Genomic DNA, 57,671 nt, shown 5'->3' on the forward strand with positions numbered 1-57,671 from the left:
ACTGGAAAAACAGGGAATGACACAAAGCATGTCCCGCGTAGCCCACTGCATTGACAACGGGCCTATGGAAGGATTCTGGGGCATCCTTAAGCGGGAGATGTACTACGGCAGACGTTTTACCAGCAAGTGTGAACTTATGCGTTCGATTGAAGCATACATTCATTATTACAACCACAAGCGTGTGCAACGTAACCTTGGTATCTTAACACCAATAGAGAAACACACCTTGTATTTAGCCGCATAAAAAAGGCCGACAGACAAATCTGTCGACCAAAGAAATCTTATATTTTTTTATTGTCCTCTTGACGGGGAGCAGGTCACGAATGTGACAGTCCCTCTTATTATGCGTATAAAAAAGTGTAAACTGGAAAAAATAATGGCGTATTTCCTGTCGCTAAGAATAGACAATAATAAATTGACTGAAAAATGTAAATTCCCTCTTGCAATTATTTTGGAACGTGCTATTATGTTACCTATGAGAGAAAAGTGCTTTTTTTCACAAGTTAAAGTTAAATTTTTCACGAAATGTGTATGCATAGGCTGGGAGGGCTTTTCATGGCAGATAAGAAACCGCGTATAGTGATTGTTGGCGCAGGCTTTGGCGGCGTCAAACTGGCAAAACTCTTTGCCAAGGAAGATGTAGATGTTACGATAGTAGATCGTCATAATTTCCATTTGTTCCAACCGCTGCTGTATCAGGTTTCTACGGCGGTGCTGTCCACGGACGAAATCGCCTATCCTATCCGCACATTTTTCCGCAAGAATCCCAATGTGGAATTCTTTATGGCTAAAGCACAAGGCGTGGACCAGTCGCGTAATGTGCTGTTGACCAATCATGGGGAAATTGCCTATGATTATCTGGTTCTGGCTGCTGGTGCTACGACGAATTTCTTCGGCATGAAGGAAGTGGAGGAACACTCCTTCGGCATGAAGACTTTGCAGGAAGCTGTACATATCCGTAACCATGTGCTCCATATGTTTGAGCGTGCAAATAAATGCAAAGACCCGGAAGAACGCCGCAAGATGCTGAGCTTTGTTGTTGTCGGCGGTGGCCCGACGGGTATTGAGGAAGCGGGCGCTATTTCTGAGTTGGTGGGTATCCAGAAAAAAGAATTCCACAATCTGGATTTTAGTGAAGTATCCATAAAGCTCATCGAAGCAACAGCCAATGTTCTGCCCATGATGCCGCAGAACCTGCGTGACCATACCGTAGAGGTTCTGCGGGGAAAAGGCGTAGAGGTTATGCTCAATACGCAGGTTGTGGGTTATGATGGACATATCATCAAGCTGAAAAATGGTGAGGAGATTCCCACCAGCACCCTTATCTGGGCTGCAGGTGTTAAGGCTGTGCCGTTCATCGCTGAGTGTGGTGGCGAGGTTGACCGGGCTGGCCGGATTATCGTCGAGGAGAATCTGTTGGTTAACGGCAGCAAGAATGTCTTTGCTATCGGTGACTGCGCAAACTTCTGCCATGGTACGGAACGTCCTCTGCCGACGGTAGCGCCTGTAGCCACGCAGCAGGCAAAGGTCGCCCATGAAAACATTATGCGCCTGATTCGCGGTGAGAAGAATCTGCAGACCTTTGTCTATAAGGATTTGGGCGCTATGGCAACCATCGGCCGTGGACAGGCCGTGGTGGCCAAGACCAGCATGAATCCGGAAATGACGGGCTTTATCGCCTGGTGTGCATGGATGTTCGTACATCTTATCCGCCTGGCAGGTACGCATACCAATATTACGGTCGCAATCAAGTGGACATGGAATCTGCTGTCCGGTACGCGTTTGGGACGTATCATTACAAACATTAAGTTATAAATACGATATGGCAAGACGCCCGCCCGGCTGGTAATAACTTTCCTTCGCTTAGACAAGCTTGTCAAACGCTGCGGAAAGCCATCACCAGCCGGGCGGGCTTAGTGTATACATTACAAAACACTACCAGCCCCCACGGCTTAGTGCGTATATGATGATGGCATCAATAACATTGTATTATAAAGGCGCCCGCGGGGCTGGTAATATTTTTCCTTCGCCATAGACAGGCTTGTCAAAAGCTGCGGAAAAACATCACCAGCCCCGCGGGCTTACTGCGCTGTATATTGTAGATGTGTTATATCGTAGTATTAATGGTAGGCAGGGAGGGGCGGCGATGACTTTCGGTCGCGTTTGACAAGCTTGTCTAAGCAGACGAAAGTTATTGCCGCCCCTCCCTGCCGGCCTTGCACTACGAACACGAAAAAAGCGAATTTACTTCTTGCTGCGTTCAATAATCTGCCGTGCCACGTACACGCCGCTGGCACCTGCCTGGGAGAGACCGCGGGTTACGCCGGCACCATCGCCGATGGCGAAGACGTTTTTGAGCTCTGTTTCGAGCTGATTGGTTAGTTTTACGCGGGAACTGTAGAATTTTACTTCTACACCGTAGAGCAGGGTGTCGTCATTGGTCATGCCCGGGGCAATCTTGTCGAGTGCCTGAATCATTTCGATGAGGTTATCCACATGACGTTTGGGCAGAACCAGTGACAAGTCGCCCGGTGTTGCCTGCAGGGTCGGGCGGGTAAAGCTCTTGCTCAGACGGTGGGCATTGCTGCGGCGGCCTTTCATCAAATCGCCGAAACGCTGCACAATGATGCCGCCGCCCAAGAGGTTGGAGAAGGAGGCAATGCGCTTGCCGTACTGATGCGGGGAGTGGAAGGGTTCCGTGAAGCGGTTGCTGACGAGCAGGGCAAAGTTGGTGTTTTTGCTCTGCAGTTTCGGGTCGCTGTAGGAGTGACCGTTTACGGTGATGATGCCGTCCGTGTTTTCCATGACGACATGGCCGTGGGGGTTCATGCAGAAGGTGCGTACCTGGTCGCCATAACGTTTGGTGCGGTAGACGAGTTTTGCTTCATATACCTGGCTGGTGATGGGGTTCCAGATTTCATCGGGAACTTCCACGCGGACGCCGACATCGACGCGGTTGTTTTCCTGTTTCAGTCCCAAGTTTTCACATTCGTTGGAGAACCATTCTGCACCGGCGCGGCCCGGAGCGACAATCAGGTATTCAGCGGCAATTTTTTCGCCATCATTCAGTTCGATTTCATTGCTGCCCTGACCATCGGAATGAATGTGGGCCACAGGGCATTCAAAGCGGAATTCCACCTTGTCTTTCAGATATTCATAAGTAGCCTTGAGCATTTCCAAATTGTTTTCGGTGCCCAGATGACGGACGCTGGCAGAGAGCAGGTGCAGGTCATGCTGCAGGGCGCGGTAGCCAATGTCGCTTTTTTCGGTACTGAACACCTGTGCGGGAGCGCCGTGTTTCATATTGATTTTGTCTACATAATAGATGAGGTCCATGACTTCTTCGTCAGACAGATATTCATTGAGCCAGCCGCCAAACTGGGTAGTAAAGTTGTATTTACCATCAGAGAAAGCACCTGCGCCGCCGAAACCGCGCATGATGCTGCAGGGCTTGCAGCCGATACAGCTTTTGACTTTGCCAGAGGAAATGGGGCAGACGCGGGTGTAGATATCTTTGCCGCTTTCCAAAAGCAGGACTTTCAGTTCAGGGCTTTTTTCAGCTAATTCATAAGCAGCAAAGACACCGGCAGGGCCACCGCCCACGATAACAACATCATATTTTTTCATAGGTACTTCCTCCTGAAAATGAACACACGAAAAGAGCGCAGATTAAGCCTGTATCAGGATACAAATATGTATACTAAGGCTATCTGCGTTTGTCTTGTTTTGTAGCTTTTCGAAAAACCTTAGCTATTATACGGGAACTTTTTCGATAATGCAAGCTTTTTTTCCTGCAAAACGAGAAAATTTAAGAAAAAATAGTGATTTTGTCATTGCGTATAATGTCTACTATAACAATAATAATATAGCTAATATAAAAATACAGTTGCCAAAATAGTAGCAAACACAGTATAATTTATTCTATCGTTGTAAACTTATAATAATTCACGAACAGGGAGGAATTTGTATTGACAAATCAATTGGCAATCATTAACATGTTTATTCTCTATATCGGCCTGATGATGGCCATTGGCGTATATTATTACCGCCAGACCCGTAATATGAGTGATTATTTTTTGGGCAATCGCAAGCTGGGGGCATGGGTAACGTCCATGAGTGCCGAGGCTTCGGACATGAGCGGCTGGATGCTCATGGGCGTGCCGGGCTTTGCGTATCTTGCTGGTCTGAATGCAGGCTGGATTGCGGTGGGTATTGCTTTGGGTACCTGGGCCAACTGGCATTTTGTAGCGGCCCGTCTTCGCAAATATACGGAGCTGGCGAAAAACTCGCTGACGGTGCCACAGTTTTTGGAGAACCGCTTTGAGGATAGCAGTGGTCTTTTGCGCACGATTCCCGCGGTCTTTATTTTGATTTTCTTTACTATATATACATCCTCGGGGTTTGTGTCCTCCGGACGTCTGTTTGAAACGGTATTTGGCATGCCTTATGAATATGCCATTTTTATTGGTGCAGGCTCCGTAGTCTTTTACACATTAGTAGGCGGTTTTTTGGCTGTATCCCGCACGGACTTTATTCAGGGCGTGATGATGTTTTTTGCCATTCTGGTGGTGCCCATTACGGCGGCGATGGAAATGGGCGGTTATACGGCAACGGTCAATGCCATTAACGATGTGAGCCATTCCATGCTGGAACCCTTCACCAAACCGGACGGGTCAACCTTGGGGGCGATTGAACTGATTTCCCTGCTGGCCTGGGGCATTGGTTACTTTGGTCAGCCGCATATTCTGGTACGCTTCATGGCTATTTCCAGCTCCAAGGAAATCAAGCAGGCCACCCGCATTGCGATGACCTGGGTTGTTCTTTCTTTGGCAGCAGCAGTAGCTGTGGGCATGGTTGGCCGTGTATTTCTTTCGCATGAACTGATCGGCACGGAGTCGGAAACGGTATTTTTGGTTATGACCAACGAATTATTTCCGCCGATAGTGGCTGGGCTTATTCTGTCGGCAGTGCTCGCGGCGATTATGAGTACGGCTTCAGCACAGCTCTTAGTGGCTGCTTCGGCTTTTGCACAGGATTTTTATCGTACACTTTTGCGTAAGGAAGCAGAACAGACGGAACTTATCTGGATTAGCCGGGCTTCAGTGCTGATCATTGCTTCATTGGCTATCTTTATTGGACTTAATCCCTCGAGCTTTATTCTGGATATGGTGGCCTATGCCTGGGCAGGATTTGGTGCTGCCTTTGGTCCGGCACTGCTCTGTTCCTTGTTCTGGCGGCGTACTACCCGTAATGGTGTGCTGGCTGGAATAATTGTTGGCGGTATTACGGTATTGATTTGGAAGCAGATTGACTGGCTGGGGCTTTATGAAATTGTACCGGGGTTCCTGCTTTCTTTGCTGGCTGTTTTTTTGGTTAGTAAAATGGACAGGGAACCGGCAGATTCAATCGTTAAAACCTTTGATGCAGTAGGAAAAAGCGAAATCTAAAATTATTTTTTTTGCAGGCAGGGATTTTCTCCTGGTATAGCGAAAAATTAACCTATGGAAATTCTACAAGGCGTGTTTATATTATTTATGAGTAGTCGAGTATAAGAATTGTAGAGAAGCAGGTGAGCATTTGTGGAGAAAGTCAAAGTAATGATCGTCGATGATTCGAAGGTCAGCCGTGCGATGCTTGAGGGAAATCTTTCCAAGACAAACTTTGAGGTATGTGCACAAGCCAAAAATGCTGCTGAAGCAGTGGCGCTCTATGAGCAGTACCGGCCGGCTGTGGTGACCATGGATATGAATCTTCCTGATGCTGATGGCCTTGAATGTACCCGCCGGATTCGGGCCGTAGACCCTGAGGCCAAAATCGTAATGATCAGTGCGATGAAAGATGCCAGTCTGGTGGCCAAAGGACGGGAAGTGGGAATCAGTGCGTTTTTGCAGAAGCCGGTAGGTATTAATGAACTCATTGATACCTTGATGATTCTTTGCCAAAGTAAGGCCGGCAAAGTGGCTGTCTTACGTGAATCTTATGCCAAGCCCTTTGTAAAGGCGCTGCAGCAGGGGATTTTCAGTATGACTGGCGTGCACAGTGAGGTCGAACTGAATGAGGAAGAACGAAATTTCCTGGAAGTCAGCGGGATTGCTGTGATTGTGGGGCTTACAGGTTTGCCAAATGGCCGGGCAATCGTCTACATGGATAGTAAAACCATGAAGGATTTTGCCATGGTGATGCTGGATGCAGAGGAAAGCGATGAGATTACGGAAGATGAAGCCAGCGAGTCGGTGGAAGAGGCTGTGAACATCATCGTAGGACGTGGTGTTTCCAATATCAATGACGTATTCAAGGATAAGGAAATGCGTATCACTCCGCCGGGAACCATTGTGGGGAGCAAGATTCGCATTGCCAGCCCGAAACTTACGACCTTCCGTATATGTGCTAGAACAAGGTTAGGCGATATTAACATGAGTGTGGGATTTGCGGAAGGAGAATGATAAGATGGATGCAAAATTAGTTAATCCGTTCGTCGATGCATTCACAACCGTAATGCCGCAGATGGGGTTTCCGGAACCCAAGCGGCTGAAGATGGGAGTTAAGACGAAGAATGCGGTGAGCCTGGGGGTTTCGGTTATCGTGGGCTTTACCAAGCAGATTAGAGGCAATGTAGTCTACAATATGTCTGAGGATACGGCAAAATTCATTGCATCGACTATGATGATGGGCATGCCGGTAGCCGAATTTGACGGCATGGCGCAAAGTGCCATTTCGGAAATGAGCAATATGCTGACAGCTAATGCCGCAACAAATCTTACTGGGATGGGGTTGGAAGTCGATATTTCTACACCGTCGCTGTCCATCGGCGAGAATTTTCAGGTGAAGATAAGCGATGATAATTATCTCACGGTGGAAATGGATTTGGGCGGTCATGTAGTAGAATTGGATATTGCTGTTGAGCAACAGTGATGAAATGGGACTGTAGCAAAGGGGAGCTTTTGTTGCGGTCCCTTTTTGGAATGAAGATAATCGTTATACAGGATGTCATATAGGGGCAGTAAAAGGAGAGGAGAAAATGAATTTTAACAGTTTAAGGTTTAAATTTCTGGCAGGCTTCATTCCCTTGTTTGTAGGCAGTTTTGCGGTTTTTTTTGCCATCAGCTATTATATGTCCAGTTCGGCATTGACGCGCAATACGGATTTGCTTGCTCAGGAAATCGGAAATAGTACCGCAAAAGAGCTTGAGGCGCTTTACCAGCAGCGGGAACTCATCGTCGAATCGTTGACCACGAATCCGATTATTATGCATGGGACGCGGGAAGAACGTGTGAAGGTGCTGGCCGAAACCTTGGCCAAGCGCAATAACTTTACGATGCTGGCGTATTCCGACCCGGCTGGTCATGCCGTCAGTGACAAGAACAAGGATATGGATCGCACCAGCCGTGCCTATATCAAAGAAGTGCGCGAGACGAAGAAACCCGTGATGACGGGGCCATCCGTATCGGGTACGAGCGGCAAGCTCATTACGATCATGGCTTATCCGGTGCTGGAAAATGGTGAAGTGATTGGTATTGTCTATGGCACCATTGAACTGGATGAAATAACGAAACTGGTGGGCGATATCAAGTACATGGATACTGGTCGTGTTTATATCGCTGACCAGGAAGGCATCTGCATTGCTTACGCCCAGCTGCCGGAAGAAGTGGGCAAGATGGATTTGTCCAAGGAGGTTTCTACCAAGAAGCTGGATATGGCACTCGTAAATGGCTTTACGAGCGCAGTACAGCAGGATAAGCAGATTTCCACGGAGTATACGACGACCAGGGGAGAAGCCTCGCAGGCGGTGTTTACGCCGGTACATCTGGCTAACCGCACCTGGATTGCGGTATCGGTAGCCCCGCTTGCGGAAGTGCGGGCGGATGCCTATAGCCTGATGAAGATTATGGGGCTGGTTGCCGCTGTTATGGTGCTGATTATCACTGCAATCCTCTGGATATTGGCGAAGAAACTTTGTGACCCTGTGGTGGCTTTGCGCGAAGAGTGCATGATTATCAACAAGGGCGACCTGCGTGACCGGCCGCTGACGGTGAACAGTAATGACGAATTAGGCGATTTGGCCCGTGGCTTCAATGAGATGCGGCGTACGGTTCGTGAGCTCATCGGTCATATTCAGAAGAATGCAGAGAAAGTATCGGCTTCAGCGGAGGAACTTTCGGCAGCTTCCCATCAGTCGGCTGATGCCGCCAGTCAGGCAGCACAGCAGATTACGGATATTGCCGCTGGCATTGCCCAGCAGTCCGAATCGGCAGCTGATGCGGATAAAACGGCTGTGGAAATTGCCGAGCGTACTACGCTGGTGGCAAACAGTGCCGATGCGATAGCCATTGTTACGGAACAGACCGTAGGCAGTGTCAATACGGGGCGTGATGCCATTCAAACGGTGGTGGAATCCATGAATGCCATTGGCGACAGTACCACTACCGTGAAGTCGTCCATTAAGGAACTGGCCAAGAGTTCGGATGAAATCGGCAGAATCGTGGAGCTGATTTCCGGGATTGCGGAACAGACGAATCTGCTGGCCCTCAATGCTGCGATTGAGGCGGCCCGTGCTGGTGAATATGGCCGCGGTTTTGCTGTGGTGGCCGATGAAGTGCGCAAGCTTGCCGAGGAATCTGCCAGCTCCACGCAGCAGATTGCCAATCTCGTGACCAAGATTCAGACGGATATGAAACAGGCGGTGGCTGCCAGCGAGGAAAGCGCGGAAAGCGTAACGAGCAGCATCGACTCGGTAAATGAGGCAGATGAAATCTTTAAGTCCATTAAGGTGGCAATTGACGCTTTGGCTGAGGGTATCCGCGAGGTTTCCAGCAGCATCAAGTCGGTTTCGGATGGTACGGATTCCATGCAGCAGGCGGTAAAAGACATCGCTGGCATCAGTAATACCAATGCCAGCCGGGCTGAAGCGGTGTCGGCAACGACGCAGGAACAGTCGGCATCTGCACAGGAGATTGCCGCAGCGACCCGCGGCCTTGCCGAACAGGCAGAACAGCTGGCACATGAGATTGAACGGTTCAAAATTTAAGATTACAGCATAAAAAATGACTGTGACAAAGTAAGGTAAATTCTCACTTGTCACAGTCATTTTGCTTATTTAAAGAGAGCGATAAATTTTTCAAGCTGTTCGGCAGCTTTTGTTACACGAGCCAAATGGGCGGTTATTTCTTCGGTGGAGGCCGCCTGCTGCTCGCTGATGGCACCGGTGGTTTCGATGGTGTTGAATATGTTGTTTACGGCATTATTCATTTCGGCCAGCGTGGTTTGGATTTTCTCGGTAGCTTCCCGGGATTGTTCAGCCAGTTTGCGGACTTCCTCAGCAACTACGGCAAAGCCACGCCCCTGTTCGCCCGCGCGGGCGGCTTCAATCGCTGCATTCAGGCCGAGAAGATTGGTCTGCCCGGCGATGTTGGTAATGAAGTCAATAACCTTGAGTGTATCGCTGTTGCGGTCTTTGAGCAGCCTTGCCTGCTCAATGGACTGCTGGCCGGAACTGGCCAGTTCGCTGGCGCTTAATGCTACCTGCTCGACAGCATCATAAACCGTTTTGGTCGCACTGCCGATTTCTTCGATAGAACGCACCAGCGCAAGATTGCTTTCCATGTCAACACCGGTACTGATGGTGCCAATGACATTGCCATGAATGCCATGGATAGGGGTGAAAATGGTTTTGATGGGGACGCCATAGACGCTGGCATCCTGATCATCGTAGGTAATGCGGTCGAATTTGATGCATTCCTGAATGGTGGGGATATTTTTTATGGGCATACCGGGGGTAATTTTGATGTCGAGCTTCTGTCCTTTCACATAGTCGATGTACTCGGTAAGGTTTGTGAGTCCGATGACGACATCTTCGCGTACGATGCTGTTGATATAGGGAATCACGACTTTGAAAGCATTCAGGATATCCTCGTCTGTTCTAATGGTTTCTGGAAAAGCCATAGTAGTTACCTCCTGTAAATATAATCCAATTCATGCCGTATATATTCGTGAAAAAAAGCCGTACACCTCTAAATTTTGTAATTTTTTTTCGTGCTATGGAGGCCGCAGATAAAATCACCAAAAAAAATAAAAAACTGTTGGCAAGGTAGTGAGTTTAGTTTATAATGGTGTACAGTATGTTTTAAAGAGGTGGCTAAATGGCAGATGCTATGGTTGCGGTGACGGTAGAAGGCGTGCAGGTGGATACAGCGGGCGAAAAGAACGTGTTGAAATCGAAAGCGAGCGGCAGGTATGCAGCGCGGGCCGGCAAGCATTATGTACGTTATGAGGATACCTCACTTCACGATAAGGAAGCGGTGCCCACGGTGCTTAAAATAAGCCGTGAAGGCCTGACGCTGATCCGCCGTGGAGCTGTGGATATGCAGCTGGAGTTTCGGCTGGGGGAAAAGACCCGTAGTGTGTATAGAACGCCCTACGGTAATTTTGATTTGCTGGTAGAAACCCATAAGCTGGATATTTACTTTAAAGATGGCCAGGGCAAGGTTTGGGCAGAATACGATTTATTCCTCAATGAGAACCTGCAGAGCCACAATACATTGAATGTAGTAATCAATGCCGAACAGGCAAATAATTAGGAGGACTTTGGATTGGATATTAAAGACACACTGACAGAAGCCATTGAAGCAGCGGCCAAGAGTGCCATTGCTGACGGTGTATTCCCGGAAGGGGAACTGCCCAAGGTTATTTTGGAAGTACCGCCCCAGAAGGAGTTCGGTGATTTTGCCACCAACTTTGCCATGCAGTCGGCACGCGTGTTCCATAAGGCACCGCGTCAGATTGCGGAAGAACTGGTGAAGCGCATCGAGGGTGACTGGCTTGACCATGCGCAGATTGCCGGCCCAGGCTTTTTGAACTTTTATCTGAAGGGCAATGTGCTCTACGATTCCTTCCAGAAAATCCTTGAAGCGGGCGAAAGCTACGGCCAGCTGCCGAAAAAAGACGCACCGAAGATTCAGGTGGAATACGTCAGCGCCAACCCCACGGGGCTTCTGCATGTCGGGCATGGCCGTGGTGCTGCCGCAGGTTCTGCGCTCGTAAATCTTCTGCGGGCGGCAGGTTACCCCGTGGAAAGCGAATACTACATCAATGACGCCGGCAATCAGATGAACAATCTGGCGCGTTCTGTCAATGCCCGTTATCTGGAACTCTTAGGTCAGGATGTTGAATTCCCTGAAGATGGCTATCATGGTCAGGACATCATCGACACGGCACGGCGCATTATCGACAAGGAAGGGGATAAATACCTCTCTATGAGCGATGATGAGCGCATGGAAATCTTCAAGGATTTGGCCTATGTTGAAAAACTGGCTACCCTTAAAGAAGATTTGGCCTCTTTCAATGTCACCTTCGACAAGTGGTTCAGCGAACGCACCCTGCATCCGGAAGCCGTCAAGGCTGCCGTGAAAATTCTGCAGGATAACGGCAATATCTACGAAAAGGATGGCGCACTGTGGCTTAAATCCACGGCTTATGGTGATGACAAAGACCGTGTAGTTATCCGCGACAACGGTGTGCCGACGTACTTGGCTGCCGATATCGCTTACCATCACAATAAATACGAACGTGGCTTTGACCGGCTTATCAACATCTGGGGCGCTGACCACCATGGCTATGTGTGCCGCGTAAAGGCTGCTATGGACGCTCTGGGTCATGATTCGGAAAAACTCACGGTATTGCTCCTGCAGATGGTTGCCCTTTACCGTGGCGGCGAGCTCGTGAAGATGAGCAAGCGTACCGGTCAGAGCGTTACGCTGAACGAACTTATGGAAGAAGTCGGTACCGATGCTGCGCGTTATTTCTTCCTGATGCGTTCCTTGGACAGCCAGCTCGACTTCGATTTGGATTTGGCCAAGAAAAAATCCAACGATAACCCGGTGTACTACATTCAGTATGCGCATGCCCGCATTTGCAGCATTTTCCGTCAGTGCAAGGAAACGGGGCTTTCCCTGAGCGATAAGCCGGAACTTTCCCTGCTCACGGATGAATCGGAACTCGACCTCATCAAGAAGATTGAGGAATATCCCGAAGAAATCGAACGTGCTGCCCGTGATTATGCACCGCAGCGTATTGCGCGTTACAGCTATGATTTGGCCAGTGCCTTCCATAGCTTCTACAATAAATGCCGCATTGTCGGCGTAGAGCCGAAACTTGCGGAAGCTCGTTTGGCCCTGGTGACGGTTACGGCCCATGTCATTCGTCATTCCTTGGGAATTTTGGGTGTATCCGCACCGGAACAGATGTAATTTAGGATTTGGAAGGAGAACTTTTTTGATTATGGATTTTATCAATAGCTCGGAAGTCGATATCGCATACCATGTGCTGACGGAAAAAGGTCAGACCATGTACTATAAGGATTTGGTTCTTGAGGTTATCGAGAAGAAGCATAAGCCAGTGCAGTCTCTGTCGGCCGCTATCTCGGAAGTGTATACCCTCATCAACATGGACAGTCGTTTCCAGCATGAAGGCGACCAGCAGTGGGGCCTTACGGAATGGAATCCGCCTGAAGTGAAGCGTCATTCTGCCCGCAGTGCAGCATCCCGTTCCAAGGCTGCCAACAAGGCAATCAACAGCCGTCAGAAGAAGCTGGAAAGCATTCAGGAATAAGGAGGTAAATCATGGCAAAGTATATCTTCGTTACCGGTGGTGTGGTATCGTCCCTGGGCAAAGGCATCACGGCGGCATCTTTGGGCCGTCTCTTGAAGAGCCGCGGACTCAAGGTTACGATTCAGAAGTTCGACCCGTACATCAATATTGACCCGGGTACGATGAGCCCTTATCAGCATGGTGAAGTGTTCGTTACCGACGATGGTGCGGAAACAGACCTCGACCTGGGCCATTACGAGCGTTTCATCGACATCAACCTGTCCAAAAACAGCAACATCACCACGGGTAAGGTGTACTGGTCCGTGCTCCATAAGGAACGCCGCGGCGAATACTTAGGTTCCACGGTGCAGGTTATCCCACATATCACCAACGAAATCAAACAGCGTGTCTACGATGTAGCCAAGGCTGACGGTGCCGATGTGGTCATCACGGAAATCGGTGGCACGGTAGGTGATATTGAAAGCCAGCCGTTCCTCGAAGCCATCCGTCAGGTCAAGAAAGAAGTTGGCCCGAAGGATACCCTTTACATCCATGTAACGCTGCTGCCGTATATCTCCGCTGCCGGCGAACTCAAGACCAAGCCGACCCAGCACAGCGTAAAGGAACTGCGCGCTATCGGCATTCAGCCGGACATCCTCGTATGCCGCACGGAAAAGACCATTTCCAAGGACATGAAGGAAAAGATTGCCATGTTCTGCGACGTGCAGCCGGAAGCCGTTATCGAAAACCGCACGGCCTCCACGATTTACGAAGTGCCTCTCATGATGCAGCGTGAAGGCCTCGACAAGATTGCCCTGCAGAAGCTCAATATGGACTATGGCCCGGCTGATATGTCCGATTGGGAAAAGATGGTCTATAAGATCAACAACCCGTCCAAGAAGGTCAAGGTGGCAGTGGTCGGCAAGTACGTGGAACTGCCGGATGCCTATATTTCCGTAACGGAAGCACTCCATCATGGCGGTATCTACAACGATACTTCCGTGAAGATTCAGTGGGTCAATGCGGAAAAAATCGAAGACCCGGATACCGACCTTTCGGAAGTATTCGTTGGCTGCAAGGGCATTCTCGTGCCGGGCGGCTTCGGCGACCGCGGCGTGGAAGGCAAGATTAAGGCCATTCAGTATGCCCGCGAGAACAACATTCCGTTCCTCGGCTTGTGCCTGGGCATGCAGTGCGCCGTTATCGAATTTGCCCGCCATGTCTGCGGCATGACGGATGCACACAGCTCCGAGTTCGATGCTGAAACGAAGCACCCCGTTATCGATCTCATGGAATCCCAGCAGGGTATTGAGGACAAGGGCGGCACGATGCGTCTTGGTTCCTACCCCTGCACCCTGCGTGAAGGTACGCATTCCCTCGAAGCTTATGGTACGGCAAACATTGCGGAACGTCATCGCCACCGCTATGAGTTCAACAACAATTACCGTCAGCAGCTTACCGAACGCGGCCTCGTGATTGCCGGCACTCTGCCGGATGACAGCCTTGTGGAAATGGTCGAAGTAAAAGACCATCCGTGGTTCGTGGCAACCCAGGCTCACCCTGAGCTAAAGTCCCGCCCGAACAACCCGCATCCGTTGTTCCGCGATTTCGTCAAGGCAGCTTTGCAGGTTAAGTAATTTCTTTTTGATACGTTGATAGAGATAGCCTGGCGGCTTAGGGAGGTTTGACACGCTCCGCTAAGCCGTCAGGCTAAAACTATTTTTTGTCCTTTATATCCGCGTGAAAAGTCAAAACTCGCTGCGCTCAGACAGTAGACTTTTCCCGCGGATTTTTTGTGGTGGGCAAAAAATAGTTTTTTAACGCCTGTCGACATACGCTTCGCTCTGCCAAACCTCCCTAAGCCGCCAGAAGCCAAGACCTACTTAGCAATAATGGCAACGCTTGCTCAGACATCGTGTATTCCATGGCATGGGCTAGTGAATAGCTGCATTTCGAATGGATAAGTGTCAATATGTGGGGGGGATGTTGTATAGGGGAGTATGAGTGAAACGCAATACGACTGCCCTGTTGCGCGACAAGCTGCAATAAAAGTTCTGCTTTTGCAACTGATACGAAATAAAACTGACCAACTGCTACGCAGTGAGGACGGACAGGGTTGATATGCTAAGTGGAGCGTTCGGCTGTGGACGTTAAGAAATTATTTTTTTCGCCCAGGGCAGTGGTCAAAGGTTTTGTTTGAGCGGAGCGAGTTTAACCTTTGGCCATTGCCTTGATTAAGCGAAAAAAATAATTTTAGTCCGCAGGCGTAGCGGAACGTGCATATCAACCCTGTCCGTCCGTCTTTGCTGAGTGTGGATAATCCCGCCCGCTCCTGCCGTCCTTCGTAGTTCATATCGCCCCTGTCTGTCCGCCTTTGCTGAGCGTGGATATTTTGCAAAAAACTTTTCAACAAGCAGGATAAGCCGAGGAAGCTGTAGAAATAGTGTATTATCAAAGGTGATACAGTCAATTGTAAGGAAATGACTGCAAACTGGGACTTTAGGGAAGAAAGGAGGATTTCTCATGCTTATCGATACGGCCTGTTCTTTGGCGTTCTACTGCCAGCGCTGCGGCCGAATCCAACTGCAGGATGTACCACTCTTTAGCGGGCAGATGCATTTCGTTATGGAGTGTGGGAACTGTGGGCACGAGATGGGCAAAATTACCTTGCGGCCGCGCAAAGGACTGGAACTGACCACGGAATGCGGTGTGTGCAACGGCAAAAACCGTCAGAGCTTTACCTGGCGGCAGCTGAAAAAACTCAGGTTTGCCAGACTTTACTGTCAGCACGATAATTTTGAACTAGGCTACATGGGCAGATGGCAGGATATCGCAGAATTTTTGGACTTCAACACAGCAGAATACGATGCCCTGCACCCTGCTGATGGAGATTGCTACATCGAGCATCAGCAGACCCTGCTGGAGGCACTGAATCGCATTCACGATTTAGCCGCCAGCGGAGAACTGGAATGTACCTGTGGCAGTGCCGACATTAAGGCAGCCCTGCAGCGTGATTCCGTACGGTTGGATTGTTGTTACTGTGGCAATTACTGCGAACTTCCGGCTAGAGATGCCAAGGATTTGCAGGCATTAAAACCCGGTCAGGGACGTAAATTTAACTGGCGAATGCGGCCATGGCTTGACGCAAAGGAAAAATAGGATTATTATATAGAAATATTGACATATGAGTGAGGGACTATCGGCATTAGCCGACAGTCCCATTTTCGCGTAATATATGCAGATAAGAAATATTGAGGTGTAAGATGAATTCTTTATTTGCTGCCCTGTGCAGCAATACAGGGGTGAAAAAACTGCAAAACTGCTTGCAGGCTGCCCCGCAGGAAACCTTGGTTTATGGGCTGACAGGCTCCCCAAAGCATGCGATAGTGGCTGCGGCCTGGCAGCAGGCTCCTCAGCCACTGGTAATCCTCGTACATAGCAGTGAAGCTGTTGCCGACTGGCGGGAAGATTTGCTCTCCCTGCTGCCGGGGACAGAGGTCTTGGAACTTCCTGAACTGGATATGATGACTGTGCAGGCGCAGGCCCGCAGCATGGAACGTGCTGCCCGCCGCATGGACGTGTTGGTGCGGCTGATGCACAAGGAAAATGTCATTGTCATTGCCAGAGCGGCTGCTGCTGTGCAAAAGGGAATCAGCCGGCAGGATTTCAATCGTCTGAGCATCAGTATTGCTATAGGCGAGGAAATAGCGATGGAAAAACTTCTGCAGCGATTAGTACAGCTGGGCTATGAACATGCAGACGAAGTGGAACGGATTGGCCAGTTCAGCGCACGGGGCGGCATTGTAGACGTCTATCCGGTCAATGGAGAGAATCCCGTGCGTATGGAATTCTTCGGCGATGAAGTGGACTCTTTGCGGGAATTTGACATCAATACCAAACGGTCCTTGAAAAATATCAGTAATACTGCTATCATGCCGTTGGCTCGGACGGACAGTGCTGGTCAGGCGGAAGTATTTCTTGCTTATTTAGAGGGCAAGGGCACAGTCATCTTTGATGAGCCTATGCGTTTGCGGGAACAGATGCGCACCATGGTGCGGGAAAATCCCGATATCAAGAATAAAGTATTTTCCTGGGAAAACCTGCAAGCGGCGGCCCGGGAAAATCGCGTGATTTATTCGGCAATGCTTTTGCAGCAGGTTCATGGTGCAGAGGCTGCCCAGACCATCAGTTTTACCGCCACCGGTGTAGCCAGTTTCCATCAGCAGATGGACCTTTTGATGAATGAAATCAGCCGCTGGCTTGCGCAGAAACAACAGATACTTATTCTTCTGTCAGAAAAGGCCAAGGCAGATTCTTTGCGGGAACTTTTTGCCCGAAATCGTTATCCCTCATTGGTGGTGGATGCAGAAGCTAAGCTGCGCACAGACTGTATCAATATTCAGGTAGGCAGTTTGATTAATGGCTTTGAACTGGCCGCGGCCGGCCTGGTGGTGGTGACGGAGAGAGATATTTTCGGCCACGCTAAGCGGCGTGCAATCCGCAGGGAAAGCAAGAGCGAAAAACTATCGCATTTCCGGGACATCAAGCCTGGTGATTATGTTGTACATGCGGCGCATGGGATTGGCAAATACATCGGTGTGGAAACGCTGGATATAGGCGGGATTCATAAGGATTACCTGCATATCAAATACGGCGGGGACGATAAACTCTATGTTCCTACAGAACAGGTAAACCTCCTGCAAAAATACATCGGCACCGAAGGCGAGGTGCCCCGCCTGCATCGCATGGGCGGTACCGAATGGGCCAAGGCCAAGGCACGGGCCAAAAAATCTGTGGAGGATATCGCCAAGCAGCTCATTGAGATTTACGCCAAGCGTAAACAGGTTAAGGGCTTTGCCTTCTCACCGGATGACAGTACCCAGCATGATTTTGAAGATGCCTTTCCCTATCAGGAAACCGATGACCAGTTAAAGGCCGCCGCCGAAATCAAGGCGGATATGGAAAAGGAAAAGCCCATGGACCGTCTGCTCTGTGGCGATGTGGGCTTTGGCAAGACCGAGGTGGCCATCCGTGCGGCTTACAAGGCGGCTATGGACGGCAAGCAGGTGGCAGTGCTCGTGCCGACAACCGTTTTGGCACAGCAGCATTTTCAGACTTTTAACGCCCGCTTTATGGACTTTGCACCGAAGGTCGATGTTATCTGCCGTTTCCGCACCGCCAAGGAGCAAAAGCAGACCATTGAAAAGGTCAAGATGGGGCAGGTGGATATCCTTATCGGCACTCATGCCATTCTCAACGAGAACAAGGTACAGTTTAAGAATCTGGGTCTGCTGATTGTGGACGAGGAACAGCGTTTTGGCGTCAAGCAGAAGGATAAAATCCGCAAACTAGCGGCGGGCATTGATGTGCTGACCTTATCGGCTACGCCAATTCCCCGCACACTGCACATGTCTTTGGTCGGAGCAAGGGATATGAGCATCATTGAAACTCCGCCTGCTGACCGCTTACCTGTTCAGACCTATGTGGTAGAGGATAATGATAGTGTGATTGCCGGGGCCATCAAGCGTGAAATCAAGCGTGGTGGACAGGTATACTTCGTCTATAACCGTGTAGACAACATCGACCGCATGCGGGAAAAACTCGAAAAATTGGTGCCTGATGCCCGCATTCAGACTGCGCATGGTCAGATGCCGGAAGAACTTTTAGAGCGAGTGATGATGGATTTCTACGAGGGCGAATACGATATCCTTCTGGCGACCAGTATCGTAGAAAATGGCCTGGATGTAGCCAACGCCAATACCATCATCGTCTACAATGCCGACCACTTTGGCCTTTCGCAGCTCTATCAGATGCGGGGGCGTGTGGGCCGTTCCCATCACATGGCGTTTGCTTACTTTGTCTATCAGGCCGATAAAATCCTCACGGAAACAGCGGAAAAGCGGCTGCAGGCCATGAAGGAATTTGCCGAGCTTGGCGCAGGTTTCAAGATTGCCATGCGGGATTTGGAAATCCGCGGTGCAGGCAATCTTCTGGGCTCACAGCAGCATGGGCATATTGCCAGTGTCGGTTTTGAAATGTACTGTAAGCTCCTCGAAGAAGCTGTGGATAAACTGCAGCATGGGGAAAAGGAAGTGGCGGAAGTACAGCCTGACCCGATTATTGACCTGCAGGTAGAAGCCTACATTGACGGCGATTACGTCAGCGATGCCATGCATAAGATTGAGATTTACCAGCGTATTGCCGGCATCCGCACAAACGAGGAAATTGCAAATCTCCTTGAGGAACTGATTGACCGTTTTGGCGAACCTGCGCCGGCGGTGATGAATCTTTTGGAAGTCGCCAAAATCAAAAATTATGCGCGAGAGCTCAAAATCCGTACCATCAGCGAACTGCCTAAGGCATTGGATGTGTATATTCTGCCAGGATATCGTCTGCCTGCGAAAGGGCTTTTGGCCGTGGATAAGGTATTGGGCCGCAGTATGCGCTCTCTGCCGGGGAAAAACGGCTATCGTTTTGTCCTTCATGAGAGCCAGAAAAAGCGGATAACGAATTTTGTCCTGCGCCTGCTGCTGCTGGCCAGCGGCAAGGAAGAAGCAGCTCTGCAGGAATCCGGCAGGATACAAAAAGAAAAAATAACAGCAAGGAAATGAGAGATATGGCAAAGATAACGGTATTAGGCTTAGGCCCCGGTCATGCGGGGCTGATTACCCGGGAAAGCTGGGCGATTATGGAGCGTGCGGAGCATCTTATCCTGCGTACGAAAATCCATCCTACGGTTGCGGCCCTTGACGAAGCCGGCATAACGTATACAACCTATGACGGCTATTACGAGGAGGCGGCAGATTTTGAAACGCTTTATCATAGCATTGCCGAAGACCTGCTGAAAAAAGCCGAAGAATTGGGCGGATTGGTCTATGTTGTACCGGGTAGTCCCTTGGTGGCAGAACGGACGGTGGTCCTGCTGCGTGATATGGCGGAAGGAACCCCTGTGGAAGTGGATATTCGTCCCGGCATGAGTTTTGTCGAGGTTATGTACACCCGTTTGGGCATTGACCCTGTAGAGGGGCTGACCATACTCGATGCGCTCGATATTGAAACGTTAAACGAGGCGCCTGCGCAATCGCTGATTATCACACAGGTCTACAGCCAGCCCATCGCCTCCGATGCCAAATTGATGCTCATGGACTTATATCCGGATGAATACGAGATAACCTATATTCACAACTTGGCGATGGAGGACGAAAGCATCCGGCAGATTCCTCTATATGAACTTGACCGTCAGCCGGATTTAGACCATCTGACCAGCCTCTATATCCGTCCCTTGGCGGCAAAAAAGGGCTGAAACAGGCTAAATTTGTGGGTTTGTCAGGCTTTTTTGCGGAAAACCCTTGATTTTTCCGGGCGTTTCTGTTAAATTCTCTTATAGCGGAGCAAACCGCAGGGCTGGCGGCCTGCCGTCAGCAGTAATAATCTTCTTTAAGGAGGCTACGCTCATGAATAAAACTGAATTAGTAGCTAATATTGCAGAAAAATCCGGTCTGACGAAAAAGGATGCTGAAAAAGCTCTGGGTGCTTTCTTTGAAAGCGTACAGCAGGCTCTGATTGAGGGCGACCGTGTGCAGCTCATCGGCTTCGGTACTTTCGAAGTGAAAGAACGTGCTGCTCGCAAAGGCCGCAACCCCCAGACGGGCAAAGAAATTGAAATTCCGGCAGCTAAAAACCCGGTGTTCAAAGCTGGCAAGGCATTGAAGGATGCAGTCAACGGCTGATTAAACAAATAAGAAAAACCGTGCCCTTCGGGGCACGGTTTTTGTGCTAACAGGAGAAGATTATGCAGGAGAAACGAATTTTGATTTCCGGGGGAACCTCGGGAATCGGTTTAGCCGCGGCAAAATTGTTTTTGTCGGCGGGGGCTAAGGTGGCCTTGCTGGGGCGGTCGGCCCAGCGGGGAGAAGCGGCAATGCAGGAACTTAGTGCCGCTGAGCAGGCGATATTTGTTCAAGGTGACGTCAGCTTGCGGGCAGATTGCCAGCGGGCAGTAAAGCAGATGGAAACGTTTTGGGGCGGTCTTGATGTGCTGGTCAATTCTGCAGGCATCTATGTGGAAGGTGCCATTGAAGATATGACGGAGAAGCAGATTGCTGCGGTTATGGATATCAATGTGAAGGGCACTTATTACCTGAGTCAGGCAGCTGTGCCACTTCTTAAGAAAACAAGGGGGAATATCGTGAACGTGGCCTCTGACGCCGGCGTTCATGGCAATTATTATTGCAGTCTGTATTGTGCGAGCAAAGGGGCTGTGGTGCTGTTTACGAAAGCCCTGGCTTTGGAACTGGCTGGTTTTGGGGTACGGGTCAATGCGATTGCTCCCGGCGATATCCTGACGCCGCTGACGGAAACGCAGCTGGCAGAAGCTCCGGACAGGGAGGAAGCCCTGCGGGAAATGGCTTCGGTTTATCCTTTGGGGCGTATTGGTACGCCGGAGGAGGCTGCTGCTGCCATTAGTTTTTTGGCCTCTAAAGAAGCTTCCTTTATAACAGGGACGATTTTAAGCGTAGATGGTGGTCTCACTGCCTGATTTGTGTTACAATAGGCAGGTGTGAACTATTGCGGAGGAGAGGGAGCGATAAAGATGGCCGCTAAGAAAATCTTAATATTGACAGCGTCCATCGGTTCCGGACATATCAAGGCCGCAGAAGCGGTGGCGGAGGAGCTTGTACGCCAGCAGCCGCAGGCAGAAATCGTCACGGTAGATTTTATGGCGCGTTCCACCTCTTTTTGGCATTGGCTGACCAAGAAAATCTATTTGGAAATGCTGAATTTCGTGCCGAATCTCTATGATGTATTTTACCGGTTTTCCAGTAGTGAAACTGGCGGTAATTGTGGCAAGAATATGTTTGCCCTGTTTATGCTGCCGGTTTTTAACCGTTTGCAGGCGGAGCACCGGCCGGATTGTGTGATTTGTACGCACCCATTCCCGGCAGGGACCGTGTCCCTTTGGAAAGGGAAGCATCATAGCAGTTTGCCTCTTTCTGTGGTAATGACGGATTATTCGCTGCATCCCATGTGGCTGTCCAGTGGTGTAGACAGCTATTTTATGGCTACCGAAGATATGCGGCAGGGAATGATTGAGCATGGATTTGCCGTAAAGACCCTTCATGCGGAGGGAATTCCCATCAGCGCAGAAGTTCAGGGGCTGCCTGCCAAAGAGGACTTACGCAAAGTACTGGGCATTGGCCGGGAAGAACGCGTGATTCTTTTAATGGGCGGCGGCCTGGGACTGGGTGGTATTGAGCAAACTTTGCAGGAACTGGAAAAAATAAAACAGTCTTTCGTGTTGTTGGTGGTTGCCGGGCGTAATGAACAGCTGCAGAAGCAGGCGGAGAATTTTGCCGCAGGTTCGCATCATACCATTCGCACATGGGGGTATACGGATGAAGTGAAACGGCTGATGCGGGCGGCAGACCTTTTGATTACCAAGCCTGGTGCGCTGACCATAAGTGAAGCCTTTGCCTTGGGCACGCCAATGCTTTTGCATGACCCCATTCCCGGTCCGGAAACGGAAAATGCCGTCTATGCTACCCGACACGGCGCGGCTGTCTGGCTCCATCCTGGCGAAAAACTGGCCGCTGCCGTGGAGGAGATTTTCCAAGGAGACAGCCTTTTGCAGATGCACGAACAGGCATTGACTCTGGCAAGACCGTTGGCCAGCCAAAAAATCGTGAAAATAATTTTATCGGCAGCAGGTTTTTAGGTACAGGATGGGGAATTATATAATTGCAGGTTTCGCAGGTATCAATTTTTGAGAAGATTGGTGATAGCATGGCGGTATTTCAACTGCAAAAAAATGGAACCAATTATATATGCCCCAAATGTGGCCGTCTCTTGCGTTTTGTAGATGGCACGGCAGTACAGATAGTAAAGGGCCGTGCAGATATGGCCTCAATTTTACCTAAATATGAGTGCCAGTCGTGTGGCATTTATTTTCAGGAATTGTTGGGTTCCGGGTTCTATGATGAACATGACCTGCCTAAGCAGGAGACTGGCGGAAAGAACAGGGAAAATTGGGTAGCTACGGGAAACCTTAAACCCATGGAACTCAAGCGTGATCAGAACAATCAATGTCTCTGCCCACGGTGTGGAGAGATGATGGATTATGTGGAAGGCCGGGCGGTGACGCTCGTCAATGGACGGCCGGACATGGAAAATGTAAAAGACCATTTCCATTGTGCAAACTGTGAATCCTATTTTCGCCGGATTGCAACCACAAATTATTTTCAATGGTCAGAAAAGTAGATTTAGCTTGCCATGAAAAAAGTTTGCGGTTATTATAGAGTAGATTGATTTTTTTTAGAGGAGGGATAATGATGAAACCAAGGAAACAGCGTGGCATAAACTGGTTTGCGCTGATTATGCTGGCCATTATTGTCTACTTTTCTTCGATTCTGATTTCTCAGCAGGTATATCTAAGCCAGGCGGCAGATGATTATGCATCGGCAAAGTCCAGATTAGAGGCCGCAGAGAAGGAGAATGCTGCTCTGAAAGAAGAAGCCCGGCAGTTAAATGAGCTGAGCTATATTGAAAAAGTAGCCCGGGAAGAACTGGGCATGACCAGGGCAGGGGAACTTCCCTATAGTGTTGGTCATAAGTAAAGCGTTGTATGCCTTGACACTCCTGAGTTGTCAAGGGTATAATAAATCCTGTATTTTCAAATACTCTAAGGAGGAAGAATTAATTTGTCCATTGAAGTTGGCAGCGTGCTGGATGGTGTCGTATCGGGCATCACAAATTTTGGAGCATTTATTGAATTGCCAGAGGGGAAAACCGGACTTGTACATATTTCAGAAGTTGCAGATGAGTATGTAAAGGATGTCCATGACTTCCTGGCAGAAAAAGACAAGGTTAAGGTAAAGGTAGTAGCCATTGATGAAAAGGGAAAGATTGGCCTTTCCATCAAGCAGCTGCAGGAGAAAAAGGCAGAGGCAGAAGCTGAAGCCCCAGCTCGTGAGCGTTCTTCCTTCCGTGCCCCGAAGAATAATTTTGGCGGCCGTGACTTTAGAAAACCGAATCGTTACAGTGCTACTTCGGCGTCTTTTGAGGATAAGCTTTCCAAATTCCTCAAGGACAGCGATGAGCGTCTGACGGACTTGCGTCGCAAGACTGATTCCAAGCGTGGCGGGCGTGGTTCCCGTCGTGACTGATGGTCTGGCATAAACTGGAAGCACTCTGCAAAGGGTGCTTTTATACTTTATGATGAGGCGTTCGTTATGCGGGAAAAAGTAGAGCAGTTTTGTCGGCAACATAAGCTATTGCCGGATGGCAGCAGAATCCTGGTGGCCTGTTCCGGTGGTGCAGATTCTTTGGCCCTGCTGGATATTCTTAAGCAATTGGCTCCCAGTCATCAGTGGCAGATTTTTGCCGCTCACTATGAACATGGTATTCGGGGCGAAGAATCTTTGGCCGATGCGGCTTTTGTGGCAGATTTTTGCCAGCAGCATCAGATTCCCTGCTTTGTTGAACATGGGCAGGTGCCGCAAGCAGCAAAGGAAAATGGTCAAACTTTGGAACAGGCTGCCCGAAGCCTGCGCTATGCTTTTTTGCAGCGGATTTGCCGGGAGCAGAAACTGGATTTTATTGCTGTTGCCCATCATGCCGATGATCAGGCTGAAACGGTGCTGATGCGCATTTTGCGGGGGACAGGAATCAAAGGAATCTCGGCAATGCGTCCTGCAAGTGGGAAAAACGCTTGTTTGGTGCGTCCGCTTCTGGGACAGAATAAGGCTGATATTTTGGAGTATTGTCATCAACAGGGGCTGGCCTTTCGTGAAGATGCCACCAATTTTGCAGCAGATTGTACGCGCAATCGTTTGCGGTTGGAGTTGCTGCCGCAGCTTAGAAAGGCATATAATCCGGAAATCAGTCGTGTGCTTTGTCAGCTGGCAGAAGTGGCTGCTGAGGAAGAGGATTTTTTGCAGGCGGAAGTTGACCGCTGCTGGTCAGCTGGTGATTATGTACAGCAGGACGGTCGTGCTTTGGTGCAGCAAACTGCAGCAACCTTACATCCGGCTTTGCAGCGTGGTCTGATTCGCAGGCTATGGGAAAATACCACAGGTTCTGCACTCGACCTTACTTATCAGCAGACGGAGTCAATTCGTCGTTTGCTTTTGCAGGGGACAACGAGCAGCCAGCAGGAACTTTCACATGGCTATACGGCTCATTTGGCCTATGGGTATCTGACCATTGACCAAGCGTTATCCGGCGAGCCAATGGAAAAACAAGAGTCTTTGCCGGAAACGGTGCTGGACATTTCCCGGACAACAGATTGGGGCAGATATCAGTTGGTGGCAGAATGGCGGGACAGCATTAGCCTGCATACACTGCCCCATGAATTATATTTGTATCCGCAGAATTTTTCGGGAGAATTGGTTTTGCGTACGCGCAGGCCGGGAGATTTTATCCAGCTGCCGGCAGGCCGTAAGACCTTGAAAAAATTAATGATTGACGATAAGATCCCGCAGGCAGAGAGAGAGAGAGTCCCCCTTCTGGCGATGGGCAGTGAAATCATTTGGATGATTGGCCGCAGGCGCAGTGCAAGATGTTTGCCGGACGTTTGCGATTATCATAAAATTTTGTATCTCAGGTTTGAGGAGAGAGGAATTTAAGTATGTTACATGAAGATATCGAAAAAGTAGTTTTTTCGGAAGAACAGATTCAGCAGCGCATCAAAGAGATGGCAAAAGAGATTACGGATGACTATAAGGACGTAAAGGAAGATATCTATTGCGTGGCCATTTTAAAGGGCGCGGTGATGTTCTATACGGATTTGCTGCGTCATTTGGAACTGCCTGTCCGCTTTGACTTTATGATTGCTTCCAGCTATGGCAATGGGACATCCACGACGGGGTCCGTAAAGATTCTTAAAGATTTGGATTACGATATTGAAGGAAAACACCTCATCGTTATCGAAGATATAATCGATTCGGGTACTACGATGAATTATCTGAATAAGTACTTCAAGGAACGCAAGCCGAAATCCGTAAAACTCTGTTCGCTGCTGTCCAAGCCGTCCCGTCGGTTGGTGGAAGTTCCCATCGATTACTGCGGCTTTGAAGTCCCGGATGAATTCCTGGTGGGCTATGGCCTTGATTATGCAGAAGTTTACCGTAACCTGCCGTATATCGGTGTGTTAAAGCCCGAGATTTACACAGAACAATAAAAATCCTGAGAGGCATTGACTTCTCGGAAGGAGGGCAATGGATTGAATAAGTTTCTACGCAATGTAGGGTTCTATTTGTTGATTATTCTGGTAGCCATTTCCATTATTGACTACTTTTCGACAAGGAACACAACAAAGCAGGAAGTGGGTTATACCAATTTCCTGCAGCAGGTGGATGAAGGAAAGGTAACCAAGGTTGTCCTCATCCAGAATACCATTCGTGGTACGCTGTCTGATGGTACGGAGTTTACGACGATTACTCCGGATGCGCCGAACAGCGACCCCAAGCTCTTTGAAAAGCTTTCTGCCAAAGGGGTAGAAATCAATGCGGAAAATCCGCCGGAACCACCTTGGTGGTCCACGATGTTCTCGTCCCTGTTGCCGATACTCCTGCTTGTCGGTGTATGGTTCTTCATCATGCAGCAGACGCAGGGCGGTGGCGGCCGGGTGATGTCCTTTGGCAAGAGCCGTGCCCGCATGAGCGGTTCGGATAAGATTAAGGTCAACTTCAAAGACGTGGCCGGGGCTGATGAAGCCAAGCAGGAACTTGAAGAAGTGGTTGAGTTCCTCAAGCATCCCAAGAAGTACAACGACTTGGGGGCCCGCATTCCGAAGGGCGTATTGCTCTTTGGCCCTCCGGGTACTGGTAAGACCCTCTTGGCCCGTGCCGTTGCCGGTGAAGCTGGTGTGCCGTTCTTCTCCATTTCCGGTTCGGATTTCGTGGAGATGTTCGTCGGTGTCGGTGCTTCCCGTGTGCGTGACCTCTTTGATCAGGCCAAGAAGAATGCGCCTTGTATTGTCTTCATCGACGAAATTGATGCCGTAGGCCGTCAGCGTGGCGCTGGTGTCGGCGGTGGTCACGATGAACGCGAGCAGACGCTGAACCAGTTGCTTGTTGAGATGGATGGTTTTGCCGCTAATGAAGGCATCATCATCGCAGCAACCAACCGTCCGGATATCCTCGACCCCGCACTTCTGCGTCCGGGCCGCTTCGACCGTCAGATTGTGGTGGACAAACCCGATGTGCGCGGGAGACTAGCAATCCTTAAAGTACATACTTCCGGCAAGCCGGTGGATGAAGGCGCAGACCTCGACATCCTGGCACGCCGTACCCCGGGCTTTACCGGTGCTGACCTCAGCAACCTCGTGAACGAAGCAGCCCTCTTGGCTGCCCGCCGGGATAAGAAGAAGATTTACATGCAGGAACTGGAAGAAGCCATTGAGCGCGTTATGGCCGGCCCTGAGCGCAAGTCTCACATCATGAACGATGAGGAAAAACGCCTGACGGCTTACCATGAGGGGGGGCATACCCTCGTGGGCATGATGCTCAAACATGCTGACCCTGTGCATAAGGTTACGATTATTCCGCGCGGCCGTGCCGGCGGTTACACGCTGATGTTGCCGAAGGAAGACCGCAACTACGCCACCAAGTCGGAACTGCTCGATAAACTCAAGGTTGCTATGGGCGGCCGGGTAGCGGAAGAAATCGTGCTCAAGGAAATCAGCACGGGCGCTTCGCAGGATATCCAGCAGGCAACGCGTATGGTGCGCGGCATGGTCATGCAGTACGGCATGAGCGATGTGCTCGGTCCTGTGGCGTATGGTGAAAGCCAGAACCATCAGGTATTCTTAGGCCGCGACTTCCATCAGGAACGCAACTACTCCGAAGAAGTAGCCAGCGAAATCGATAAGGAAGTCCGCAAGTACCTCGAAGATGCCTATGAGGCCTGCCGTAAGATCATTACGGAGAACCGCGATAAGCTGGAACTTATTGCTCAGGCACTTATGGAACGTGAAACCCTCACAGCCAAGCAGCTTGAAGAACTGCTCGAAACGGGTAAGATTTCCGAGGAAGAAACCAAGGAACCGCCGAAGGATGATAACGATGGTCCCAAAGACGGTGACCCCGCTTTGATTCCGCCGACGACATTGGTACAGCAGGCACAGAACGAAGCCCTTGATGCGGAAGCAGAAAAGGAAAAAGAACCCGTGTCCGTTGGTGAAATCAAAGAACCCAAATTTAATGTAACGCATTACGATAAGTAAATACATGAAAGAACCCCTGCAGGACGGAAAAGCCTGCAGGGGTTCTTTATAATGATTAATCTCTTTTTTTGGCCAGCCAGCGGGAGGCCTGTTCCTGCTTTCGGATAAGGACTCTGTCTTTGTAGATATCCTCAATTACCAGCTTGCAGATGGCGATGAAGGGAACGGCCAAAAACATGCCGGCACCACCAAGCAGCTCTCCCCCCAGCACAATGCCGAGGATTATGGCTATAGGATGCAGATTTAGTGACTTGCCAATCAAGGTCGGATAAATAAAATTGTGATTAATCTGGGTCAGAAGCAGATAAAAACCTGCTGTCTGCAGAGCGGTGACGGGGTTGACGGTAGCCGTCAGCAGCGTACCGAAAGCAGAGGCCACCGTAGGCCCCAGTACCGGGATAAATTCACAGATGCCGGATACTACGGCGAAGACCGATGCATAGGGCAAATTGCGAATGGTAAAGTACAAAAAGACGATTACAGCCGTGATGCAGCAGATAACCAGCTGGCTGCAGATATAGACGCGCAGAGCGCTCAGAATCCGGTCGAAAAGCTGCATGACCCGCCGATAATCCCGAGTGGGAAAGAGACCTGCCAAATAACTTTGTATCTGTTCACCGTCTTTCAGGAGATAGAAGGTGACAAAGAAGATGATTACGAGGTCAATGACCTTGCTGAAGAGTGATAAAAGTAAAGTAAGCGAGGATTTCAAGGCGGTCATGCTGGCGTTTTTCATTTCCGCCCAGATATCATCAAGCTCACTTTGCAGGAAATCCGATTCCCGCAGCCAGGGCAGATTTTGAACCTCTTCGGTTATTTGTGGAAAATCTGTGACAAACCGGCTGAAGGTAGGGATAAAGCTTTTGGATACCAGCATTAAGAGCAGCAGGGCAAGGCTGATAAAACAAAGTAGTACCAGCCCTGCCGCTAAAGACCGGGGCATTTTTGCCGACAGCTTTTCCGTCACAGGAAGAAGCAGCAGCTGCAACAAAAGAGAAATAAAGATGATAAACGCCAGCTGGGGCATATACCAGAAGGTGGATAACAGGATAATAAAGGTGAGTGCCAAAAGGATTGAGGTACGATATTTTTTGATGGACATAGAAACTCCTGCTTATTTGATTTTGTTCAGGCGGTCAGCCAATGTGCCAGCGCTTTCGTCGCCTGTTGTGCAGGTGATAATGGGCTGCTGGCCAAGCATGACGGTATTGCCGTTGGTATAGGCGTTTTGGTTATTGTGTCCATTGTGGTAAGCTGCAGCCAGATTGCCCATGACGAAGTAGGCCCGCTCCTTGGCACTCATGCCACCGGCAGCAGCAGGGGTGCAGAATACCTTGGTATTGACTTTGATAACCCCATCGTTGTTGGTAACATGCCCGTTGCTGTATTGGTTGAGTTTTTTAGCGTAGGCATCCCGGCGGTCATCATTGGCCGGATGGTCAGAGAGAAACTGCTCGAAAGAAGACGGCTGGCTCTTGGACATATCCATGACCCGTTGCCAGACTGCAGCACAGGCGCCAGGATTGTAGCCGGCACGGCTGATGTAGTCAAAGGCTAAAGCATCGGCTTCCCGCTCCATCGGTTTGGTAATATGGCGGTTGTTTATCACCGTGGCCATGATTACCCCAACCTGAGAACCGGTGGCCGCGCCTAAAATCTGCATGTTCAGGGAGCGACGGGCACCTTTAGCTGGATGATCTTTTTGTCCATGCCCCATCTCATGTGCCAGTACCACGGCGATTTCGTCTTCATTTTTCAGTACTTTGTATAAGCCTGTGTTAACACTTAGATTATGACCTAAAGTACAGAAAGCATTGAAACTTTTCTCGTTGTTGATAAAATAGTTGTACGGTTTTTGGTAAACCGAGGAATCAACGGCTCCGATTCCACGAGTAAGATTGGTCATGATGCGGGTTAATTGCTGATTAAGGTAGGCATCGCCATTAACTCCGTATTTTTTTTTCATTTGAGCAAATAATTCCTGACGGCCCGGCTCCGTATTATTGTATTTGTTGATGGTACTGTTCAGCTGGCTATGGGCAGCTGCACCGGAGATGACAGCGCCAAGAATGCTGGCTGTACTAGCTTCGGCTGACGGGAGAGCAGTTGGCGCATAACTGATAGGTAAGGAAAGGCAGAGTGCGGTAAGGCCGGTAAGTATTTTTTTCTGTAAGTTTTTCTTATTCATCATCCACAACCTCCTAATACACATATCTTATCTGTATTTATTATAGCGAAAAAAGACAAGATTGTGTTAATTTTCCTTAATTTTTAATGCGATTCTAACGATAATATAAATGGAGCGCTGGTATAGTCAAGGAAAGACGGCTGCCGAAGCGCTACCTTTAGCGATGGAAAGGCAGGAAAGCATGATGCAGGAAAAAATTTGGCGCACTTGCCGGTTGATGAAAAATGGTCTGGCGCATAAAGTGCAATATAATCAGGCAACAATCGATAATTTGTTCTTTCCCTTTCTGCGGCATATGAGTAAGATGCAGCAGAAGATGGGACGGCGTATGGTGGTGTTCTTAGCTGCGCCTCCGGGCGCAGGTAAGTCTATGCTGGCCTATTTTTTGGAAAGGCTGTCCAACACCGATGAAAATCTTGTACCAGTACAGGCTTTGGGGATAGAAGGCTTTTATTATCCGCAGGCTTACCTCAATACGCATGATATTGAACAGGAGGGCAGCAGGATATCGCTCAAGAACATCAAAGGGAGCCCGGAAACCTTTGCGGTGGATAAGCTTATTGGCAAGCTTACAGACCTGCGTACGAACGATGTGCGCTGGCCGATTTATGATCATACCACACATGATGTAGTGGAGGAGATTGTGACTGTACGCAGATCCATCGTCATTGTAGAGGGTACCTGGCTGCTTTTAGGGGAAAAACGTTGGCAGAATGTCCGTTCTCTGGCAGATTACAGTATATTTGTCAATGTAGAACCGACTGTGTTAAAAGAATGGTTCATTCGCAGGAAAATAGCCGGAGGCAGTACAATCGAGACGGCTGTACAACTTTATCAGCAAAAAGAACGCCAAAAAGTGGAACGTTGCCTGAGAAAATCCTGGCCGGCCGATGAAACATGGCAGCTCCTGTCTGATGGCGACTATCAACTAAAAGGCAGGATTATGCCGACGAGAATGGTGGACCGAAATGCTCTTTGGAAAAAACCGGATATACAGCTTAATAATACTTTGCTGGGAGGCCTGAACAACCGCAATGCCGGTCAAGGCATACAAATGCCCCTTTATGATGAAGGTTATGCCCACGGCATGGAAGAAGCCCGCAAGGTTATCCTAAAGAAACTTTACGAAAGCGGCACGATGAGCAGCAAGGCGCTACTGGATACCTTCCAGGTCACCGCAGAGGAACTCAGGGACATCATCAAATGATGGTGTAATAGAAGTGTAATGTCAGCAAAACTTGCAACTGTGAGCAGAGGCGAGTTTTGATTATAAGAAAAATAAGACAATAGCGAAATAGTAAAGCCCGGTGGCCGGGGATGCCTTTCCGTAACGTTTGACAAGCCTGTCTAAGTGAAGGAAAGGTATCCCCGGCCACCGGGCGCCTTAATACCACGATGTAAACTATAAGCAGTAAGCCGCAGTTATTTAACTTTACTGGAGAACAGATACACAAGCACCGTCAGTACAATGCCCCCAATACCCCACTCCACACCTTTTTCCACAAAGGCGTAGCCTGTAGCGGCAAGGCAGAAAAGCACGGCCCAGAAGGTCTGCTTGGCGTTTTCCTTGCGGAAGGCGAAGGTGTTGTAGTCCACGCCGGTAAGCTTTTGGAAGCATTCGGGGCAGATAATTCGCTTCCCGCCGTCCTCCGTTTTATTGACAAGTGCCTCATTTTCCGGCAAATCGCGCTGGCACTCCGAGCATTTCAACATATTCATTACCCCCAAAAAATAGCCAAAATAAATACCTTATTCATTTTACTTCATTTAGGGTGTTTTGGCTAGGATTTCTTGACACTCATGGGGAAAAACATTAAAATAGTAGGGTATAGTTGTAGAACTATCCATAAAAACAAATAATGCATGAACGCAAATAAGAAACAAGGGGGTGAGTATTATCGTTATCGAAATAGTAGTAGCGGTAATAATCGCAGCAGTCATCGGTGCCGGGGCAGGTTATACGGCGCGTAAGCGAACCGCCGAAGCCCAGATTGGCTCCGCTGAAGAAGAAGCAAAACGCATTGTAGCGGACGCGGAAGAAAAAGGCGAGACGAAGAAGAAGGAAGCCCTGCTCGAAGCGAAGGAAGAAATCCATCGCCAGCGTCAGGAACTGGATCGTGAGACGAAAGAACGTCGCAGCGAACTTCAGCGTCAGGAACGCCGCGTAGTACAAAAAGAAGAAAATCTTGACCGCAAGCTGGATTCTCTGGAGAAGAAAGAGGACAGCCTTAACCGTAAGGAAGCCCGTATCGACAAGACCCAGCAGGCGATTGATGAGATGCACGAAAAGCAGAAGACGGAACTGGAACGCATTTCCAGCCTCACTGCGGAAGAAGCAAGGGTAATGCTCATGGCCGAAGCCGAAGAAGAACTGAAGCACGAAAAGGCCATGAAAATCAAGGAGTATGAGCAGCAGATTAAGGATGAATCGGACAAGAAGGCCCGCGATATCCTGAGTCAGGCCATTCAGCGCTGCGCTGCTGACCATGTGGCAGAAACCACGGTTTCCGTGGTGGCTCTGCCCAACGATGAGATGAAAGGCCGTATCATCGGCCGTGAGGGCCGCAATATCCGTACGCTCGAAACGCTGACGGGCATTGACCTCATCATCGACGATACGCCGGAAGCCGTTATCCTTTCGGGCTTTGACCCGGTACGCCGGGAAACGGCCCGCATTGCACTCGAAAAACTCATTCAGGATGGCCGCATCCATCCTGCCCGCATCGAAGAAATGGTGGAAAAAGCCAAGCGGGAAGTGGATATGCGCATCAAGGAAGCCGGTGAACAGGCAACCTTCGATACCGGTGTGCACGGCATTCATCCGGAGCTCATCAAGCTCTTGGGTCGTCTGCGCTACCGCACGAGTTATGGTCAGAATGTGCTGAATCATTCCATCGAGGTTTCGCATTTGGCTGGCGTCATGGCCTCTGAACTCGGCTGTGATGTAACGCTGGCTAAGCGCGGCGGTCTCCTCCACGACATCGGCAAGTCTATTGACCATGAAGTGGAAGGCAGCCATACGACCATCGGTGCTGACATTGCCCGTAAGTTCCGGGAATCCAAGGATGTCATCAACTGCATTGCCGCTCACCATGGCGATGTGGAAGCAGCCAGCGTTGAAGCGGTGCTCGTTGCTGCTGCTGATGCTGTATCGGCAGCTCGCCCAGGTGCTCGCCGGGAAAGCTTGGAATCCTATCTCAAGCGCCTCAAGAGCCTTGAGGAAATCGCTGAGTCCTACGAAGGTGTGGAACGTTGCTTTGCCATTCAGGCAGGCCGTGAAATCCGTGTCATGGTTAAGCCGGACAAGGTGGACGATGCTGAGGCTGTGGCTTTGGCACATAATATTGTCAAGAAAATCGAAGACGAGCTCGAATATCCTGGTCAGATCAAGGCCACGATTATCCGTGAGACCCGTGTTGTCGATTATGCTAAATAACGCATATAGCGCAATATGTCAGGAGGGTGCAGGGTGTAAGCCTTGCGCCCTCTTAGTACATGAGAGGAATAGATGATGTTTGGATTTAACCTTAGTGAAAAAAATCCCGGCAGCCGCAAAGAAATGAGTACCGGCGTGCAGCTCTTGGCATCTATGCTGGTCTGCTATCCGGAACTCTATTCTGTGACTTACGAGCCGCGGGATACGGAGATAACGCTGGATTTTGTGGTCAAGGGCAAGATGCCCAAGGCAGAGATGGAAGAATTTGCCACGCTGCTCGACAAGAGCTTGCAGACCTATCATGACCTGCATGGTGAAGACCCTGTATGGCTGGCGGTGGATGCCGATGTGAACGGCGAGCTTATGACGGTGCATGTGCGCCGGCAGCTTTCGACCATGCTGCGGGGAGAACTGGATTTGCTGGTGGAGTTGTTTGGTGACAAATTTGGCGATGCACTGCAGATGGATTCCCATACGTTGACGACATTAGAGCCGGAGTTTTCCAATATGCAGAGCAATCTTTTGGACCAGATGTTTGATCTGGCCCAAAGCAGCCGCATCAAGGAACGGATGATTGGTATGCGGGATAAGGATAAAGTCGTGGTATACAACCGCTGAGAGGAGTAATTTATGCGCATAATGCTGACGGGAGACGTAGTAGGCAAACCGGGCCGCAAGGCGTTTCAGAAATACACTGCCCAATTAAAGGCAGAAAAAAATATTGATATGGTTATCGTCAACGGCGAAAACTCTGCCGGGGGCAAGGGCTACACCCGGAAATCTTTGGATGGGCTCTATCATGGCGGTGCTGACGTCATCACCTCCGGTAACCATGTCTGGGATAAAAAAGATGTCTTTGAATTCATCGACCAGGAACCCTTTTTAATTCGTCCGGCCAACTATCCGGATGGAGCGCCGGGCAAGGGCTATTGCATTTATCCCTTCAAGGCCAAAAATATCGGCGTGGTGAATCTTTCGGGCAGGGCACTGATGCCTGCCCTGGATTGTCCGTTCCAAAAAATCGAGGAAATCCTGCGGGATCTCAAAAAAGAATGCGATATTATCCTGCTCGACTTCCATGCCGAAACCACTTCGGAGAAAATGGCGATGGGCTGGTATCTTGATGGCCGCGTAAATGCTGTGGTGGGTACGCATACCCATATTCAGACATCCGATGAACGCATTTTGCCGCAGGGCACCGCCTATATCACGGATTTGGGCATGGTCGGCCCCTGGAATTCGGTACTAGGGGTTAAGACGGAGATTATCCTGCAGAAATTTACGACTGCTATGCCCTGCCGTTTTGATTTGGAAGAAAGCGGACCAATGGTATATTCTGCCCTGATTGTGGATATTGATGATAGTACCAATCGCACAACAGGTGTAGAACGTATTTTAATAAAAGAATAATTACGGATAAAGATTTTTTCAGCAAGCAGGATTTTGAGGTTCTATGCAGAATACTACCTTAGTATCAGTTAGTTCATGTTATAGAAAAAACGTAGAACATTGTTGCAGTTTTGTTGTAAGAGAGGACGTGTGCTAATCATGGAAATCTTAAAAGTATCTGCGAAATCGAACCCGAATTCAGTAGCGGGGGCTCTGGCTGGTGTACTCAGGGAGCATTCCAGTGCGGAAATGCAGGCAATCGGTGCTGGTGCACTCAATCAGGCGGTAAAGGCGGTAGCCATTGCCCGCGGCTTTGTAGCACCGCATGGTATTGACCTTATCTGCATTCCAGCATTTACCGATATCAATATTGAAGGTGAGGAACGCACAGCCATTAAGCTTATTGTTGAGCCGCGCTGATTCGGTTACAGGAGTGACATAAATGGCAAGTGATTTGCATATGCACACAACCTTCTCTGATGGAAAATTAACACCGGAGGAGCTTGTGGCAGCGGCAAAAGCTGCCGGTCTCAAATATATAGCCATCACCGACCATGATACGATTGACGGTGTGAGCTATCTTTATGAGAACGGAATGTATCCCACCAAGGGGATTCATGTGATTCCCGGCATTGAGTTCAGTGCGCATCATCCGGTGCATGAGATACATATTTTGGGATTTAATGTGGATATCTATTATCCCGATTTGCTGGATAAACTGAATGATGTAACAGAGGCACGCTGGACACGTTTCAGCGATATGGTGGCAAAACTTCAGGAATCAGGTTATCCGATAACTGAAGGTGAAGTGCTGACTTTAGCCGGAGCCAGCAAATCCATCAGCCGTTCCCATATTGCCCGGATTTTGGTAAAGAAAGGGTGCTTTTCTTCGGTAAGGGAGGCGTTCTCTGCCGTTTTGGAAAAAGGTAAGCCCGCTTATGTTCCGCATTATCATTTGGAAGTGGAAGAAATCATCGAACTGATTAAAGCAGCAGGCGGCACGCCTGTACTGGCGCATCCCAAGCTGGTGGACGATGATGATTTGGTGCGCGATATCTGTCAGCGGGGCATTGAGGGGATAGAGGTATTCTATCCGCGCCATGATGCGGCTGATACAGAACGTTATTATAAGATGGCGCAGGAGTTTAATCTGCTGCCGGCCGGAGGGTCAGACTTCCATGGTTATCCTACCCGGCAGCCTTCGGAAGTAGGTATTTTTACCATTGAAGACAAATGGGCAGAGGCGTTTTATCGTCCTTTGGGAAAGTTTAATAGCTAGTCAGGAGAGCTGTGTATGGATGTGATCGCTTTGGTCGGGCCCAGCGGTACCGGCAAAAGTCACCACGCGCTGATTGTGGCGCATAAACATAAGGCTGACGCCATTATCGATGATGGTATCCTGATTAAGGATGGCAGGATAGTGGGTGGCCATTCAGCAAAAAAAGAACCGAGCAAAATCATGGCTGTACGGCGGGCGATTTTTGTCCTGCCGGGACATGCCGAGGAAGTGCAGGCGGCTATCAAAGAGGCCAAACCACACCGAATCCTGATTTTGGGGACTTCGGAGAATATGGTCTTTAAGATTGCGAAAGCCCTGCATTTGCCGCATATTGCCAAGATTATTCATATTGAGGACGTGGCAACCAAACAGGAAATGGAGAAAGCACAGTATCATCGGCTCAAAGAGGGCAAGCATATCATTCCTGTGCCCACCATTGAACTGAAACCTCATTTTTCCGGTTTTTTGGTAGACCCGTTGCAGACCCTTTTTAAGCGGTCATCGACCCAAAGGCGCCGCCTGGGGGAGAAGTCCATCGTTCGGCCGGTATTCAGTTATTATGGAAAACTGATTATTGATGATTCAGCCATTAAGTCTATTGTGCAGGCTGCTTTAAAAAAAATCGAAGCCATCACCAAGGTCGATGGCCTGCAGGTAAAGCATATGATGCAGGGCTCTGAAGATCAAGGCTTGAAGATTGTCTGCGGTGTAGTACTTACCTATGGAAATCATATTCCCACGCTGCTGGCGCAGGCACAGAAAGAAGTGCGGGACGCGGTGGAGTTTATGACGGGAATGATTGTGCATGAGGTCAATATTCAGGTAAAAACTTTATACGTTAGGGCATAAGTGGGTTTGGTTGACATCGTGGTGTAAAGACGCCCGGTGGCTGATGATTGCTTTCCTTCGCTTAGACAAGCTTGTCAAACGCTGCGGAAAGTAATCATCAGCCACCGGGCTTTTTCTTGTGTTATTGTGATTTTTCTGGTCTGGCATGACGATAGATGCCTTCCCTGCTGAGGGCTGCGATTCTTGGTTTTGCTCTATTAAGGAAGTTAGCGCAGGGAATTGATGGTTACCAATATCAAGGCCAGCCCTTGCCCTGCTAAGGATCCCCAGGCGGGGAGGAAGGGGAAGCCAAAGGTGTAGAAGGCACCTGCAGCAGGCGGGAGAATCAGGAGGAAGGTGATGAGGGAAATCAGTTTGTTCGTTTGGATGCGACTGAGTGTTTGCTTGCCGATTTCCTGCAGGGCAGCAAAGTCCCAAAGTAGGCCACTGTGCAGGTAAATGGCATGGGAGTTATGAGGCTCTGCAGGGGAGTCTGCAATATCCATCTCGTTGGTGACGGGCATAGTCTTGGGAGCGGGAGCTAGTTCGATAAGTGCATCGACCGCTTTGGCGATTTCCGGATTGGTCTGTCCGCGTCCCACAAAGGCAACACCGGTACCACGCGCCTTTAAAAGCTGAATTTCCCGAAGTTTTCCCTCTACGGTCAGCTGGCCGTGGGCAGCATCGATATCTGCTTTTTTGCCGATGGTTTCGGCTGTACGCTTATTTTCCCGCGTAAGCATCACGGTATGGATATGTTGTCGCTTTAATTTGCGGATTGCTTTTAAGGTATCCTCGGAAAGGGCATCGTCGATGGTGATGATGCCCCGGCAGTATTTACCATTAGCGACAAAGACTGTACTGTGCCCTTTTTGGGCCAGTTGGTCATTTTTGGTGATGAGTTCGGCGCTGATGTCAATGCCTTCCCGTTTTAGCCAGGGAAGGGTTCCTACTCGTATGGAATTGCGTCCGACGATGGCTTCCACGCCGCAGCCGGGGATTTCGGTGAAGGTATTGGCTTCTAAAATTTGCAAGCCACGCTGACTGGCTGTTTCATAGATAGCCCGGCCCAATGGATGAGTCGCTTGCTTCTCTGCAGAGGCAGCGAGACTCAAAAGCGCATTTTGACTGATGCCTGCCGGATAGAGATTGGATACATAGGGATGACCTTCCGTAATAACACCATGGCGGGCCAGGATTAAGGTGTCAATGTTGCCAATTTCCGCCAGCTGGCTGTCACTGGCCAGTGTGATATCGTTTTTTTTCGCCTGTCGTGCCCCACGGGTGTAAGGAAGAAGTTTTCCCAGCATATAGGGCAAGGGTAAGCCGGCGATGAATACCGCTGCGGCAGCGTTTATCACGGTGATATCATCGAGGCCGGCACTGTGCCAGTAATAACCGATTCCACTTGCCAAAAGTACAGAGAGAATGGATAGATAAAGACTTGTACGATTTTTTTTCATAAGCATCTCCTCGTTTCTTTACAACATATTCGGCAAGAGAAAATGTTTTTCCTTCATTTCCTGTATACATTTCTATATAGAGGAAATTTATAGCGAATTTATTTACAACTTAACAATAGTCGATTATAATAACGTTGTTCTAATGTTTTTTGAGGGAAGTGAATGTATGAATTTTGCAACATTAATGGCGGACATTAATAATTTTGTCTGGGGCCCTGTGATGCTGGCCTTGTTGGTAGGTACTGGTGTGTTTTTGACCGTGCGCCTGCACTTTTTGCCCTGGCGCAATCTTATTTATGCGATTCGCATGATTTTCCGTCATCGCGATGAACATGAAGGTGATATTTCGCCTTTCCAATCACTGATGACTGCGCTTTCTGCTACGGTGGGGACAGGCAATATTGTCGGCGTGGCTACGGCCATGGTGCTGGGTGGACCTGGTGCTTTGGTCTGGATGTGGATCAGTGCGGCCTTTGGCCTTTCTACGAAATATGCTGAGTCCGTACTGGCGGTAAAATACCGTGAGACCAATGCCGTTGGCGAAATGTCCGGCGGCCCCATGTATGCCATGCGCTATGGCATTAAAAATAAGCTTGCCGGACGTACGCTGGCGTTTCTCTTTGCCTTGTTTGTCGTGCTGGCTTCCTTCGGTATCGGCAATATGACACAAGCCAATTCCATTGCCATGGCCCTGACGCATAGTTATGGCGTGCCCAGCTATGTAACGGGCGCTGTGATTACGGTGCTGGCCTTGTCGGTCCTGATTCGTGGCATCCGTAGTATCGGCAAGGTGTCGAGTGTAGTCGTGCCGGGCATGGCAGCGTTTTACTTTGTGACGGCTGCGATTGTAATCATTGCCAATATTGAAGCTGTACCTGCTGGTGTGGCCGAGATGTTCCGCATGGCGTTTTCCTTTGATTCTGTGGCTGGCGGTGTGGGCGGTTCCATCGTGGCATCCATGCTCACGGCCATGCGCTGGGGCGTAGCCCGCGGTGTGTTCTCCAATGAAGCCGGCTTGGGCTCTGCACCGATTGCGGCAGCAGCTGCTCAGACCGACCATGCGTCTCGTCAAGGCTATGTGAATATGACGGGGACCTTCTTTGACACCATGATTGTCTGCATGCTGACTGGTTTGGTTATATCTTCCTCCGGCATGCTGGGCGTGGTTAATCCTGAAACGGGCGAACTGTTTTCTGGTGCAGAACTCACCATTGCGGCCTTCAGTACCGTATTTGGCGATTACGGCAAGTTGATTATCTCCATTTCGCTAAGCCTGTTTGCTTTCTCGACCATCTTAGGCTGGGAATACTATGGTGAAAAGGCCTTGGAATACCTGATTAAGAAACGTCCGGTCATCATGGGCTATCGCATTCTCTTTAGTCTCGTAACCTTTGTTGGTGCTACCACAGCTCTGGAAGTCGTCTGGAACTTCTCCGATACCATGAACGGTCTGATGGCAATTCCTAACCTGATCTGTCTCTTGTGGCTCAATAAGGATATTGCCGATGAATGCTTTGCCTTCCAGCGTGAAGTGGTCGTTAAGGAAAAACGGGGCGAAGTTGTGGATATGACCGACGAATAAGCATTTTTTACAGCGTGGTGCTAAGATGCCCGCCCCGCTGATAATACTTTCCTTCGCTTAGACAAGCTTGTCAAACGCTGCGGAAAGTATCATCAGCGGGGCGGGCTGGGCTATAGCAGCAATATACTAGCGGTAACAGTAATCGCAATATTAATTCCTCGATACTAACTTAAAAGGGCCGGGACAACTATTTCTGAAGCGTTTGACAAGCCTGTCTAAGCGGAAGAAATAGTTGTCCCGGCCCTTTTATCTCGATGTAAACCTAATCCCATGGTGCATACTATCTTACGATATCGTTTTTATTGAGGTCGAACTCCAAATGGCTGGCGGTGTGATTTTTGCCCTTTTGTATCCAGAGCACATGCCCATCAAAGACGACGATGTGGGTCTTCCAATTGTAGCGCATATTGTCCGCGTGGATAACCAGGCCGGGACGTTCTACACCGCAGCGCGTGCCAAAGAACCAGGCTGTGTTTTCCGTTATTTCGGCATACAGGGCATCGCCGGTAAAATGAAGCTCACCTTCGGTGATGAGCGCGTGACCGTCAGCCCAAACTTGTAGCGTACTGGCATTTATCTTGGCCGTGTCTGCTGTGATGGTGAAATCCTGACATTGAATGCAGACATTGCCGGTCAGCGTATAGAGTCCGGTCTCTTCACTATAATCGCTGTGGTCGGCGCTGACCACAGGTTTATATTTGCTTTTTGCCATATCGGCATTAATGGTGTTCCCGCTGCCAAGGCTGCCAGCCATGCAGAGGGTGAACATGCTGGTTAGTATTCCCAGCATGAGCAAGGATATGCGTATATAATTCATATAATCCACTCCTTGTCTGATTGTTTGCTTTTATTTTACCGCAAAATCCTCTGTTTGGCAAAATATGTCTAAATAGGTTATACTTATAGAAAAGGTAAAGTGGAGGGGGCGCGAAGATGAATGTGCGAGAACGGATTGAGGAACAGGAATATCAGATTCTTTCGCCTTTGGCGGCTAAAAGCCGGGAGGCCAGCAGAAAACACCCCATGGAGGAGTGTGATTTTCGTACGAAATTCCAACGGGATAGAGACAGGATACTCCATTCCAAAGCCTTTCGCCGCCTAAAACATAAAACGCAGGTATACATTGTAGCAGGTGATCACTATCGTACCCGCATGACGCATAGTCTGGAGGTATCCCAGATTTCCCGTACCATTGCGCGGGGGCTGCGCCTGAATGAGGATTTGGCTGAGGCGATTGCCTTAGGTCATGACGTAGGACATACTCCTTTTGGCCATGCGGGAGAATCGGTCATGGATAAGCTGATTGGTCATTTTACACATAACGAGCAAAGCTTGCGTGTGGTCGAATTTTTGGAGCGGGGCGGGCAGGGGCTGAACCTGACCTTTGCGGTAAAAGACGGGATTGTCAACCACACGGGCAAGAATCTGCCGCACACTTTGGAAGGCCGTATTGTACGCATCGCAGACCGGATTGCCTATCTTTGCCATGATTATGATGACAGCCTGCGGGCGGGCCTTATTAAGGACGGCGATTTACCTGCTGAGGTCTATGCCCGCCTGGGCACGGATACCTCCCGCATGATTACCAGTATGGTGTCCGATATGATTATGACCTCGCAAGGGACTGGTGATATCCTGCAATCGGCCGCAATCAAAAACGCGATGGATATTTTCCGCGAATTCATGTTTACGCATATCTATCATTCCGATAAATTATCGAGAGAACGGGAACAGGCCGCCTTTGTTCTGCAAGCGCTTTATCACTATTTCTTGGACAATTTTGCCCAGCTGCCGCAGGAATTTATCCGCCGGGAAGAACGCTGGGGAAGGCAGAAAATCGTCACCGATTATGTGGCAGGACTTACCGACAGCTATGCGGTAGCACTTTTTGAAGAAATATTTATTCCTCCGGTACGGCAGGGATTGCAAAAAAATAAAAAAGGATATTGACAAAACGGGTAGAATACTATAATGTAAAAAGAACTGTATGCAAAAAATGTTATAGTATACGCAGATTTTTTTGGAAAAAAGAAGGATATTGTAAAAGATTAGCGAATTGTATACAAGTGTCTTTTTGATTCACAGTTGTTAAGCTACAGATAAGGGGATTTTTATGCACAGAGAGGATATGGACGAGTTTGTGGAACAAGTTACGGCTCAGTCGGACCTCCTGCAAATTGTGCAGAGCTATGTTCCTTTGAAACGCAAAGGAAATCGGTATTGGGGCTGTTGCCCCTTCCATGGCGAAAAGACCCCTTCTTTTTCTGTGGTTCCCGACAAGGGGTTTTTCTATTGCTTTGGCTGCCACGCCGGGGGAAATGTATTTAAGTTTTTATCCTTAATCGAAAACATTTCCTATTTCGAAGCGATTAAGCTGCAGGCAGAAAAGCTGGGGATTCCCATGCCACAACGGCAGAAGACCCCAAAGGAAATCGCCCGGGACAAGGAAATTGCGGATTTACGCAAGGTTAACGAGATGGCAAGGGACTTCTTTCATAACTGCCTGACCATGACAAGGTTAGGCGAGCCGGGGAAGGCGTATTTTGCGTCCCGTGCCATTTCGGCGGAAACAATTGAAGAATTCAAGCTTGGTTTTGCTCCCCATGCCTGGGATAAGCTCAGTACTGCTTTTTTGAAGCGGGGAGTGAAACAGGAATTCTTGCTCTCAGGAGGTTTGGCTGCTGAGCGGCAAAACGGTGACGGGATATATGACCGTTTCCGCAACCGTATCATGATTCCCATCGCGGATGAACGCGGCCGGGTGGTTGGCTTTGGCGGGCGGGTATTGGATGATAGTACGCCCAAGTATCTGAATACGCCGGAAACTGTGCTCTTTAACAAGCGCCGGATTCTCTTCGGGCTGGACAGGGCAGGCCGTGCCATCAAGCAGGCAGGTTATGCCATTGTGGTGGAAGGCTATATGGATGCCATATCCGTATTCAGCGCCGGAGTCAGGAATGTGGTCGCTTCTTTGGGCACAGCGTTTACCGCAGAGCATTGCAAGCTTTTATTGCGGTATGCTTCTGCGATATACTTTTGCTATGACAGCGATGATGCAGGGCAAAAGGCCACAATCAGGGCGCTTTCCATTGTGCAGGGCACAGGGGCGACTGTGCGGGTCATAGTGGTCCCGGATGGCAAAGATCCGGACGAGTATATCCGCAAGCATGGTGCTGAAGCTTTTGCGCAGCTGGTCAAAAAAGCATTGCCCTTGGTGGAGTATCGCCTGCAGTATGTGTTGAAGCATTTTGATCACGATAGCCTGGAAGGCAAGGTAAAGGCATTGCATGCCATGCTGCCGGTATTGACGGGAATTCGTGAACCGGCTGTTTTAGGCGAATACATCAAGCGGCTCGCACAGGCGCTCCTGTTGGACGAAGGCATAGTACGGGACGAACTTCGGCGGTTTGGGCATCAGCCCCTGCCTGAAGACAACGGCCCGGTGCAGCGTGAACCGATAAGGCAGGCTGTCCGGCGCACGGATACTGCCCTGCAGAGAGCGGGACGTATCGTTATCCGTCTGGCTGCCCAGGATGCGGGTATTTTGCAGCATTTTACAGCTATGGTACCGCTGGAGGGAGTGAACGATGCTGTTCAACGAGAAATTTTGACAGTCTTGCAGGAGTTCATGGCCCAAGGGAAGAATTCTAATGATACTGAGTTGGCGGGCAGACTTAGCGAAGCGGCTATGGCGGAGTTTTCCAGAGCCATGGTGGAAGATTTGGGCGTGCTAAGTGAAACCGAAGCTTATAGCAATGCAGTGCGTGTCTTGCGCAAGGCATATTTGAATATGCGTTATGTGGAGCATTCTCAGCGGGCGGCAGAGCTTGCCCGTCAGGGAGACACAGCGTATGTGGCTGAACTCAATCAGGCGCAGAAAATCAAAAGCGAAATGGAAGAGTTGCAGTTTGAGTGAATTTGTATGGAGTATTAAGGTCGTGGAAAGGGGTATGCTGAATGGCTGAAGCGAAGAAGAAGAATGTCGCGCAGGCTGAGGCTGGCAATAAGAACCACAGTTCGGCGATTGTGGAGAATCTGTTGTCCAAAGGAACAAAAAACGGTGGTACATTGACGTATGGAGAGCTGGTAGAGGCCCTTCAGCAGGAAGACCTGACCCCTGACGAAATTGACCGTATGTATGATACCTTCAGCCAGCAGGGGATTGAAATCGTAGATGATTCCTCGACTACGGACGTAGGGGACGATGATATTGAGCTTGATGATAAAGATGCCGAAGAAGTCGAAATTGACCTTTCGGTACCCGAAGGCATCAGCATTGATGACCCTGTCCGCATGTATCTGAAGGAAATCGGCCGTGTGCCCTTGCTTACGGCTGATGAGGAAGTGGCTTTGGCCAAGAGGATGCAGGAAGGCGATGAAATCGCCCAAAAGCGTCTGGCTGAAGCCAACCTTCGTCTGGTGGTCAGCATTGCCAAGCGTTATGTGGGCCGCGGGATGTTGTTCCTCGATTTGATTCAGGAAGGCAATTTGGGTCTTATCAAGGCGGTAGAAAAATTCGATTACACCAAGGGTTATAAGTTCAGTACCTATGCGACCTGGTGGATTCGTCAGGCCATCACCCGCGCCATTGCGGACCAGGCACGTACCATCCGCATTCCGGTACATATGGTGGAAACCATCAACAAGCTGATTCGCGTGTCCCGTCAGCTCCTGCAGCAGCTGGGCCGTGAACCGTCGCCGGAAGAAATCGCCAAGGAAATGGAAATCAGCGTAGAACGCGTCCGGGAAATTATGAAGATTGCCCAGGAGCCAGTATCGCTGGAAACGCCAATCGGCGAAGAAGAAGATTCCCATTTGGGCGACTTTATCGAAGACCAGGATGCACCGGCACCGGCGGACGCCGCCTCCTTCATGCTGCTCAAGGAACAGTTGGAAGAGGTTCTCGATACGCTGACGCCGCGTGAGGAAAAAGTCCTGCGCCTGCGCTTCGGCCTTGATGATGGCCGGGCACGCACGCTGGAAGAAGTTGGCCAGAACTTTGGCGTTACCCGTGAGCGTATCCGCCAGATTGAGGCCAAGGCACTGCGGAAACTTCGTCACCCCAGCCGCAGCCGCAAGCTCAAGGACTTCCTGGACTAAGACCATGAATACCCAGGGTGTAACATTTGCGTTGCACCCTTTTCTTATTGCATAAAATAAAGGAGGAATCCTTATGCATTTAGATGATCGATTACAGGCACTAGCCGACTTCGTGCCGCAAGGCGCGCGGGCGGCCGATATTGGCACCGACCACGGCTATCTGGCCGTAGCCCTTATTCAGCAGGAAAAGGCCGATTTTGTCGTGGCCGGGGATAAAAATCGCGGCCCTTATGAAGCCGCTAAACGCACCGTCCATGAATACGCCATCAGCGAAGAGCAGATTTCTGTGCGCTTAGGCGATGGACTCGAAGTCGTAAAGCCCGGCGAAGTAGACACGGTCTGCATTGCCGGCATGGGCGGCATCTTGATGAATACGATTTTGGAAGCCAGCCCGGAAGTGACGGAAGCATTGAAAACGCTAGTGCTTCAGCCGATGAATGGTGCGCCGGAACTGCGGGAATGGCTCTATGACCATGAATGGCATATCGTGGACGAAAATCTCGTCATTGATGATGGACGCATTTACGAAATCATCAAAGCCGAGAAGGGCAGCCGCAAGAAACCATCAGGCCTTGATTTGCTGGTTGGCCCCAAACTTTGGAAAAAGAAACCGCCACTTTTAAGACACCATATCGAAGCCCTGCTCTTCCAGCAGCGCCGCATCTTAAATGGCATGGAAAAAAGCGACCGGGCCAAGGGCGATAAGCGTTTTGCCCAGGTGAAGCGGCGGGTCAAGGCATTGGAGGAACGGCTGAAATGGTAAAATGTCAGGTGGTCATGGACGCCTTGGAGCGCATTGCACCCAAGCGTTTGGCTGAGGATTGGGACAATCCGGGATTGCTCGTTGGTGCCTTTAATCAGGATATCCGCAAGATACTCGTCTGTCTTGATGTCAGCGATGCTGTAGTGGAGCAGGCCGTAAAAACAGGCGCCAATATGATTGTGGCCCATCATCCGTTGATTTTTAAGGGCATCAAAAAAATCCGCACGGACTTGCCTTTAGGTGCAAGGCTGCAGAACCTTTTAAAGCACGATATTGCTGTTGCGGCAGCCCATACGAATCTCGATATCGCTGTGGGCGGCGTCAATGATGTGCTGGCCGAAGCCATTGGCCTTGGTAAGCTGTCCACCTTTGTCATCACTTCGCAGGAAGAAGATGGCACGGTGGAGAGCCTGGGGCGCATCGGCAGTCTGCCTGCGCCAATGGATGTGACGGATTTTGCCCGGCAGATTCGGGAGGCCCTGCCCACGGAACATGTGCGTCTGGTCAATGCCGGCCCGCGTCCTGTGCGCAAGGTGGCCCTCTGCAGCGGCAGTGGTGCTGAATTTATCCAAAAGGCCGCCTTTATGGGCGCCGATGCCTATGTCACAGGCGATGTGAAATACCATGAGGCGCAGACCGCTGTGGAAATGGGCATGCACGTTATCGATGCCGGCCATTTTGCCACGGAGTTTCCGGTGGTGGAAGTCCTGCGCGAGCGACTGGCGGCAGAACTTGCCGAATACGATATGGAGGTTATCGCCGACCAGGAGTCCGGTGATTTCTTCACCATTGTTTAATGGTCTGGCAAAAAATAAAGAAAGTTTTAGGAATGAATATGACAAGTAATGTGCTGAAAAAGCAAGCCGCCCGTTATACACAGATTACCTTGGGGGCGCTGATTGTTTGTTTAGGATTTAATCTCTTTATTATCCCCGCTCACCTGCTGACTGGTGGTCTTAGCGGTGTGGCGTTGATTATCTACTATCTGACCGGACTGCCTGTTGGTATGCAGAATATCGTCTACAACCTGCCGATTCTCTATCTGGCCTACCGCGTTTTTGGCCGTCTCTATGCCTGGGATACCATTGTGGGAACGGTTGTGCTGTCGCTGATTTTGGATGCGACCCACTTTATGGTAAGCTGGAACATCACGCAGGACGGCATGCTCAATGCCATCTTTGGCGGCGTGATGGCGGGCATCGGCTTTGGTATCATCTTTCGCGCCAACGCCAACACCGGCGGCCTTGATGTTGTGGGCGCCGTGGCCAAGAAATTCTATTCTTTGGACATAGGAACCTGCATCTTTGTGATGAATTTTGTCATCGTCATGGCATCGGCATGGATGTTCAACATCGATGAAGCCCTCTATACGCTCGTATCCATCTATGTGACGGCGGAACTTACAAACCGCGTTGCAGCCGGCCTTAACCGCGAAAAATCCATCTTTATCGTATCCCCGGCAGCGCAGCAAATCTGTCAGGATATCATGGAGAATGTTCATCGCGGCGTAACCTATATCGAAGGCAAAGGCGGCTTTGCCCGGGAACACAAGGATATTCTCTTTATCGTGGTGCGCCTGACGCAGGTGAGCCGCGTAAAAGCCATTGTGGACCATTACGACAGCCAGGCCTTTATGATTGTCTCCGATACGTCCGAGGTGTCCGGCAAGGGCTTTACCCTCGAATGTGAATCCTATCAGGATGCCCGCGCCAAATGGCTGGAAGAACAGGAAAGACAAAGGGAGATTGCAAGCGGACAGTTCTAACCAAAGGTTGCGGTTTTTGTAAACTTGCGTTAGAACGAGAACAGAAAGTGTTTTCTGTCTCGTTGTAGCGCAATTATGTATTTTTGCCTATAGCAAAAATTGAACAACTGCGCTATAATACACTTATTGTGAAAAAATAGGAGGAGATTGCTTTGGATAAATACTCACCCCAGGAGATAGAAAAAAAATGGCAGGATCAGTGGGAAAAAGATGCTGCCTTCAAGACGGAAATGGACGAAAATCGCCCGAAATATTACGCGTTGGAGATGTTCCCTTACCCATCGGGCAACCTGCATATGGGCCATGTCCGTAACTACTCCATCGGTGATGTTATGGCCCGCTACAAGACCATGGAGGGCTTCAATGTGCTCCATCCCATGGGCTTTGACTCCTTTGGTATGCCGGCCGAAAACGCCGCTATCAAGAATAACGTAAAGCCTGCGGACTGGACGTTCTCCAATATCGAAAACATGAAACGCCAGCAGCGTTCCATGGGCCTGTCCTACGACTGGGACCGGGAAGCCATCACCTGCACTCCGGAATACTACAAGTGGACGCAGTGGCTCTTTGAACTCTTCTACAAGAAGGGCCTGGCTTATAAGAAAAAGGCATCCGTTAACTGGTGCGATACCTGCGGTACGGTGCTCGCTAACGAGCAGGTTATCGACGGCAAATGCTGGCGCTGTGACTCCGAAGTACAGAAAAAAGACCTCTCCCAGTGGTTCCTCAAAATCACGGATTATGCCGATGTGCTCCTGAAAGACCTCGACAAGCTCAAAGGCTGGCCCGAACGCGTAAAGACCATGCAGGACAACTGGATTGGCCGCAGCGAAGGTCTGGAATTCGAGATGCCTGTAGAGGGATTGGATGAAAAACTCTCCGTCTACACGACCCGTCCCGATACGGCTTATGGTATCACCTTTGTCGCCCTGGCTGCCGAAAATCCGCTGGTGGAAAAAATCTGCGAGAACAACCCGAAAGCCGCCGAAATCAAGGCCTTCTGCGATAAGGTTCGCAACCAGTCCGAAATGGAGCGTACCTCCAGCGAATCGGAAAAAGAAGGTATCTTCACGGGCGTTTACGCCATTAATCCGTTCAACGGCAATAAAGCACAGCTTTGGGTGACGAACTATGTACTGGCTGACTATGGTACGGGTGCCGTTATGGGCGTGCCCTCCGGCGACCAGCGCGACTGGATGTTTGCCAAGAAGTATGACCTGCCAATTATCCTGACCCTGCAGCCGAAGGACAAAGAACTCAAGCTTGAGGAAATGGACGCTGCCTATACGGATAAGGACGGCGTATTGGTCAACTCCGGCAAGTTCACGGGCATGGAAATCCACAAGGCCATGAGCGGCATCATCGACGAAGCCGAGGCACAGGGCTTTGGCAAGCGCAAGGTCAACTACCGCCTGCGTGACTGGCTGATTTCCCGTCAGCGTTATTGGGGCGCACCGATTCCGGTTATCCACTGCCCGCATTGCGGCGAAGTGCTCGTGCCGGAAGAAGATTTGCCGGTAAGACTGCCGGAAGATGTCTCCTTCGACAGCGGCGCTCTGTCTCCGCTTGCTACAAGTGAAGCCTTCGTCAACTGTAAGTGCCCGAAGTGCGGTGCCGATGCCAAGCGTGAAACGGATACCATGGATACCTTTATCTGCTCCTCCTGGTATTACCTGCGCTACACCGACCCGAAAAACGATCAGGCACCCTTTGCTAAGGATAAAGTCAACTACTGGGCACCTGTTGACCAGTACATCGGCGGTATCGAGCATGCGATTCTGCATCTCCTGTATTCCCGTTTCTTTACCAAGGTGCTCCATGATGCTGGCCTCGTAGGTTTTGACGAACCGTTCTCCAACCTGCTCACGCAGGGCATGGTCTTGAAAGACGGCTCCAAGATGAGTAAGTCCAAGGGCAACGTGGTTTCCCCGGAAGAAATCATTGCCAAGTACGGCGCCGATACGGCAAGACTCTTCATCCTGTTCGCCGCTCCGGTTGACCGTGACCTTGAGTGGAGCGATCAGGGCGTAGAAGGTGCGTTCCGCTTCCTGGGCCGCGTATGGCGTATCCTCGACCACTTCGAAGATATGGTTAAGGCAGGTAAGGACAGCTATGATGTGTCCGCGCTGACCAAGGAAGAAAAAGACCTGCGCCGCGTGCTGCATGTAACCATCAAGAAGGTTACGGAAGATATCCGCGATCGCTTCATGTTCAACACGGCGATTTCCTCCATTATGGAACTTGTAAACGCCGCTTATGCCTTCCAGGACAAGGAACTCAATGCCGGTTTGGCAAGAGAGTTTGCCGCAGCGCTTATCAAGATGCTGGCTCCCTTTGCGCCCCACATTACGGAAGAATTGTGGAGCAACCTGTTCGGCGAAGGCAGTGTCCATCAGCAGCAGTGGCCGAAATACGAAGAAGAAGCCACGAAACTTGCGGAAATTGAAATCGTCCTGCAGATTAACGGCAAGGTAAGAGATAGAATCACCCTGCCGGCTGACATTGACAAAACGGCTATGGAAGCAGCCGTCAAGGAACTGCCCAGAGCAAAAGAGCTCACCGAGGGCAAGACCATTGTCAAGGTTATCTGCGTTCCGAAGAAACTGGTTAATATCGTTGTGAAATAAAGCGGAAAATCTGCACTAAAGTATTACAAAAGAAATCCCACGATAGAGGGCTGAACTCCTATCGTGGGATTTTTGCATATCAGATTGAGATTGCTAGGCAAGGTCCTAGCAGTCTTTTTTTGGTGGGAAAATTTTGCGTAGAAAAAGGGCGATCTCCTGTAAATCCGGTATTTATCGGTCAGCAGGGGATTGCCTTTTTAATTGTATACAACAAAAGAGTCTCAAAAAGTGTACTTTTTGAGACTCTTGAATTTACAAACTACATTATAGCAAAGGACTTTTACAAAGTCCAATTTTTTTCTAATTTTTTTATTATACAGGGGCTTTTTGAGACTCTTAGGCTCTAAAATGACATTTTTTGCAATGTTTTACTACAGTCTCAAAAAGTACACATTTTGAGACTTATGCTATTGCAAATGTGCATGTAAAAAATATTAGGGGGGATTACGAAATGTTCGAGGTCAAACAGACCGAGGAAATGCTCAATAAGACGTTCCGGCTGCCAGCCAGCTTGCTGGACGAGCTGGCAAGGATTGCCGAGCATGAAAAAGTGTCTGTGAACAATCTGGTACGGCAGTGCTGTGAGTACGCGCTAAATAATATGAAGACGGAGAAATAATACATGGAAAATAATGTACAGAAAGAAGAATCAATCGATTTAGGAAAATTAATGCAAATCCTATATAATCGCCGCAAGACAGTAGGTACTATCGTGGGCAGTTGTACAGCATTGGCACTTATCGTGTCGTTTGCCCTGCCCAAAACATATGAATCCACCACACTGGTGCAGACGCGCAACGGGGCAGGCGTTGCTGGTGTAGCCGTTATGGCCGCTATGCTGGGGGGAGGCTCTGGTGGATCCGAGCTTAACTATATCGAGTTAATGAAAACCCGCACTGTTTTGGATCCGATTATCGACCAGATGGAGTGGGATGATGAGAAAGATAAGCCACAGGCTAAGGATTTTGCCAAGAAATTCCTCAAAATTGAGAATACCAAGCAGACGAACCTGATTACCGTTACGGCCACAGGCAAGAGTCCGGAAGAAGCACAGATGATCAGTCAGAACGTTGTGGACAATTTTCTGGCAATGCAGACCGATAAAGCCAAGCAAACCCAGAGCACGTTAATCAAATTCCTAAATGAACGCATAGACGAAGCGAAACAAGAGGCCGAAGAGGCTCGTACGAAATTTGCAGAATACCAGCAGAAACATAAGGTCTACAGTCCGGATGACCAAGCAAAAGCCGCTGTAGCCAAAATGAATGCTTTTGACGATGCTCTAGGCAATATGGTAGTAAAGCAAAAATCCAATCAGGCAAAACTGGAAAGTGTATCGGCAAAACTCGGGGATATGCGCAGCAGCAGTCAGGCATTCCATATCAATGATAACGAAAATGTCATGGCATTGCGCAAACAGATTGTCGAGGCTCAGGTGGGTTTGGTCAGTTTGCGTGAGCGTTACACAGAAGAACACCCCAGCGTGATTTCTGCGCAGGAAAAAATTGCTGCTTTGCAGCAGAAGTTGTCTGAAGAAGTAAATGCTATCGTGGCTTCTAAATATACCAGCCTCAATCCGGCTCAGGCAGACTTAATTAAGGAGCAGGCCAATGCAGAAGCCAGTATAGCCATCGCGCAAGCCAGCGAAGCAGCCATTAAGGAACGCAGAGCAGAAAAGGAAAAAGAACTGGAAAATTTCCCGCAGGAAATGCTGGAATACCTCAGCCTTCAGCGAGAGGCTAGCATAAAAGAGGGCATCTATAGCAGCCTGGTTAAGCAATGCGAAGACAGCAAGATTAAGGAAGCCATGGAGTCCATGGATATTCAGGTTATTGACCCAGCAGATCTGCCGGATGAGGACAAACCGGCAAGCCCGAAAAAGCTGCTGATTACCGGCATTGGTTTTGTTATCGGCTGTTTAATCAGCTTTGGCTACGGACTAATCCAGTATAAAAAAGAAGAAGCATAAAGGAGCGTTGGATTTGCAAAATCGCAAATTTCCCCAATCACGGAAGTTAATACTCTTTCTGGGTGATATGGCATGGATTGCCATAGCCTACATTATTGCGACAAGCATAATTTTGGACAGAGATATTATTGTCAATAATATTTATTTGTATTCCGGCATGCTGCCGGTGACCATGGTTATCAGTAGTCTTTTACTGAATATTAACGGCTTGTATTCCATTGGAAGAAAACGTTTTGCAGAAATCATTCTTAGTACATTTGTAGCGAATCTGTGTACCCTTATTCTCGTGATGGCACTGAGTTTTTTCTTTTATGAATCTTCCTATTCAAGAGGGGTAATCGCGCTAAGTGCAGTGCTATCCACCAGCATGTTGATTTTATGGCGTTATTTTGGTTGGCAATTGGAGCAGAAATTGCATAGTAAGCGCACCGTCATGTTGATGGGAACTGCTGAAGAATGCGACCATGTATACAATCGGTTGCGCCTGCAGCCACAGCTGAAATTAAAGCTTAAATATATCTGTACAGAGATAGAGACAAGCGACTGGCGCAAAGCAGCAGAGGATATAGACGTCATTATTCTTTGTCCGGAAATGCGTCACCGTTATAAAGTGTCCGTTATCAATTACTGTCATCAAAATGGCAAAACTGCGCTATTGATTCCGAATACCTATGAAATTTTCTGTACTGGCGCAGAATTAGATAAGATTGATGATATTCCTGTATTACGTCCACAAAGCCTTTATCCCAGCCTAGAAGTGCGTTCATTGAAGCGTTTACTGGATATTGTATTGTCCGGAATTGGGTTTATCTGTGCCTTGCCCTTTATGGCCGTAACAGCTATAGCCATAAAGATATTTGACCCAGGACCAATTCTTTACAGTCAGATTCGTACAGGAAGAAATGGAAAAGAATTTCGTGTATATAAATTCCGCACGATGAGAGTGGATGCCGAAAAATATACTGGTCCCATGTTGGCGCAAGAAAATGATCCGCGAATTACCAGGTTAGGAAAATTCCTGCGTACAGTACGTTTGGACGAACTGCCGCAGATATGGAACGTAGTTATCGGCGATATGAGCCTTGTTGGTCCTAGACCGGAACGCCCGTTCTTCGTAGAGCAATTCACAAAAGAAATACCGGAATATGCCTACCGTCATAATGTTAAGCCCGGCATTACCGGCATGGCACAGGTCTATGGCAAATACAATACGACACCGTTTGACAAGTTGGTTTATGACTTGATGTATATCGAAAAGTGCGGGCTTTTGATGGATTTGACCATCATCATTCAAACGGTAAAGGTACTGTTCACCAAGAGTGCCACGGAAGGTGCGGGAATTGAACAGAAGCCGTTGAATATTGAAAAATACGATATTGGGAAAGATATTTATGGAGATTTTTAGGAGGAGCAAATGATAGATAGTTTAGTGTCAATTATTACGCCTTGCTATAATGGAAGCAAATATATTGCAGAAACGATAGATTCGGTGCTTAATCAAACTTATAAAGATTGGGAAATGATAATCGTCGATGATGGATCTAGTGATAATTCATCTACAATTATAAAAAGATTCGTTGCAAAAGATGAGAGAATCAAATATGTTTATCAAGAAAATGCTGGTTCAGCAGCAGCTAGAAATAACGGCATAAGAAAATCAAAAGGTCGATATATTGTATTGTTGGATGCTGACGACATATGGGATGCAGACTTTTTAACAGAACAGTTATCGTACATGAAAAAAAATAATGCAGTTTGTGTATGTAGTGCCTATAGAATGATTGACGAAAATTCTCAAGTTGTTTCAACAATTACAATGCCAAAACAAATTATAACAGAAGACGATATGCTGGTTAGAAATTATGTTGGATGTTTGACAGGGATGTACGATTCAAAAAAATACGGGAAAATCTATTTAAGAGAAGAGTTAAAAAGTATTCGCGATGATTATGCTTTTTGGCTTGATATTATAAAATTAGAAGGAAAAGCCTATGGTAATAGAAAAATTTTAGCTAGTTATAGAGTGCTTGCTAGTTCGACGACAGGAAACAAACGTAAGCTAATAAGTAAACAGTATAAATTTTATAGACAGTATTTGAAGCTGGGGCGTATAAAAGCCTTAACAAATATGTTAATTTGGGGAATAGATGGCATGCGTAGGTTTGGTGGTATATAATGTATGATTATTTGATTGTCGGTAGTGGTTTGTTTGGATCTGTTTTTGCTTATGAAGCAAGAAAAAATGGAAAAAAAGTATTAGTGTTGGAACGACGATTACACGTCGGTGGTAATGTTTATTGTGAAAAACTAGAAAATATAAATATTCATAAATATGGTGCGCATATATTTCATACTTCAGATAAAAAAATATGGGATTATGTAAATCAGTTTGTTGAGTTCAATAACTATGTTAATTCACCAGTGGCCAATTATAAGGGAGAACTATATAATCTTCCGTTCAATATGAACACTTTTACCAAGCTTTGGGGAATTGTAACGCCAAATGAGGCAATAAGCAAAATTGAAGAACAGCGTGCGGTGATTAAAGAAGAACCGAAGAATTTAGAAGAGCAGGCAATTTCGCTTGTGGGTATGGATATCTATAGGAAATTGATTAAGGGCTATACGGAAAAGCAATGGGGTCGCAGCTGTACGGAATTGCCCGCTTTTATCATCAAGCGTCTGCCGGTACGTTATACCTTTGATAACAACTATTTTAATGACCGTTATCAGGGAATCCCTGTTGGGGGCTATAACAAGCTGATTGATGCTCTCCTTGATGGAATTGAGGTACGTACAGGTGTAGACTATAACGAATCTCGCGCTGAATATGAAGGAATTGCACAGAAGGTCGTTTATACCGGTCCTGTGGATGCTTATTTTGATTACAAGCTTGGTCAGTTGGAATACCGTGGCCTGCGTTTTGAAACGGAAAGATTGGAAGAAGTCAATCATCAAGGTGTAGCAGTTATGAACTACACGGAGCGTGAAATTCCTTATACTCGCATAATTGAGCATAAGCATTTTGAATTCGGTACGCAGCCCGTTACTTATGTGACAAAGGAGTATCCTGCAAATTGGCAACCGGGGGAAGAAGCTTATTATCCAGTAAACAATGAATGTAATCAAAATTTGTATCGGCAATATAAAGCATTAGCCAATGATGAAAATGGTGTTATCTTCGGTGGTCGATTAGCTGAATATAAATATTATGACATGGATGATGTAATAGCAAGTGCATTAAAATGTGTCAATGATGAATTGGTATAATTGGTGTAATGATAAGTTATGTTGAAACGAAAATTTAGTATTATAGTATCGATTTATAATGTAGAAAATATTTAGAAAGAAGTATATTATAAAGAATTATTGGAGGGAAATGATATTGGCTGTCTAACGGTGGTGATGGATAGAAATTTTCTAGAGATAAAAATATCTAAAGAATGGAATGAAAACTATATAATTGGCTTGATTTATTACATAATGGTAAAAGATTATAGATCGAATTTTGATTTTGACCGCTATCGTGATTATAAGGATATAAGAGATAAATAGAATGATTTGTCCCAATATATGCAGAAGATACTAGGATGTAATTAAGGAGTGTAGTATTAGGATAGTGGTCTTTGAAAGGGAGTTGTTTATGAAGGCTGTTATAGCCGCATTGAGGTATTCACCGGCACACATACAGTTGATGATAGCGTATGAAAAAGTATTAATGCAGTTAGGGTATCAAGTTTCATTTTTGCTTGTCTCACAGTATATTGGTTGTGCAGAATTTAAAACATATTCTAGAGAACGAATTTTATTGGATATAGAAGAATTGGAAGAAAATAAATATGATGTATTAATTTCAGTTTGTGCAGCGTTAGATAATATTAGACTTTCTAAGAAAGCTAATCAAAAAAACATATCGTTATTTTATATCTTCCACGAACCTGATGTGACATGGCATCGTATGAAAAGTGAGTTGCCGATTGGCACATTAAAGCTGATTATTGCGGGGGTTAGTTCATATATAACCTGTAAAAATTCTGCCGGAATTATTGTAGCTTCTGACTATGCATATAATCAGTATTTTAATTCATTTAGAAATGCTAATCCTAATGTAAAAAAAATCCCTTTGCTTTTTTATGATGAAATAAGCAAAGAAGATATAAAACATGCAGTTAAGAAAACTTTTTCCTATATAGGTACTGCGTGTAAAGCACATGCTTTTTCTTGCTTCATAGATACAATAAAATCTATGTACCACAATAATCTTGCAGTTTCTTGTCTTATTGCAACTAAATCAGATATAACTGATGTGCTTGATGATGAATTGCGACAAATGCAGGAGAATGGTGTTTTGGAAATTCATCATGGAAAAGTCATGTCTAATGCGGAAATTAATAAATATTATTTAAATAGTTTCTGTGTTTGGAATGCTTATGCAGTGAGTACGCAAAGCGGTGTGTTAGGAAAAGCCTTTATGGCTGGTACGCCGGTTATTGCAAATGATACAGGTGCATTTCGTGAGTTTGTATCAAGTGGCGTAGATGGTGAGTTTGTGGATTTGAAGAACAAAGATGATATAATCGATAAAGTTATGAAAATAAAGAATAATCTTGCAGGTTATTCAAGAAATGCTCGGATAAAATATGAAAAAATATTTGCATATAGTAGTAATGTAGATAAGATAAATAATCTTTTAGAACGTAGGTGTAATAACTAATGATAATAACAAAAACTCCTTTTCGCATGTCTTTTTTTGGCGGTGGAACAGACTTGAAATCGTTTTATGAAAAACATGGTGGTTCTGTTTTGTCGACGACTTTTGACAAGTACTGTTATGTGGTGGTAAGGCATTTGCCAAGATTTTTTGATTATACAAGTGAATTGGTATATGCTCATACGGAGCGGATAGATAATATAGAAGATATCGAACATCCATTGATTCGCAATACGATGAAATATAAAAATATACATGAGATTCGACTTTCATATGAAGCAGATTTGCCAGCGAGAACTGGTTTAGGGACATCTTCTTCCTTTGCTGTTGGTATGTTGAATGCTTTCTATGCTTTGAAAGGGAAACAAGTCGATAAAAAAAGATTAGCTGATGAAGCTATACATATTGAACGTGTTTTGTGCAATGAAGCAGGCGGTATTCAAGATCAAATAGCGGCAGCATTTGGTGGGTTTAATCGAATTGATATGAATAAGGATGGATATACGGTAAAACCTATCATAATGTCCAATGAACGTAAAAGGTTACTTAATGATAAACTTATGTTATTTTTTACGGGCTTCTCTAGATTTTCCGCGGATATTCAAAAAGAAACAGGTGCAAATCTTGAAGAAAAAGAAAAGCAACTGTTAGAAATGAAATCTCTAGTAGATGAAGCTGAAGATATACTAATTTCCAAAAGGAATTTAGTAGAATTTGGTGAGCTACTCCACTACACATGGATGCTAAAACGCAATCTTTCACAAGC

General features: G+C 48.3%; 51 protein-coding genes (1 of these 51 running past the window's edge). 44 read left to right on the top strand and 7 right to left on the bottom strand.

The genetic code is table 11. From position 1 onward, the window contains the following. Both G598_RS0100820 and G598_RS0100830 read left to right on the top strand, forming a co-directional pair. Nucleotides 1–244, top strand: a 244-nt coding sequence (locus G598_RS0100820) for an IS3 family transposase (RefSeq protein ID WP_157833234.1), incomplete at its 5' end; no start/stop codon positions are given. A gap of 311 nt (nucleotides 245–555) precedes the next feature. Beyond that, the gene (locus tag G598_RS0100830; RefSeq protein ID WP_026765332.1) at nucleotides 556–1,815 is read left to right on the top strand and encodes an NAD(P)/FAD-dependent oxidoreductase; all 1,260 of its coding nucleotides are present in this window, start codon (nucleotides 556–558) and stop codon (nucleotides 1,813–1,815) included. Nucleotides 1,816–2,244: 429 nt separating this feature from the next. Here the strand turns inward: G598_RS0100830 and G598_RS0100835 are convergent, their stop codons facing one another. After that, complete coding sequence (locus G598_RS0100835; RefSeq protein WP_026765333.1) at nucleotides 2,245–3,627, bottom strand: NAD(P)/FAD-dependent oxidoreductase; 1,383 nt, start codon at nucleotides 3,625–3,627, stop codon at nucleotides 2,245–2,247. A gap of 341 nt (nucleotides 3,628–3,968) precedes the next feature. On the opposite strand from G598_RS0100835, the gene putP reads away from it, so the two are divergent. The 4 genes from putP (at nucleotide 3,969) to G598_RS0100855 (ending at nucleotide 9,025) form a co-directional block, all read left to right on the top strand. Further along, on the top strand, nucleotides 3,969–5,447 hold the full coding sequence (gene putP / locus G598_RS0100840; protein ID WP_026765334.1) for a sodium/proline symporter PutP: 1,479 nt from the start codon (nucleotides 3,969–3,971) through the stop codon (nucleotides 5,445–5,447). Between the two features lie 132 nt (nucleotides 5,448–5,579). Next, on the top strand, nucleotides 5,580–6,443 hold the full coding sequence (locus tag G598_RS0100845; protein WP_026765335.1) for a response regulator: 864 nt from the start codon (nucleotides 5,580–5,582) through the stop codon (nucleotides 6,441–6,443). Nucleotides 6,444–6,447: 4 nt separating this feature from the next. After that, the gene (locus G598_RS0100850; protein WP_026765336.1) at nucleotides 6,448–6,912 is read left to right on the top strand and encodes a chemotaxis protein CheX; all 465 of its coding nucleotides are present in this window, start codon (nucleotides 6,448–6,450) and stop codon (nucleotides 6,910–6,912) included. 106 nt (nucleotides 6,913–7,018) lie between these two features. Then, complete coding sequence (locus G598_RS0100855) at nucleotides 7,019–9,025, top strand: methyl-accepting chemotaxis protein (protein ID WP_026765337.1); 2,007 nt, start codon at nucleotides 7,019–7,021, stop codon at nucleotides 9,023–9,025. A 65-nt stretch (nucleotides 9,026–9,090) separates the two neighbouring features. On the opposite strand, the gene G598_RS20310 is transcribed toward G598_RS0100855, so the two are convergent. After that, complete coding sequence (locus tag G598_RS20310) at nucleotides 9,091–9,939, bottom strand: methyl-accepting chemotaxis protein (protein ID WP_026765338.1); 849 nt, start codon at nucleotides 9,937–9,939, stop codon at nucleotides 9,091–9,093. 197 nt (nucleotides 9,940–10,136) lie between these two features. Here G598_RS20310 and G598_RS0100865 point away from each other — a divergent pair, with 197 nt between their 5' ends. The 16 genes from G598_RS0100865 to ftsH all read left to right on the top strand — a co-directional run bounded on the left by G598_RS0100865 (nucleotide 10,137) and on the right by ftsH (nucleotide 27,805). Then, nucleotides 10,137–10,574 carry a YwiB family protein gene (locus G598_RS0100865; protein ID WP_026765339.1) on the top strand — a complete coding sequence of 146 codons (438 nt, stop codon included), beginning with the start codon at nucleotides 10,137–10,139 and terminating at the stop codon, nucleotides 10,572–10,574. A 12-nt stretch (nucleotides 10,575–10,586) separates the two neighbouring features. Continuing rightward, on the top strand, nucleotides 10,587–12,242 hold the full coding sequence (gene argS / locus G598_RS0100870) for an arginine--tRNA ligase (RefSeq protein WP_026765340.1): 1,656 nt from the start codon (nucleotides 10,587–10,589) through the stop codon (nucleotides 12,240–12,242). Nucleotides 12,243–12,273: 31 nt separating this feature from the next. Then, nucleotides 12,274–12,603 (top strand): DNA-directed RNA polymerase subunit delta, encoded by a 330-nt coding sequence (rpoE, locus tag G598_RS0100875; protein WP_026765341.1) that lies wholly within the window; start codon nucleotides 12,274–12,276, stop codon nucleotides 12,601–12,603. 11 nt (nucleotides 12,604–12,614) lie between these two features. Continuing rightward, nucleotides 12,615–14,219 carry a CTP synthase gene (locus tag G598_RS0100880; RefSeq protein ID WP_026765342.1) on the top strand — a complete coding sequence of 535 codons (1,605 nt, stop codon included), beginning with the start codon at nucleotides 12,615–12,617 and terminating at the stop codon, nucleotides 14,217–14,219. An 886-nt stretch (nucleotides 14,220–15,105) separates the two neighbouring features. Next, nucleotides 15,106–15,741 carry a hypothetical protein gene (locus G598_RS16590; protein WP_037362776.1) on the top strand — a complete coding sequence of 212 codons (636 nt, stop codon included), beginning with the start codon at nucleotides 15,106–15,108 and terminating at the stop codon, nucleotides 15,739–15,741. A 104-nt stretch (nucleotides 15,742–15,845) separates the two neighbouring features. Then, nucleotides 15,846–19,193: a transcription-repair coupling factor gene (gene mfd, locus G598_RS0100890; RefSeq protein ID WP_026765343.1), complete on the top strand. Its 3,348-nt coding sequence runs from the start codon at nucleotides 15,846–15,848 to the stop codon at nucleotides 19,191–19,193. Then, nucleotides 19,190–19,885: an SAM-dependent methyltransferase gene (locus G598_RS0100895; protein WP_419185345.1), complete on the top strand. Its 696-nt coding sequence runs from the start codon at nucleotides 19,190–19,192 to the stop codon at nucleotides 19,883–19,885. The genes mfd and G598_RS0100895 overlap by 4 nt, the downstream gene beginning before the upstream one ends. Before the next feature lie 127 nt (nucleotides 19,886–20,012). Beyond that, entirely contained in the window at nucleotides 20,013–20,312 is a 300-nt protein-coding gene (locus G598_RS0100900; protein ID WP_303840258.1) for an HU family DNA-binding protein, read from the top strand. A gap of 62 nt (nucleotides 20,313–20,374) precedes the next feature. After that, nucleotides 20,375–21,121, top strand: a complete 747-nt coding sequence (locus tag G598_RS0100905; RefSeq protein ID WP_026765345.1) for an SDR family NAD(P)-dependent oxidoreductase — start codon at nucleotides 20,375–20,377, stop codon at nucleotides 21,119–21,121. 54 nt (nucleotides 21,122–21,175) lie between these two features. Next, nucleotides 21,176–22,297: an MGDG synthase family glycosyltransferase gene (locus G598_RS0100910; RefSeq protein WP_026765346.1), complete on the top strand. Its 1,122-nt coding sequence runs from the start codon at nucleotides 21,176–21,178 to the stop codon at nucleotides 22,295–22,297. A 23-nt stretch (nucleotides 22,298–22,320) separates the two neighbouring features. Beyond that, complete coding sequence (locus tag G598_RS0100915) at nucleotides 22,321–22,839, top strand: hypothetical protein (RefSeq protein WP_051179747.1); 519 nt, start codon at nucleotides 22,321–22,323, stop codon at nucleotides 22,837–22,839. Nucleotides 22,840–22,907: 68 nt separating this feature from the next. After that, nucleotides 22,908–23,195 carry an FtsB family cell division protein gene (locus tag G598_RS0100920; RefSeq protein WP_026765348.1) on the top strand — a complete coding sequence of 96 codons (288 nt, stop codon included), beginning with the start codon at nucleotides 22,908–22,910 and terminating at the stop codon, nucleotides 23,193–23,195. A gap of 84 nt (nucleotides 23,196–23,279) precedes the next feature. Continuing rightward, the gene (locus G598_RS0100925) at nucleotides 23,280–23,744 is read left to right on the top strand and encodes a S1 domain-containing RNA-binding protein (protein ID WP_026765349.1); all 465 of its coding nucleotides are present in this window, start codon (nucleotides 23,280–23,282) and stop codon (nucleotides 23,742–23,744) included. Between the two features lie 66 nt (nucleotides 23,745–23,810). Next, nucleotides 23,811–25,205 (top strand): tRNA lysidine(34) synthetase TilS, encoded by a 1,395-nt coding sequence (tilS, locus tag G598_RS0100930; protein WP_026765350.1) that lies wholly within the window; start codon nucleotides 23,811–23,813, stop codon nucleotides 25,203–25,205. Nucleotides 25,206–25,207: 2 nt separating this feature from the next. Then, entirely contained in the window at nucleotides 25,208–25,759 is a 552-nt protein-coding gene (gene hpt / locus G598_RS0100935) for a hypoxanthine phosphoribosyltransferase (RefSeq protein ID WP_026765351.1), read from the top strand. A 42-nt stretch (nucleotides 25,760–25,801) separates the two neighbouring features. Beyond that, nucleotides 25,802–27,805 carry an ATP-dependent zinc metalloprotease FtsH gene (gene ftsH, locus G598_RS0100940; protein WP_026765352.1) on the top strand — a complete coding sequence of 668 codons (2,004 nt, stop codon included), beginning with the start codon at nucleotides 25,802–25,804 and terminating at the stop codon, nucleotides 27,803–27,805. A gap of 55 nt (nucleotides 27,806–27,860) precedes the next feature. Here ftsH and G598_RS0100945 read toward each other — a convergent pair whose 3' ends face one another. Next, nucleotides 27,861–28,907 carry an AI-2E family transporter gene (locus G598_RS0100945; protein WP_026765353.1) on the bottom strand — a complete coding sequence of 349 codons (1,047 nt, stop codon included), beginning with the start codon at nucleotides 28,905–28,907 and terminating at the stop codon, nucleotides 27,861–27,863. 12 nt (nucleotides 28,908–28,919) lie between these two features. Next, nucleotides 28,920–29,993: a M48 family metallopeptidase gene (locus G598_RS0100950; protein ID WP_026765354.1), complete on the bottom strand. Its 1,074-nt coding sequence runs from the start codon at nucleotides 29,991–29,993 to the stop codon at nucleotides 28,920–28,922. 109 nt (nucleotides 29,994–30,102) lie between these two features. On the opposite strand from G598_RS0100950, the gene G598_RS16595 reads away from it, so the two are divergent. Then, nucleotides 30,103–31,200 carry a nucleoside/nucleotide kinase family protein gene (locus tag G598_RS16595; protein WP_080656900.1) on the top strand — a complete coding sequence of 366 codons (1,098 nt, stop codon included), beginning with the start codon at nucleotides 30,103–30,105 and terminating at the stop codon, nucleotides 31,198–31,200. A 215-nt stretch (nucleotides 31,201–31,415) separates the two neighbouring features. Here the strand turns inward: G598_RS16595 and G598_RS0100960 are convergent, their stop codons facing one another. Next, nucleotides 31,416–31,706, bottom strand: coding sequence for a hypothetical protein (locus G598_RS0100960; protein ID WP_026765355.1), 291 nt, complete (start codon nucleotides 31,704–31,706; stop codon nucleotides 31,416–31,418). A gap of 175 nt (nucleotides 31,707–31,881) precedes the next feature. On the opposite strand from G598_RS0100960, the gene rny reads away from it, so the two are divergent. From rny to G598_RS0100990, 6 genes are all read left to right on the top strand, one after another. Beyond that, nucleotides 31,882–33,429: a ribonuclease Y gene (gene rny / locus G598_RS0100965; RefSeq protein ID WP_026765356.1), complete on the top strand. Its 1,548-nt coding sequence runs from the start codon at nucleotides 31,882–31,884 to the stop codon at nucleotides 33,427–33,429. A 72-nt stretch (nucleotides 33,430–33,501) separates the two neighbouring features. Then, the gene (locus G598_RS16600; RefSeq protein ID WP_157833235.1) at nucleotides 33,502–34,047 is read left to right on the top strand and encodes a hypothetical protein; all 546 of its coding nucleotides are present in this window, start codon (nucleotides 33,502–33,504) and stop codon (nucleotides 34,045–34,047) included. A 12-nt stretch (nucleotides 34,048–34,059) separates the two neighbouring features. Further along, nucleotides 34,060–34,839: a TIGR00282 family metallophosphoesterase gene (locus G598_RS0100975; protein WP_026765357.1), complete on the top strand. Its 780-nt coding sequence runs from the start codon at nucleotides 34,060–34,062 to the stop codon at nucleotides 34,837–34,839. 138 nt (nucleotides 34,840–34,977) lie between these two features. Then, entirely contained in the window at nucleotides 34,978–35,238 is a 261-nt protein-coding gene (locus G598_RS0100980) for a stage V sporulation protein S (RefSeq protein ID WP_014423788.1), read from the top strand. A 22-nt stretch (nucleotides 35,239–35,260) separates the two neighbouring features. Beyond that, nucleotides 35,261–36,097 carry a PHP domain-containing protein gene (locus tag G598_RS0100985; RefSeq protein WP_026765358.1) on the top strand — a complete coding sequence of 279 codons (837 nt, stop codon included), beginning with the start codon at nucleotides 35,261–35,263 and terminating at the stop codon, nucleotides 36,095–36,097. A 15-nt stretch (nucleotides 36,098–36,112) separates the two neighbouring features. Then, the gene (locus tag G598_RS0100990) at nucleotides 36,113–36,946 is read left to right on the top strand and encodes an Asp23/Gls24 family envelope stress response protein (protein WP_026765359.1); all 834 of its coding nucleotides are present in this window, start codon (nucleotides 36,113–36,115) and stop codon (nucleotides 36,944–36,946) included. Nucleotides 36,947–37,152: 206 nt separating this feature from the next. Here G598_RS0100990 and G598_RS0100995 read toward each other — a convergent pair whose 3' ends face one another. Continuing rightward, nucleotides 37,153–38,388, bottom strand: a complete 1,236-nt coding sequence (locus G598_RS0100995) for an HAD family hydrolase (protein ID WP_026765360.1) — start codon at nucleotides 38,386–38,388, stop codon at nucleotides 37,153–37,155. A gap of 166 nt (nucleotides 38,389–38,554) precedes the next feature. Here G598_RS0100995 and G598_RS0101000 point away from each other — a divergent pair, with 166 nt between their 5' ends. Further along, entirely contained in the window at nucleotides 38,555–39,970 is a 1,416-nt protein-coding gene (locus G598_RS0101000) for an alanine/glycine:cation symporter family protein (protein WP_026765361.1), read from the top strand. A 280-nt stretch (nucleotides 39,971–40,250) separates the two neighbouring features. Here G598_RS0101000 and G598_RS0101005 read toward each other — a convergent pair whose 3' ends face one another. Continuing rightward, nucleotides 40,251–40,787 (bottom strand): LptA/OstA family protein, encoded by a 537-nt coding sequence (locus tag G598_RS0101005; RefSeq protein WP_026765362.1) that lies wholly within the window; start codon nucleotides 40,785–40,787, stop codon nucleotides 40,251–40,253. 116 nt (nucleotides 40,788–40,903) lie between these two features. On the opposite strand from G598_RS0101005, the gene G598_RS0101010 reads away from it, so the two are divergent. The 14 genes from G598_RS0101010 to G598_RS0101085 all read left to right on the top strand — a co-directional run. Then, nucleotides 40,904–41,920, top strand: coding sequence for a deoxyguanosinetriphosphate triphosphohydrolase (locus tag G598_RS0101010; protein ID WP_026765363.1), 1,017 nt, complete (start codon nucleotides 40,904–40,906; stop codon nucleotides 41,918–41,920). A 163-nt stretch (nucleotides 41,921–42,083) separates the two neighbouring features. After that, on the top strand, nucleotides 42,084–43,886 hold the full coding sequence (dnaG, locus tag G598_RS0101015; RefSeq protein WP_026765364.1) for a DNA primase: 1,803 nt from the start codon (nucleotides 42,084–42,086) through the stop codon (nucleotides 43,884–43,886). A 41-nt stretch (nucleotides 43,887–43,927) separates the two neighbouring features. Beyond that, complete coding sequence (gene rpoD / locus G598_RS0101020) at nucleotides 43,928–45,070, top strand: RNA polymerase sigma factor RpoD (RefSeq protein WP_026765365.1); 1,143 nt, start codon at nucleotides 43,928–43,930, stop codon at nucleotides 45,068–45,070. 73 nt (nucleotides 45,071–45,143) lie between these two features. Continuing rightward, a complete protein-coding gene (locus G598_RS0101025; protein ID WP_026765366.1) occupies nucleotides 45,144–45,833 on the top strand; it encodes a tRNA (adenine(22)-N(1))-methyltransferase in 690 nt (229 codons plus the stop codon). Beyond that, the gene (locus G598_RS0101030) at nucleotides 45,827–46,630 is read left to right on the top strand and encodes a Nif3-like dinuclear metal center hexameric protein (RefSeq protein WP_026765367.1); all 804 of its coding nucleotides are present in this window, start codon (nucleotides 45,827–45,829) and stop codon (nucleotides 46,628–46,630) included. Before G598_RS0101025 ends, G598_RS0101030 begins: the two co-directional genes overlap by 7 nt. A gap of 32 nt (nucleotides 46,631–46,662) precedes the next feature. Further along, on the top strand, nucleotides 46,663–47,598 hold the full coding sequence (locus G598_RS0101035; RefSeq protein WP_026765368.1) for a YitT family protein: 936 nt from the start codon (nucleotides 46,663–46,665) through the stop codon (nucleotides 47,596–47,598). A gap of 152 nt (nucleotides 47,599–47,750) precedes the next feature. Next, nucleotides 47,751–50,225, top strand: a complete 2,475-nt coding sequence (gene leuS, locus G598_RS0101040; protein WP_026765369.1) for a leucine--tRNA ligase — start codon at nucleotides 47,751–47,753, stop codon at nucleotides 50,223–50,225. Between the two features lie 451 nt (nucleotides 50,226–50,676). Next, nucleotides 50,677–50,844 carry a hypothetical protein gene (locus G598_RS19615; RefSeq protein ID WP_071837927.1) on the top strand — a complete coding sequence of 56 codons (168 nt, stop codon included), beginning with the start codon at nucleotides 50,677–50,679 and terminating at the stop codon, nucleotides 50,842–50,844. Between the two features lie 3 nt (nucleotides 50,845–50,847). Next, on the top strand, nucleotides 50,848–52,194 hold the full coding sequence (locus G598_RS0101055) for a GumC family protein (RefSeq protein ID WP_026765371.1): 1,347 nt from the start codon (nucleotides 50,848–50,850) through the stop codon (nucleotides 52,192–52,194). 13 nt (nucleotides 52,195–52,207) lie between these two features. Then, entirely contained in the window at nucleotides 52,208–53,599 is a 1,392-nt protein-coding gene (locus G598_RS0101060; protein WP_211221447.1) for a sugar transferase, read from the top strand. A gap of 9 nt (nucleotides 53,600–53,608) precedes the next feature. Next, nucleotides 53,609–54,370: a glycosyltransferase family 2 protein gene (locus G598_RS0101065; protein ID WP_026765373.1), complete on the top strand. Its 762-nt coding sequence runs from the start codon at nucleotides 53,609–53,611 to the stop codon at nucleotides 54,368–54,370. Next, nucleotides 54,370–55,464, top strand: coding sequence for a UDP-galactopyranose mutase (glf, locus tag G598_RS0101070; protein WP_026765374.1), 1,095 nt, complete (start codon nucleotides 54,370–54,372; stop codon nucleotides 55,462–55,464). The genes G598_RS0101065 and glf overlap by 1 nt, the downstream gene beginning before the upstream one ends. Before the next feature lie 373 nt (nucleotides 55,465–55,837). Next, entirely contained in the window at nucleotides 55,838–56,908 is a 1,071-nt protein-coding gene (locus G598_RS18365; RefSeq protein WP_026765375.1) for a glycosyltransferase, read from the top strand. After that, nucleotides 56,908–57,671, top strand: the 5' portion of a protein-coding gene (locus G598_RS0101085; RefSeq protein WP_026765376.1) for a GHMP family kinase ATP-binding protein. Its footprint extends 250 nt past the window's final position; 764 of the gene's 1,014 nt are visible here — the first part of the coding sequence; the start codon lies at nucleotides 56,908–56,910; its stop codon lies beyond the right edge, outside the window. Before G598_RS18365 ends, G598_RS0101085 begins: the two co-directional genes overlap by 1 nt.

The organism is Selenomonas ruminantium subsp. ruminantium ATCC 12561, assembly GCF_000424065.1.
GTDB classification, from domain to species: Bacteria; Bacillota; Negativicutes; order Selenomonadales; family Selenomonadaceae; genus Selenomonas_A; species Selenomonas_A ruminantium.

Excerpts from the sequence above, each read along its gene's own strand:
- mfd (WP_026765343.1), top strand. The coding sequence starts at position 15,846 with ATGAATTCTTTATTTGCTGCCCTGTGCAGCAATACAGGGGTGAAAAAA.
- G598_RS0101030 (WP_026765367.1), top strand. The coding sequence starts at position 45,827 with ATGGTAAAATGTCAGGTGGTCATGGACGCCTTGGAGCGCATTGCACCC.
- G598_RS0100985 (WP_026765358.1), top strand. The coding sequence starts at position 35,261 with ATGGCAAGTGATTTGCATATGCACACAACCTTCTCTGATGGAAAATTA.
- G598_RS0100950 (WP_026765354.1), bottom strand. The coding sequence starts at position 29,993 with ATGAATAAGAAAAACTTACAGAAAAAAATACTTACCGGCCTTACCGCA.
- rpoD (WP_026765365.1), top strand. The coding sequence starts at position 43,928 with ATGGCTGAAGCGAAGAAGAAGAATGTCGCGCAGGCTGAGGCTGGCAAT.
- glf (WP_026765374.1), top strand. The coding sequence starts at position 54,370 with ATGTATGATTATTTGATTGTCGGTAGTGGTTTGTTTGGATCTGTTTTT.
- G598_RS0100895 (WP_419185345.1), top strand. The coding sequence starts at position 19,190 with ATGAGAGATATGGCAAAGATAACGGTATTAGGCTTAGGCCCCGGTCAT.
- G598_RS16590 (WP_037362776.1), top strand. The coding sequence starts at position 15,106 with ATGCTTATCGATACGGCCTGTTCTTTGGCGTTCTACTGCCAGCGCTGC.
- G598_RS0101025 (WP_026765366.1), top strand. The coding sequence starts at position 45,144 with ATGCATTTAGATGATCGATTACAGGCACTAGCCGACTTCGTGCCGCAA.
- G598_RS0101055 (WP_026765371.1), top strand. The coding sequence starts at position 50,848 with ATGGAAAATAATGTACAGAAAGAAGAATCAATCGATTTAGGAAAATTA.
- G598_RS0101000 (WP_026765361.1), top strand. The coding sequence starts at position 38,555 with ATGAATTTTGCAACATTAATGGCGGACATTAATAATTTTGTCTGGGGC.
- G598_RS0101010 (WP_026765363.1), top strand. The coding sequence starts at position 40,904 with ATGAATGTGCGAGAACGGATTGAGGAACAGGAATATCAGATTCTTTCG.
- tilS (WP_026765350.1), top strand. The coding sequence starts at position 23,811 with ATGCGGGAAAAAGTAGAGCAGTTTTGTCGGCAACATAAGCTATTGCCG.
- G598_RS18365 (WP_026765375.1), top strand. The coding sequence starts at position 55,838 with ATGAAGGCTGTTATAGCCGCATTGAGGTATTCACCGGCACACATACAG.
- G598_RS0100830 (WP_026765332.1), top strand. The coding sequence starts at position 556 with ATGGCAGATAAGAAACCGCGTATAGTGATTGTTGGCGCAGGCTTTGGC.
- G598_RS0100910 (WP_026765346.1), top strand. The coding sequence starts at position 21,176 with ATGGCCGCTAAGAAAATCTTAATATTGACAGCGTCCATCGGTTCCGGA.
- G598_RS19615 (WP_071837927.1), top strand. The coding sequence starts at position 50,677 with ATGTTCGAGGTCAAACAGACCGAGGAAATGCTCAATAAGACGTTCCGG.
- G598_RS0100905 (WP_026765345.1), top strand. The coding sequence starts at position 20,375 with ATGCAGGAGAAACGAATTTTGATTTCCGGGGGAACCTCGGGAATCGGT.
- G598_RS0100960 (WP_026765355.1), bottom strand. The coding sequence starts at position 31,706 with ATGTTGAAATGCTCGGAGTGCCAGCGCGATTTGCCGGAAAATGAGGCA.
- G598_RS0100990 (WP_026765359.1), top strand. The coding sequence starts at position 36,113 with ATGGATGTGATCGCTTTGGTCGGGCCCAGCGGTACCGGCAAAAGTCAC.
- rpoE (WP_026765341.1), top strand. The coding sequence starts at position 12,274 with ATGGATTTTATCAATAGCTCGGAAGTCGATATCGCATACCATGTGCTG.
- G598_RS0100980 (WP_014423788.1), top strand. The coding sequence starts at position 34,978 with ATGGAAATCTTAAAAGTATCTGCGAAATCGAACCCGAATTCAGTAGCG.
- G598_RS0100995 (WP_026765360.1), bottom strand. The coding sequence starts at position 38,388 with ATGAAAAAAAATCGTACAAGTCTTTATCTATCCATTCTCTCTGTACTT.
- hpt (WP_026765351.1), top strand. The coding sequence starts at position 25,208 with ATGTTACATGAAGATATCGAAAAAGTAGTTTTTTCGGAAGAACAGATT.
- G598_RS0101005 (WP_026765362.1), bottom strand. The coding sequence starts at position 40,787 with ATGAATTATATACGCATATCCTTGCTCATGCTGGGAATACTAACCAGC.
- G598_RS0100855 (WP_026765337.1), top strand. The coding sequence starts at position 7,019 with ATGAATTTTAACAGTTTAAGGTTTAAATTTCTGGCAGGCTTCATTCCC.
- G598_RS0100945 (WP_026765353.1), bottom strand. The coding sequence starts at position 28,907 with ATGTCCATCAAAAAATATCGTACCTCAATCCTTTTGGCACTCACCTTT.
- G598_RS0101035 (WP_026765368.1), top strand. The coding sequence starts at position 46,663 with ATGAATATGACAAGTAATGTGCTGAAAAAGCAAGCCGCCCGTTATACA.
- G598_RS0100865 (WP_026765339.1), top strand. The coding sequence starts at position 10,137 with ATGGCAGATGCTATGGTTGCGGTGACGGTAGAAGGCGTGCAGGTGGAT.
- G598_RS16595 (WP_080656900.1), top strand. The coding sequence starts at position 30,103 with ATGGAGCGCTGGTATAGTCAAGGAAAGACGGCTGCCGAAGCGCTACCT.
- G598_RS0100835 (WP_026765333.1), bottom strand. The coding sequence starts at position 3,627 with ATGAAAAAATATGATGTTGTTATCGTGGGCGGTGGCCCTGCCGGTGTC.
- dnaG (WP_026765364.1), top strand. The coding sequence starts at position 42,084 with ATGCACAGAGAGGATATGGACGAGTTTGTGGAACAAGTTACGGCTCAG.
- G598_RS0100880 (WP_026765342.1), top strand. The coding sequence starts at position 12,615 with ATGGCAAAGTATATCTTCGTTACCGGTGGTGTGGTATCGTCCCTGGGC.
- G598_RS0101065 (WP_026765373.1), top strand. The coding sequence starts at position 53,609 with ATGATAGATAGTTTAGTGTCAATTATTACGCCTTGCTATAATGGAAGC.
- G598_RS20310 (WP_026765338.1), bottom strand. The coding sequence starts at position 9,939 with ATGGCTTTTCCAGAAACCATTAGAACAGACGAGGATATCCTGAATGCT.
- G598_RS0100975 (WP_026765357.1), top strand. The coding sequence starts at position 34,060 with ATGCGCATAATGCTGACGGGAGACGTAGTAGGCAAACCGGGCCGCAAG.
- G598_RS0100850 (WP_026765336.1), top strand. The coding sequence starts at position 6,448 with ATGGATGCAAAATTAGTTAATCCGTTCGTCGATGCATTCACAACCGTA.
- G598_RS16600 (WP_157833235.1), top strand. The coding sequence starts at position 33,502 with ATGATGTTTGGATTTAACCTTAGTGAAAAAAATCCCGGCAGCCGCAAA.
- G598_RS0100920 (WP_026765348.1), top strand. The coding sequence starts at position 22,908 with ATGATGAAACCAAGGAAACAGCGTGGCATAAACTGGTTTGCGCTGATT.